The 57671-nt window shown below is 40.7% G+C and carries 49 protein-coding genes (1 of these 49 only partly in view); 30 read left to right on the plus strand and 19 right to left on the minus strand.

Annotated features, from left to right (window positions below; all coding sequences use genetic code 11):
• Window positions 1-14: 14 nt before the first annotated feature.
• On the plus strand, window positions 15-494 hold the full coding sequence (locus B3297_RS07660; RefSeq protein WP_070565575.1) for an SRPBCC family protein: 480 nt from the start codon (window positions 15-17) through the stop codon (window positions 492-494).
• 216 nt (window positions 495-710) lie between these two features.
• Here B3297_RS07660 and B3297_RS07665 read toward each other — a convergent pair whose 3' ends face one another.
• The 4 genes from B3297_RS07665 to B3297_RS07680 all read right to left on the minus strand — a co-directional run bounded on the left by B3297_RS07665 (window position 711) and on the right by B3297_RS07680 (window position 5602).
• Window positions 711-1328, minus strand: a complete 618-nt coding sequence (locus tag B3297_RS07665) for a hypothetical protein (protein WP_286778712.1) — start codon at window positions 1326-1328, stop codon at window positions 711-713.
• 1425 nt (window positions 1329-2753) lie between these two features.
• A complete protein-coding gene (locus B3297_RS07670; RefSeq protein WP_070565571.1) occupies window positions 2754-3233 on the minus strand; it encodes an RrF2 family transcriptional regulator in 480 nt (159 codons plus the stop codon).
• 99 nt (window positions 3234-3332) lie between these two features.
• Entirely contained in the window at window positions 3333-4535 is a 1203-nt protein-coding gene (hmpA, locus tag B3297_RS07675) for an NO-inducible flavohemoprotein (RefSeq protein WP_286778713.1), read from the minus strand.
• A gap of 227 nt (window positions 4536-4762) precedes the next feature.
• Window positions 4763-5602 carry a DUF4846 domain-containing protein gene (locus B3297_RS07680; RefSeq protein ID WP_070565569.1) on the minus strand — a complete coding sequence of 280 codons (840 nt, stop codon included), beginning with the start codon at window positions 5600-5602 and terminating at the stop codon, window positions 4763-4765.
• A 164-nt stretch (window positions 5603-5766) separates the two neighbouring features.
• On the opposite strand from B3297_RS07680, the gene B3297_RS07685 reads away from it, so the two are divergent.
• From B3297_RS07685 to B3297_RS07695, 3 genes are all read left to right on the plus strand, one after another.
• Entirely contained in the window at window positions 5767-9189 is a 3423-nt protein-coding gene (locus tag B3297_RS07685; protein ID WP_286778714.1) for a glycosyltransferase, read from the plus strand.
• Between the two features lie 137 nt (window positions 9190-9326).
• The gene (locus tag B3297_RS07690) at window positions 9327-10835 is read left to right on the plus strand and encodes an NAD(P)H-hydrate dehydratase (RefSeq protein ID WP_286778715.1); all 1509 of its coding nucleotides are present in this window, start codon (window positions 9327-9329) and stop codon (window positions 10833-10835) included.
• A complete protein-coding gene (locus B3297_RS07695; protein WP_070565564.1) occupies window positions 10832-11263 on the plus strand; it encodes a GNAT family N-acetyltransferase in 432 nt (143 codons plus the stop codon). Before B3297_RS07690 ends, B3297_RS07695 begins: the two co-directional genes overlap by 4 nt.
• Before the next feature lie 41 nt (window positions 11264-11304).
• Here the strand turns inward: B3297_RS07695 and B3297_RS07700 are convergent, their stop codons facing one another.
• Entirely contained in the window at window positions 11305-11895 is a 591-nt protein-coding gene (locus B3297_RS07700; RefSeq protein WP_070565562.1) for a sugar O-acetyltransferase, read from the minus strand.
• Between the two features lie 338 nt (window positions 11896-12233).
• Between B3297_RS07700 and B3297_RS07705 the strand changes: the two genes are divergently transcribed.
• Window positions 12234-14447 carry a glycosyltransferase family 4 protein gene (locus B3297_RS07705; protein ID WP_070565698.1) on the plus strand — a complete coding sequence of 738 codons (2214 nt, stop codon included), beginning with the start codon at window positions 12234-12236 and terminating at the stop codon, window positions 14445-14447.
• Here B3297_RS07705 and B3297_RS07710 read toward each other — a convergent pair.
• The gene (locus B3297_RS07710) at window positions 14419-15903 is read right to left on the minus strand and encodes a glycoside hydrolase family 130 protein (protein WP_070565560.1); all 1485 of its coding nucleotides are present in this window, start codon (window positions 15901-15903) and stop codon (window positions 14419-14421) included. The genes B3297_RS07705 and B3297_RS07710 overlap by 29 nt on opposite strands.
• A 126-nt stretch (window positions 15904-16029) precedes the next feature.
• Between B3297_RS07710 and B3297_RS07715 the strand changes: the two genes are divergently transcribed.
• The 6 genes from B3297_RS07715 (at window position 16030) to B3297_RS07740 (ending at window position 23029) form a co-directional block, all read left to right on the plus strand.
• Window positions 16030-17487, plus strand: a complete 1458-nt coding sequence (locus tag B3297_RS07715; protein ID WP_070565558.1) for an aminoacyl-histidine dipeptidase — start codon at window positions 16030-16032, stop codon at window positions 17485-17487.
• A gap of 237 nt (window positions 17488-17724) precedes the next feature.
• Window positions 17725-19053 (plus strand): gluconate:H+ symporter, encoded by a 1329-nt coding sequence (locus B3297_RS07720; protein ID WP_070565556.1) that lies wholly within the window; start codon window positions 17725-17727, stop codon window positions 19051-19053.
• 30 nt (window positions 19054-19083) lie between these two features.
• Entirely contained in the window at window positions 19084-19548 is a 465-nt protein-coding gene (locus B3297_RS07725) for a RidA family protein (protein WP_046674510.1), read from the plus strand.
• Window positions 19549-19558: 10 nt separating this feature from the next.
• Window positions 19559-20665 (plus strand): D-TA family PLP-dependent enzyme, encoded by a 1107-nt coding sequence (locus B3297_RS07730; RefSeq protein ID WP_070565555.1) that lies wholly within the window; start codon window positions 19559-19561, stop codon window positions 20663-20665.
• A gap of 1 nt (window position 20666) precedes the next feature.
• On the plus strand, window positions 20667-21791 hold the full coding sequence (locus B3297_RS07735; RefSeq protein WP_286778716.1) for a dipeptidase: 1125 nt from the start codon (window positions 20667-20669) through the stop codon (window positions 21789-21791).
• Window positions 21788-23029 (plus strand): MFS transporter, encoded by a 1242-nt coding sequence (locus B3297_RS07740; RefSeq protein ID WP_112376158.1) that lies wholly within the window; start codon window positions 21788-21790, stop codon window positions 23027-23029. Before B3297_RS07735 ends, B3297_RS07740 begins: the two co-directional genes overlap by 4 nt.
• A 95-nt stretch (window positions 23030-23124) precedes the next feature.
• On the opposite strand, the gene B3297_RS07745 is transcribed toward B3297_RS07740, so the two are convergent.
• Window positions 23125-23469, minus strand: coding sequence for a hypothetical protein (locus B3297_RS07745; RefSeq protein ID WP_070565551.1), 345 nt, complete (start codon window positions 23467-23469; stop codon window positions 23125-23127).
• A 94-nt stretch (window positions 23470-23563) separates the two neighbouring features.
• A complete protein-coding gene (locus B3297_RS07750; protein ID WP_112376159.1) occupies window positions 23564-25345 on the minus strand; it encodes an ABC transporter ATP-binding protein in 1782 nt (593 codons plus the stop codon).
• A gap of 181 nt (window positions 25346-25526) precedes the next feature.
• Here B3297_RS07750 and B3297_RS07755 point away from each other — a divergent pair, with 181 nt between their 5' ends.
• From B3297_RS07755 to yajC, 4 genes are read left to right on the plus strand one after another with little or no spacing between them, the layout of a single operon-like run.
• Window positions 25527-26606, plus strand: a complete 1080-nt coding sequence (locus B3297_RS07755) for a Glu/Leu/Phe/Val family dehydrogenase (protein WP_046674513.1) — start codon at window positions 25527-25529, stop codon at window positions 26604-26606.
• A gap of 60 nt (window positions 26607-26666) precedes the next feature.
• Complete coding sequence (gene nusB / locus B3297_RS07760) at window positions 26667-27614, plus strand: transcription antitermination factor NusB (protein ID WP_070565546.1); 948 nt, start codon at window positions 26667-26669, stop codon at window positions 27612-27614.
• Between the two features lie 27 nt (window positions 27615-27641).
• A complete protein-coding gene (locus tag B3297_RS07765) occupies window positions 27642-28103 on the plus strand; it encodes a DUF1573 domain-containing protein (protein WP_070565544.1) in 462 nt (153 codons plus the stop codon).
• A gap of 26 nt (window positions 28104-28129) precedes the next feature.
• On the plus strand, window positions 28130-28447 hold the full coding sequence (gene yajC / locus B3297_RS07770) for a preprotein translocase subunit YajC (protein WP_070565542.1): 318 nt from the start codon (window positions 28130-28132) through the stop codon (window positions 28445-28447).
• A gap of 62 nt (window positions 28448-28509) precedes the next feature.
• Here the strand turns inward: yajC and B3297_RS07775 are convergent, their stop codons facing one another.
• On the minus strand, window positions 28510-29169 hold the full coding sequence (locus B3297_RS07775; protein ID WP_286778717.1) for a DUF6266 family protein: 660 nt from the start codon (window positions 29167-29169) through the stop codon (window positions 28510-28512).
• A 362-nt stretch (window positions 29170-29531) separates the two neighbouring features.
• On the opposite strand from B3297_RS07775, the gene B3297_RS07780 reads away from it, so the two are divergent.
• Genes B3297_RS07780 through B3297_RS07795 form a run of 4 tightly spaced genes read left to right on the plus strand, consistent with a single transcriptional unit; the run spans window position 29532 to window position 33053 of the window.
• Complete coding sequence (locus B3297_RS07780; RefSeq protein ID WP_070565538.1) at window positions 29532-30506, plus strand: BtrH N-terminal domain-containing protein; 975 nt, start codon at window positions 29532-29534, stop codon at window positions 30504-30506.
• Window positions 30507-30558: 52 nt separating this feature from the next.
• Window positions 30559-31509, plus strand: a complete 951-nt coding sequence (locus B3297_RS07785) for a hypothetical protein (protein ID WP_046674519.1) — start codon at window positions 30559-30561, stop codon at window positions 31507-31509.
• A 10-nt stretch (window positions 31510-31519) separates the two neighbouring features.
• Entirely contained in the window at window positions 31520-32095 is a 576-nt protein-coding gene (gene coaE, locus B3297_RS07790) for a dephospho-CoA kinase (RefSeq protein WP_172462500.1), read from the plus strand.
• 4 nt (window positions 32096-32099) lie between these two features.
• Complete coding sequence (locus tag B3297_RS07795; RefSeq protein WP_083295911.1) at window positions 32100-33053, plus strand: exonuclease; 954 nt, start codon at window positions 32100-32102, stop codon at window positions 33051-33053.
• A gap of 41 nt (window positions 33054-33094) precedes the next feature.
• Here B3297_RS07795 and B3297_RS07800 read toward each other — a convergent pair whose 3' ends face one another.
• Entirely contained in the window at window positions 33095-33499 is a 405-nt protein-coding gene (locus B3297_RS07800) for a hypothetical protein (RefSeq protein ID WP_197084053.1), read from the minus strand.
• 265 nt (window positions 33500-33764) lie between these two features.
• Here B3297_RS07800 and dinB point away from each other — a divergent pair, with 265 nt between their 5' ends.
• The 7 genes from dinB (at window position 33765) to B3297_RS07835 (ending at window position 41757) form a co-directional block, all read left to right on the plus strand.
• Window positions 33765-34862, plus strand: a complete 1098-nt coding sequence (dinB, locus tag B3297_RS07805; protein ID WP_070565536.1) for a DNA polymerase IV — start codon at window positions 33765-33767, stop codon at window positions 34860-34862.
• 144 nt (window positions 34863-35006) lie between these two features.
• Complete coding sequence (locus tag B3297_RS07810; RefSeq protein ID WP_286778718.1) at window positions 35007-37133, plus strand: S9 family peptidase; 2127 nt, start codon at window positions 35007-35009, stop codon at window positions 37131-37133.
• Between the two features lie 207 nt (window positions 37134-37340).
• Window positions 37341-38147 carry a beta-carotene 15,15'-monooxygenase gene (locus B3297_RS07815; RefSeq protein WP_070565532.1) on the plus strand — a complete coding sequence of 269 codons (807 nt, stop codon included), beginning with the start codon at window positions 37341-37343 and terminating at the stop codon, window positions 38145-38147.
• Window positions 38148-38162: 15 nt separating this feature from the next.
• Window positions 38163-39320 carry a 1-deoxy-D-xylulose-5-phosphate reductoisomerase gene (locus tag B3297_RS07820; RefSeq protein WP_112376162.1) on the plus strand — a complete coding sequence of 386 codons (1158 nt, stop codon included), beginning with the start codon at window positions 38163-38165 and terminating at the stop codon, window positions 39318-39320.
• Window positions 39321-39336: 16 nt separating this feature from the next.
• Window positions 39337-40662, plus strand: coding sequence for an RIP metalloprotease RseP (gene rseP / locus B3297_RS07825; protein ID WP_070565528.1), 1326 nt, complete (start codon window positions 39337-39339; stop codon window positions 40660-40662).
• A 264-nt stretch (window positions 40663-40926) separates the two neighbouring features.
• Window positions 40927-41130: a YwbE family protein gene (locus B3297_RS07830; RefSeq protein WP_070565526.1), complete on the plus strand. Its 204-nt coding sequence runs from the start codon at window positions 40927-40929 to the stop codon at window positions 41128-41130.
• A 249-nt stretch (window positions 41131-41379) separates the two neighbouring features.
• On the plus strand, window positions 41380-41757 hold the full coding sequence (locus B3297_RS07835) for a response regulator (protein WP_286778719.1): 378 nt from the start codon (window positions 41380-41382) through the stop codon (window positions 41755-41757).
• 32 nt (window positions 41758-41789) lie between these two features.
• Here the strand turns inward: B3297_RS07835 and B3297_RS07840 are convergent, their stop codons facing one another.
• The 8 genes from B3297_RS07840 to B3297_RS07875 all read right to left on the minus strand — a co-directional run bounded on the left by B3297_RS07840 (window position 41790) and on the right by B3297_RS07875 (window position 51674).
• Entirely contained in the window at window positions 41790-42002 is a 213-nt protein-coding gene (locus tag B3297_RS07840) for a DUF6965 family protein (RefSeq protein ID WP_070565692.1), read from the minus strand.
• Window positions 42003-42027: 25 nt separating this feature from the next.
• Window positions 42028-43494, minus strand: a complete 1467-nt coding sequence (locus tag B3297_RS07845; protein ID WP_070565522.1) for an efflux transporter outer membrane subunit — start codon at window positions 43492-43494, stop codon at window positions 42028-42030.
• Entirely contained in the window at window positions 43494-46646 is a 3153-nt protein-coding gene (locus tag B3297_RS07850) for an efflux RND transporter permease subunit (RefSeq protein ID WP_286774979.1), read from the minus strand. The genes B3297_RS07845 and B3297_RS07850 overlap by 1 nt, the downstream gene beginning before the upstream one ends.
• A gap of 77 nt (window positions 46647-46723) precedes the next feature.
• Window positions 46724-47887 carry an efflux RND transporter periplasmic adaptor subunit gene (locus tag B3297_RS07855; RefSeq protein WP_083295910.1) on the minus strand — a complete coding sequence of 388 codons (1164 nt, stop codon included), beginning with the start codon at window positions 47885-47887 and terminating at the stop codon, window positions 46724-46726.
• A gap of 245 nt (window positions 47888-48132) precedes the next feature.
• The gene (locus B3297_RS07860; protein WP_070565520.1) at window positions 48133-48966 is read right to left on the minus strand and encodes an AMP nucleosidase; all 834 of its coding nucleotides are present in this window, start codon (window positions 48964-48966) and stop codon (window positions 48133-48135) included.
• A 123-nt stretch (window positions 48967-49089) separates the two neighbouring features.
• A complete protein-coding gene (gene clpX / locus B3297_RS07865) occupies window positions 49090-50340 on the minus strand; it encodes an ATP-dependent Clp protease ATP-binding subunit ClpX (protein WP_070565518.1) in 1251 nt (416 codons plus the stop codon).
• Between the two features lie 2 nt (window positions 50341-50342).
• A complete protein-coding gene (gene clpP, locus B3297_RS07870; protein WP_046674530.1) occupies window positions 50343-51044 on the minus strand; it encodes an ATP-dependent Clp endopeptidase proteolytic subunit ClpP in 702 nt (233 codons plus the stop codon).
• A 168-nt stretch (window positions 51045-51212) separates the two neighbouring features.
• On the minus strand, window positions 51213-51674 hold the full coding sequence (locus B3297_RS07875) for a type I restriction enzyme HsdR N-terminal domain-containing protein (protein ID WP_070565516.1): 462 nt from the start codon (window positions 51672-51674) through the stop codon (window positions 51213-51215).
• 500 nt (window positions 51675-52174) lie between these two features.
• Here B3297_RS07875 and holA point away from each other — a divergent pair, with 500 nt between their 5' ends.
• Complete coding sequence (gene holA, locus B3297_RS07880) at window positions 52175-53182, plus strand: DNA polymerase III subunit delta (RefSeq protein WP_070565514.1); 1008 nt, start codon at window positions 52175-52177, stop codon at window positions 53180-53182.
• Window positions 53183-53780: 598 nt separating this feature from the next.
• Here the strand turns inward: holA and B3297_RS07885 are convergent.
• Window positions 53781-54485, minus strand: coding sequence for a S24 family peptidase (locus tag B3297_RS07885; RefSeq protein ID WP_286778720.1), 705 nt, complete (start codon window positions 54483-54485; stop codon window positions 53781-53783).
• Window positions 54486-54589: 104 nt separating this feature from the next.
• Between B3297_RS07885 and B3297_RS07890 the strand changes: the two genes are divergently transcribed.
• The 3 genes in view from B3297_RS07890 to B3297_RS07900 are tightly spaced (at most 23 nt apart) and all read left to right on the plus strand, a layout consistent with a single transcriptional unit that may run on beyond the window.
• On the plus strand, window positions 54590-54787 hold the full coding sequence (locus B3297_RS07890; RefSeq protein ID WP_286778721.1) for a hypothetical protein: 198 nt from the start codon (window positions 54590-54592) through the stop codon (window positions 54785-54787).
• Between the two features lie 23 nt (window positions 54788-54810).
• Window positions 54811-56940 (plus strand): hypothetical protein, encoded by a 2130-nt coding sequence (locus B3297_RS07895; RefSeq protein ID WP_286778722.1) that lies wholly within the window; start codon window positions 54811-54813, stop codon window positions 56938-56940.
• Between the two features lie 11 nt (window positions 56941-56951).
• A protein-coding gene (locus tag B3297_RS07900) for an AAA family ATPase (protein WP_286778723.1) crosses the window boundary here: on the plus strand, window positions 56952-57671 show its 5' portion. It continues 234 nt past the right edge of the window; the window shows 720 of its 954 coding nt (coding positions 1-720); its start codon is at window positions 56952-56954; its stop codon lies off the right edge, out of view.

Consider the following 57671-nt stretch of genomic DNA (forward strand, 5'->3'; position numbering starts at 1 on the left):
TTTAAGCGTATATTATGCCGCAGCTTATTTTAGATACAGTTATAGAGGCTCCTTTGCCTGTTGTTTTTGACCTGGCGCGTAGTATTGATTTGCATATGTATTCGACAAAGAAAACAAGGGAGAAAGCGATTGATGGAGTGACGACGGGTTTGATCGAAGCAGGACAAAAGGTTCGGTGGCTCGCAAGACATCTCGGCATTACGCAAACATTGACCGTGCAGATAACGGCGATGGAAAAGCCTCATTTTTTTGAAGATCAAATGACCCAGGGGGTATTTCATACCATGGATCACAAGCACATTTTCAAGCAACTTGAAAATGGAAAAGTAGTCATGCGTGATATATTTAATTTCAAGGCGCCGCTCGGAGTTTTGGGGAGATTTGCAGAATGGCTTTTTTTAACGCGCTATATGCGATGCTTTCTCGAGGAGCGCAATCAAGTGATCAAAGAAGTTGCGGAATCAGGAAAATATGGCTCGTATATTCAAGAGTAGCTTTGTTGGAAAAAGAATAAAGGATTGATAGGCTCAGCTTAGGCGTCCTTAACAACCGTATGAATGTTCTTCGCTAGAAGGTTATAGATTTGTTCGTATCGTGTGTTTAGTGAGAAGGTCATCGATTCGCTGTTGGCTGGATTAAAATCCGATATTGACTTTGAGGTAGCATTGCTTCTTTGTACTTTTTTCGACAGTATCCGTAAAACCTTTTTATTAATGATTTCTTGCTAAAATAACCAAATCCGGTTTTTTCTTCCAAAGCTCTTCCTGTAAAAACTCAAAAGCTCCTTTTTGATTCATGGTAACCTGATGAATTTTTTTGAATTCATTGTAGAAATAGATACGATAGCTGTTAGGTCCCCGGTAATTTCTGATAATTTTTGTTTCAATACGATGGATTTGATGAATAGCGATCCGTTTGTTTCCGATCAACGGAAAGAATAAAATCTCATTTTCACAAAAAAGATAAGGAGCGGCAACGGCAAAAAAGTGCATGAGTCGTCTATTGTACTCCTGGTAGACTGCTATATCATGATCGTTTAGTCGCTGTAGCGCATTGATGAATTTTTGATTTTTAATGTAAGCCATCCAGCACAATATACCGAACGCAAAACCTAAATAAATAAAAAGAACAGATAGGGTAGGGAGTGACTTATAGAAAAACGAGAGCTTATCTTCACTGGCTGACCATTTCGAAAAAAAGGCAAATAAGAAAAAACCGTAACAAAAAGCAAACATAACCAAGAAAATTCCAATAATGACATTACGGGCTTTCTTCATCTTTATCCGTTCTGCTTTTAAGAATGATCTCACTAAGGTGTCTTTATTCATGGTCTTTTTGAAAAATTTAAAGATAATAAAAGCGTTTGTTATGTTCTTTCCGAATTTGATTTTAACGGTCTAGGGTAGTTTTTTTATGATGTATAGCTTTATATAATCCATTTTACTTATTTATTTTAAAGGTTTTTATTCTCATTTTTTTTATGAATTTGCGACCCTTCAACTCCTGAAGTTTTTTACTGGGTCCATAAAGTTCTAGCGCAGATAAGATGTTGTTTGAGTCGTTTTAAGCCCCACTGTGCTCTTCTTTTTTTGTAGAGGTGAATGTGGTGTTTTGCAGAAAGTTGTTATCTTAAATCGATTAAGAGGGGGGTAGAATTGGATAGCATGACTCAGAATGGTGATATAGAAATAGAGTGTCCCGTCGACTGCAAGTCAAGTACTCCTCATGGGTACTTCGGCAGCTGTGTTTTTAAGGTTTACCCATAGTTAGGCGGGAAAGATGTTATTATCCGTTTTAAGCGATTTTGTAAAGATTATATGTATTTGGTTGGTTATGGATAGATATTCTCTTATATCGCATAAAAAGCTTGTTATATCGCGTGTTTGCTTGCGTTCATGAGACGGGGTGCGCAAGTGGGGCTTACGCTGGTCAATTGAACCCTGCTCAGGCGCCCATTTGTTTCGAGGCCTTTTTTGTCTGCGGTTATCATTGACATATGTCTTGTCGCACATGTTATTTTTAGCCTGCATAAATCAAGCGCGAAGATACAACGATATTTACCTGTTTGACTTTTGTGTAAACCGGGGCTGTATGGTTCTTCACATTGTGGCTGTACTTGAGTAAGAAAAAGGTGTGGATAAAATTTTATCCACACCTTTTTTTATTTAAAATAGCCCGTTAATGGTGTTATTTAATGTTATTTTTTTTGTTTATATAAATTACATAATTTATTGTTAATTAGAGTTTATAATGCTATTATTTTTAATAGTATGATTCTTCCAGTAAAAATACGAAAAGATGGTGTTGTAGTCAGAGAATAATCCTCATTTTTTAAATTTAACCCAAAGGAAAGCTATGCAAAGAGGGCAATTATTGCCCAGTGATCGGTTAAATAGATGCCTGATTGCTGCGCTCAATAGGACTGTTTAATTAGGAAATGAGCATTATTTACAACAGGTTATATCGAGGCGGTCGAGCCTCTGCCAGATCGGTTTTCCTATAAGCGTAGTTTCACCCTAAAAGGTCGAATTTAGGGCGATTTTAGGTCTTCTGTGGAAACGAATGTTAAGATGTCTAAAATTCTTTTTTTTACATTTTTATTTTTTTTTTATAAACCTATCTTTCAGGTGTTTATTGTGTGTTATATGGATTTAATATTTATATATTGAAAAATGGAATTTATGCGCACTTCTTTACTTTTTGTAAAGGGGCACAGCTGGAAAATAGCAGGAAGAAGCGGAAGATTTGGCCTATTAATCTGAGGAATTTGTCCTGGTTTTATCGGGTTCGATATGGCTTTTCGTTAATAGGATTTTTCCCTTGATAAGATCATCATTGAATTGGCCGACTGTTGTTTTTTGAAGCATTTCTGAAAGGTTATTGCGTATGCTTTTGAACTCATGATGCAAGGGACAGGGATATTGTTCGGAGCAGAATTCAAGCCCCATGCCGCAGCCGACAAATAGACTTTCACCGTCGATTGCTTTAACGACCTCGGATAGTGGTGTGGACATATCTCCGCTGTCGAGGTAAAACCCCCCGCCAGGTCCCTTCATGGATCGAATGATACCTGCTCGGCTTAGATTCTGTAGTATCTTGCCTAGAAAAGCCTCTGGAGAATGGATACTCTCTGCTATTTCTTTTATGCTCACGCGTTTATTTTCTTGGGAGCTTTGTGCAATAAAAAAAACTGCCCTTAGTCCATATTCACATGTTTTAGAAAAAATACCCATAATCTCTTTTTTGCTTTTTGCAAATGTACAAAATCAAAAATAGCCATCCGCAACGATTAAAAATTAGGGATGACTATTTCATGAAATAGGGCAGTGCAATTAATTTAGTTGCAAAGATGCCGGACCAAATTCTTCAAAATGAATGTTCTCAGCGTTGATGCCCTGATGGGTTAAATATTGGAAGTGCTTTTTGATAAATCCTGCAGGGCCACACAGGTAATAGTTTGCCTCCTGTGGAAGATAAGAAGCATCTATTTTAGCGAGATCAACCCAACCCTCAAGAGCGTCAGTGTCCATACCCTGCGCTTCGTCATAGAAAGAAAAGCTAGTCATGTTTTGATGTTGGCTCTCCAATGTTTTTACTCTTTCTTTAAACGCATGTAGATCAGGGTTGCGGCAACCATGGATCCAAGTGATCGGTTTGTCTTCTTTCTTGTCCGCTAGATGCTCTAACATGGCCATCAATGGGGTCTGACCAACGCCGCCACTGATAAATACATGTGGTTTGTCACTTTCGACCAATTGAAAGGAGCCTGTTGGTGCTGTGAGTTCCAGTTGTTTTCCAACCTCAACGTATTGATGTATATAATTACTCACCATACCCTCAGGTTTTCCTTCCGCGGCTTCTCTTTTTACCGAAATCCGGAGGTATTCGCCGTTACTCGCATCGGAAAGACTATATTGTCTGGGTTGATAAAGGTGTAATTCGGGAAGAAATACACGTACACTTACATACTGGCCTGCCTCGTGTTTTGGAAGTCTTCCTTGATCTGTTGGCTTGAGATAAATAGACTGAATCTCATCGGTCTCGGCTACCACTTTTATAATGGTGAATGGCTTCCAGCCCGTCCATCCGCCGTCGCTCTGGATCATCTGATTATACATATCCTTTTCGACTCCGACCATCAGATCTGCTAGCTGAAAATAGGCAACTTCCCAGGCTTCAATCAGTTCTTCTGTGGCAGCAGCCCCCAATACTTCCTGAATGGACGCCAATAAATGCTTCCCAACAATCTGATAATGCTCCGGACGAATATTGAGGCTACTGTGTTTTTGTCCGATATGTTTCACTGCCGAAAGAAGGACTGCTGGATTCTCAATATGCTCCGCATAGGCTAATACTGCTGTAGCCAAAGCCGTTTGTTGTCGCGCATTTTGTTGGTTTCCCATATTGAAGACATGTTTAAGCTCCGGATTGTGGTCAAACATACGTTTAAAAAAATCACTGGTCAGCGCTACACCATGTTCGTTTAAAACCGGTACAGTACCTTTGATTAACTCTTTTTGTGCTTCAGTAATCATAATAAAATATTTAAATACCTTTTTATCTTTTATTTGATCAGAATAAAAAATGAAAAAATCCACTCGCTGCGAGGAATCTTATAACCTTGATAGGGTTCATTTGCAAATGACTATCGTTTACAAAAATAGAGAATTATAATAAAAGACAAAAATATCTTTTATTATTTTTTACTGCTTGTACGGACAATCATCCGGTCGATTTTAACGGCAGTCTTGTTCACAGTGGACTACTCCCAGGTTTTAAGGTTTTTAGGATAAAATGTCCATTCAGGGGTTTTTATAATATCTTGGTCAATATCGTACCAAGGACTAAGCTTGCTGTTGTTCCAATTGTTTAAAATTTGTATTTCTTGGGCTGGCATGTAGCTTTGTGCGAGTAGTACAATTGTTTTTCCAGTGCTGTCCTTGGCCAGATCAACTACAATGATTGCATGGCCAATAGGAGATCCTTTTTGGATAAAAGTATCTCCAATCTTAACTTCTTGAGTCGTTTTTACACGGGGCAGCTCATCATGTAGTGAAGCCGTATTTGCATAGGCAAAAATATATTCCAAATATTTCCAATAGGTTGGGTAGGCGTAATCTCCTTTTGCGTAGTTTGTAAATGTACGGGGTTTACCGTCTGAAAGGAAGTTGAATTTGATATCCTTGTACCGCTTTTGTTGGTATAAGTAATCTGCCCTGAGTCGCATGACAGCATCCGCGCATTGGTGTAAATCGCGCTTTCCGATGTCCAGCTTTACAACACTGTTGTAGATGTTATTTCTAGGTTTAATTTTTCCATTGTAATAATGTACCTCCCTGTCGATGGGGTACAATGGAAGATTTTCAAGGAAATTTCCAAATTCTTCAGTCCGGTAGTTTGCTCTTTTAAAGCCTTCCGGCAATAAAATGCGTGATTTGACCGTCATCCCAGCGGGGTTAATAAACTGGCTTCCGTCCGTTCTCGCTAGATCCGCAGCGACCGAGTCGAGCACTTGGGCTTTTGGTGAAGCCACATTCGGTTGTCCACAGCCAATGAAAACCTGACACGAGAGGAGTGGAATGAGTACATGTATGGATCTCATATAAAATTTTCTGAACTAGTGTATTGCGTTTATCGAATATACTTAAATCTAGATATAATTCGAAACATAAATCATTTGAGAAAATTAAGAAATTTTTAAGCTACTCATCCGCTTTTTGGATCATTTTCTGATGTAGCTTAGCCGAAGTTAAAAAGAATACGATTATGTCAGGAAAACAGATTTTTCAGACGTCAAGCAAAAAGCGCTGGTACGCTTTTTCATGGATGAGCAGCGCATTGGTAATAGGTTTGATCATTGGTGTGATATGTGTGGTTTATACATTGGGAAAGATTCAGATTCCTCCTTTTCCAACAATTAATACCAACACAGCATTGACCGAAAAGTCCACCGCCAGATTAAAAAAATCCAAACAATTCAAGGAGTTTACCATTGTAAAATCCGAATTGGAGAAGATTAAACGTGACCGTGAGCTGAAGCATTTGAAACATATTGGTACCAAAGACAGGATCAATATGGGCTTTTATGTCAGTTCTTGGTCTAATGAAGTTCGTGAACAGTCTTTATCTGATTTACGCCGAAATATAGGTCATTTGGATATGGTCGCCATGGAGTCCTTTTTTACGGTACCTAATCAAGATACCGTGGTCGATAAAGCAGATACTGCTGCGCTTAAGGTGATCCATCAATATAAGCGTAAAGCAATTGCGCAGATTTCCAATTTCAGTGGTAACGATTTTGATGGGCAGACTGTAAAGGCTATTTTGCTTAATCCGGATAAACAACAACGTTTTATAGACGACATCCTTCTTAAAGTGAAGCGTAATGGTTTTGCAGGCATAAATATCGACTTTGAGAATTTACAGTTGGATGACCACCAGCCATTAAACGATTTTATGGCGCATATCTATACCGTATTTCATACGGAGGGCCTGCTTGTCACGCAAGATATCTCGCCTGAAAATGATGATTACGATCCCATTTCCTTACAAAAATATAACGATTATATTATTTTGATGGCTTATGATCAGCATTCCATTGAAAGTAATGCTGGGGCCATTTCACATCAGGCATGGGTTGAAAAGAACCTGGATGAACTTTGCAATAAGATCGATGCAGACAAAGTGATTTTGGCTTTGGCATGTTATGGATATGACTGGCCGAAAGATCGGGTGGGCAAAACGTTGACGTATGATAACGCCGTTATCTTGGCGCATAATTACAATGCTAAGATTACTTTTGATCCCCAATCTTCCAATCTCAACTTCAGCTATACAGATGGTGCGGGGATGCGCCATGATGTCTATTTCACCGATGCCGCAACTTATTTCAATCTCATCCGCAAAGCCGATGACTGGGGCCTTGCAGGCATTGCTCTTTGGCGTTTGGGAAGTGAAGACGCTCGTTTATGGTCGTTTATTTCCAGATCATTGAATCAAGAAAATTTGAAAAAAGAGCCTTTTGACTTTCGGAAAATAAGTCAGATCAATGTGGGAGGGATTCAATATATTGGCGATGGGGAAATTTTGGATTTGGTCAATAGCCCGGCTCCTGGGGAAGTTAAATTTACTTACGATCCATCGACGCTAATGATTCAGGACCAAGTGTATGTAAAAACACCGAGTAATTACGTTATTAAGCGCTTTGGAGAAAGAGACAAGACGGTGGTGCTCACATTCGATGATGGGCCTGATCCGACATATACGCCACAAGTATTGGACATCTTAAAAAAAGAACGTGTTCCGGGAGCTTTCTTTCTTGTGGGTGTGATGGCTGAGAAAAATATGGATCTGGTCCGTCGCGAATACCAGGAGGGACATGAAATCGGTAACCATACTTTTTTTCACCCCGATATGTCCACAATAGGGCCAAATCGTGTTAAGTTCGAGTTGAACGCCACCCGAAAGATCATTGAATGTATAACCGGTCATAGTACAATTCTTTTCAGAGCTCCTTTTAATGCGGATGCCGAACCACAGACGGTGGCCGAAATTCTGCCCGTGGCCCAGAGCCGTAAAGAGAACTATATCAATATTGGCGAATACATCGATCCCAACGATTGGTTACCTGGCCGTACAGCAGATGAAGTCTATAATGAAGTCATCAAACGACGCGATAACGGGAATATTATCCTATTACATGATGCTGGAGGCAATCGAGAAGCGACCATAGCCGCCTTGCCACGTATTATTCATTATTTTAAATCGCATGGATATAAATTTGCAACGATTGGTGATTTAATGGGCAAAAAACGAGATGAATTGATGCCACCTGTTGAAAATGCTTCCGATTCGGGATTTAGTGGATCTTCCAACCGCTTGTTCTTAGGAACATTGTTTTATGGTAACATCTTTTTGAATCTGGTTTTTTCCATTGCCATTGTATTGGCAATTTTTAGAACAGCAATGATTGCTTATTTGGCAATCCGGCAAAAACAAAAAAGTAAAAAAGAGCAATCTCAATTGGTTGTGGATCGTCGGGAGAAGGTAAGTGTGATCATTCCGGCCTATAATGAGGAAATAACCGTGTTGGCAACTATAAAAAGCCTGTTGAATTTGGATTACCCCAATTATGAGTTGATTTTCGTTGATGATGGATCGAAAGATAAAACTTTTGAGATGGTCAGTAAGGTGTATGGCGATCATCCTAAAGTCAGGTTATTTACAAAACCAAACGGAGGGAAAGCATCTGCGCTTAACTATGGTATCGAGCAATCCGATGCTCAGTTTGTGCTCTGTATCGATGCCGATACTCAACTGAAGACAGATGCGCTAAAGCAGTTGATGAAATATTTTAACAAATCTCAAGTCGCTGCTGTCGCAGGAAGTGTTAAAGTAGGAAATGTCCATAATATATTGACACATTGGCAATCGATCGAGTATATTACTTCACAGAATATGGATAGGAGAGCTTTCGATTTGCTCAACATGATATCGGTCGTACCAGGGGCAATTGGCGCCTTTCGTAGATCTGTTATTTTGGAAGTGGGTGGATTTACAAAGGATACATTAGCGGAAGATTGTGATTTAACCATGCGTATATTAAGAGCGGGTTATACCGTGCGAAATTCATCTGAAGCAATCGCTTATACGGAAGCACCAGATACGGTAAAAATGCTCTTCAAGCAGCGTTTCCGTTGGAGCTTTGGTGTGTTGCAGAGTTTTTGGAAAAATAAACAAACCCTGTTAAATCCCAAATATGGCTATTTTGGTATGGTCGGAATGCCTAATATTCTGATTTTTCAGATTATACTTCCTTTATTTGCGCCCTTGGCCGATATTTTTATGTTATTCTCTCTGGTGAGCGGTCTTTTCTCCCTAAGCGAGGTAAATGGTATCAGCTGGACAGGAATTGCAGGATTATTTTCACTGCATAATGGTTTTGGTCAAGTGATGTTTTATTACTTCCTTTTTGTATTCGTGGATATGTTCTTTGCAGGCATTGCCTTTAAAATGGAAGGCGAGAAGCTTAGCAATTTAATTTATTTGTTTCCGCAGCGTTTTTTCTGGCGTCAACTGATGTATTTCGTTTTATTCAAGTCTGTCAGAAAAGCGATTAAAGGTGAATTAAATACTTGGGGTACCTTGAAACGGACAGGCGGGGTGAAAGAGGTAACAACAAGTGCATAGAAATTGTGACTTACACGAGTTAGGCGGTAGCATCCTTCTTGGTATCCTACTTTAGGATTGCTATCGCCTACCAAAAAGTATACAGAGATTTTTAATTGAGCTTGAGAATAGGTACTTTCAATAAAAATAGAAACGACATGAAGATACTTTCCGCTCAGCAGATAAACGGGATTGATAGTGAAACCTTAAAGGATCAGAAAATTAGTAGTCTTGACCTGATGGAACGAGCTGCAACAGTTGTTTTTGAGGAAATTAAAAAGCTTCATTCACGATTGGAGCAAAGTACCTTTTATATTTTTTGTGGTAAGGGAAACAACGGCGGCGATGGTTTGGTGCTGGCGGGTCTGTTGGATCAACAACAGGCCCAAGTCAAGGTTTATTTAGTGGATGTTAAGGATTACTCCGTAGATAATCTTACCAATCAAAAGCGTTTACCCAATCATATGATTCAAAAAATTGCAGCGGAAGACCAGATTGATATTCCTTCCGATGCAATCGTACTGGATTGCTTGTTTGGATATGGATTAAAGCGGGCACTGACAGCTGACTGGAATGGTATAATTTCCAGTATAAATGGATGTGGTGCAACAATCTATTCGATCGATATGCCTTCTGGGCTGCTGGCTGATGAAAAGACAGCTAAAGATGTTCCCATTGTAAAGGCAGATATGGTATATACCTTTCAGTTTCCAAAGATAGCCTTGCTAATACCCGAAAACCAATGGTATGTAAAAGACTTCAAGGTATTGGATATCGGTCTTAGCCAACGTGCAATTGAATTGGCAGAAACCAATCTGTTTTATGTCGACGAGTCCTTCCTTAGGTCCTTTTATCGACAACGAAGGAGATTTGATTATAAGGGAACATTTGGTCATACCCTGATTATTGGCGGAAGTAAAGGTAAAATGGGGGCTGTTCAGCTTGCGCTAAAAGCGGCTCTTCGAGCGGGTTGCGGTTTAGCCTCAGCTTATGTACCTAACTGCGGTAATACTATTTTACAGACTGCCGTGCCCGAAGCGATGGTGATGACTGATCTCCAACAAGATTTCATTAGTCAATTCCCCTTATTGACAGGTTATCAGTCAGTGGGTATCGGAATCGGGATGGGAACAGCATCCCATACAATTGATGCGTTAAAGGTATTTATAACTCAGGTTAATGATACCCCTTTGGTATTAGATGCTGATGCTTTAAATATTCTTGCCCGCGAACCAGATCTTTGGGCCTCTGTTCCAGCGCACAGTATATTAACACCCCATCCCAAAGAACTTAGCCGGATATTGGGTGCTTGGCAAGATGATTTCGAAAAGATTGAGAAAGTGAAAGCTTTTGCGCGTAAACATCAGTTGTACCTGTTAATAAAAGGGGCAAATAGTGCAATGGTTATGCCTGATGGGCTCGTTTACTTCAATAGTACAGGCAACGTGGGCATGGCAACAGGAGGCAGTGGCGATATACTGACAGGGATTATTACCTCCTTGCTTGGACAGGGCTATTCTTCTAAAGAAGCTTTAATTATGGGGGTATATATCCATGGGCGCGCGGCAGATATTGCAGTTAAGACGATTGGTGCCTATTCCTTATTACCTTCGGATACCATTAATCATCTTTCCGACGCATTTATCTCATTAGAAAAAGGATTATGATAGATTGGTACATTGAACAAGTTTTTGCCGCCCGGACCTGGAAACTTCGAAAAGAGGTTTTCGCTCTGGAAGGTAAGTTGGCCGAGGTGATGTTGGAGGGCGATTTTGAAGCGACGCATTTTGCCGCCTACGACGGAAACGAAGTAGTAGGCGTGCTGAGCCTGATTAGTTCAGGTGATACTTATACAATCCATTTCCTCGCTGTTGCTCCACATGTAAGACTGAAAGGTGTAGGCACAGCATTATTGAAACATGCGCGACTATTTATCGATACGTTCGGTGGTAAAATGCTCCAAGCCGAAGCGCCCTCTGCACAGCAGCATTTTTGGGAAAGTAATGGTTTTGTTCCTATAAAACAAAAGGAGGAGCTCATGATCACGTATTCATTACCGCCAACCAATGATCTCATGCCCGACAATGAGCCATGAGGTAGGTTATGGCTGCACACCGGTGCTGCTCCTTGTGATCCTTACGGATTTTCAGCATAGGTGATCCGATCCGCTTCGGTAATGTTACGTATAACCCGGCACGGATTACCTGCAGCTACGACGTCTGCTGGAATATCTTTTGTGACGACTGATCCAGAACCAATGACCGAATTTTTTCCGATTCGCACGCCGGGATTGACGACAACCTGTCCACCGATCCATACATTATCTTCGATTACGATAGGCAACGCAAACTCCCAACCTTGATTTCTTGCTTCAAAATGGAGGGGATGGCCGGCTGTGAAGAGGCTTACATTAGGACCAAATAATACATTATCACCTATGGTAACTGGTGCACCGTCTAATATTGTACAATTATAATTGCTGTAAAAGTTCTCACCAATAGCAATATTGTAACCATAATCGCAACGAAAAGGAGGTTCGAGAAAGAATCGAGTTCCCGTCGATTTAAAAAGTTTTTGAATAATCTGTTTTCTGAATTTCAGGTGTTTAGGCTCCGAATCGTTAAACCGTTTAAGTTCTTCTTTTGCGTATTGTCTTTCCTTAAATAATTGCCCCTCCGAATCGATATAGGGAAGGCCGGCAATCATTTTTTCCTTTGCTGATTTCATTCAATGCCCATTTTTCCGCAACAAACTTAGATAAATTGATTTTTAAATGCAATAGCAATCTACGCCTTGTGAATCTGGGTTATTGAGTTTTTTTTGCATAATCAATGGCCCTTGTTTTCAACTAAGCATAACCAATGGATACCCTGTTTCCATCAAATGGGCTGCGTTGCAGCGCCAAGTTTTGTAACAGGAGCTTATCTACACAAGGTGGTTTAGCACCTTCTTCCGATTTAATTCATTGCAGTTGTGACAAACAATTTTCCTTCGAAAAGCATTTAGATAATGGACACACGTATGCTACTGCCTTCGTCGTAGCTGTATTCAAAATTATTATTTCAATGAAGATCGCTTATATAAGTACTTACTTGCCCAAAGAATGTGGCATCGCCACTTTTACATCGGATTTGTTGCATGCTGTTGCGTTGCATAATCAGGAATTAACACAGCACGTTTATGCTGTCGCTGACCGGGACTATGATTATCCCAGTGAAGTTGTCTTTAAAATAGACCAGTATGATCAATTGTCCTATATTGAAGCAGCCAACTATATTAATGAACATGGCTATGACTGTGTGATATTGGAGCATGAATATGGCATCTTCGGTGGTAATAGTGGAATATATATCTTATCGTTGGTTAACGCATTGCATATTCCATTGTTAGTTAATTTTCATACCATTCTTGAGAAGCCGAATGTTGATGAAAAGGCTATTCTCATTGAAATTGTAAAAAGGGCTTCGATTGTAATCGTCATGAGTAATTATGCGGTTACTTTACTCAAATCCATTTATAGGGTCAATACCACGAAAGTTAGACTGATACACCATGGTGTGCCCGAGTTTACCTTGGAACATGAGCTTGCAAAGCTTAAAAAAGGTCTTTCTGGCAAGAAAGTGTTATTGACATTTGGTTTCCTGGGACGCAACAAGGGCATCGAAATGGTGATTGAATCCTTGCCTGAAGTCGTTAAAGATGAACCAGATCTGTTGTACCTGGTCGTTGGCAAAACACACCCTAATGTGTTGGCGCATTCGGGAGAGGAGTATCGGGAGTATCTAGGCAGTCTCGTGGAAGCTTATCAGTTGCAGGAGCACGTCCAATTTGTTAATTCCTTTGTGAGCCAGGCCGATCTGGTAGAGTATCTTTGTGCCTGTGACGTTTATGTCACCCCTTATGTTAATGAGGCGCAGATTACGAGTGGAACGTTATCTTACGCCATTGGTGCCGGAGCTGCGGTGGTCTCTACGCCTTACTGGCACGCCAAGGAACTGCTGGCTGATGGAAGGGGGGTATTGGTCGAATTTAAAAATTCAGCCAAGATGGCTGAAGCGCTTAAAAACTTGTTTTCAAATTTGGATTATCGTACCACCTTGCGGGACAATGCCAGTGCATTTGGAAAGGAGCTCACCTGGAAAAATATTGGCCTCCGGTATACACGGATTTTAAATAAAATCATACCTACCTACGACGGCCTTAAAGAAAACGCAGGATTTAGTAAAGATGAGATGCCTAAATTCAGCTGGAAGCATATCGATAGGTTGACCAATCAGGTGGGTATCTTACAGCACGCAACTTATTCTTTGCCCAATTATAAAGAAGGCTACTGTCTCGACGATAATGCGAGGGCACTTTTACTTGCTTTATTAGCCCAGGATGATTTTGCTGATAAGAAATTAGACCGCCGTATTTCCACCTACCTGAGTTATATTTATTATCATCAGCGCGAAGACGGTCTTTTTCATAATTTTATGGATTTCCAGCATAATTTCTTGGATGAAGTCGGTTCGGAGGATTCCTTTGGACGAACGATATGGGCCTTGGGGGTGCTTCTTCGTAAAACTAAATTAACCAGTTATTATCAATTGGGACACGAGTTATTTTTTAGAGCTGTGCCGAATTTCGGTCAGTTGCGCTCCAATCGGGCGATAGCGTATACTGTGCTGGGAATTGCCGAATATTTACATCATCAATCCAATGACGAGGTCATGATAGAGCTGATGCGGACGCTTATCGGCAAACTTGTGCGGGAATACGAAGCGAGTTCAGATGAACACTGGCAATGGTTTGAATCCGTATTGGCGTATGATAATGCAATATTACCTTATGCGTTTTTGACAGCATATCCTTTTTTAAATGATGAGACAATAAAACAATTGGGGCTAACGACATTAAAGTTTCTCGAAAGCATTACGATCCAAAATGGTGCGCTTTCGTTGGTTGGAAACCAGGAATGGGCCAAGCAGGGCAAGCATGTCAGCAAGTTTGGTCAGCAGCCGCTCGATGTTACAGCCATGGTATTTATGTATCGCGAAGCTTTTCGACTGACGAATAAAAAGGTTTATTTTACCCGAATGATAGCCTCATTCCGCTGGTTCTTGGGCGAGAATGATCTTAGACTCGGACTCTACGATGAGGAAACCAAAGGTTGCTGTGATGGACTGGAGGCTTATGGCATCAATAGAAACCAAGGGGCTGAAAGCACCCTCTGTTTCTATTTGGCCTATATTGTGGTTTCTCGTGCCTTTAATGATAGCGATCAGGATTCAAGATAGCCAGCAATAAGTCTTCAAGCTTGATGGTGGCATAAGTCGACTCATAATCAGACATTGCATACGGTAAAATGAGGTGTTCATTGTGGACCAGGGCACCGCAGGAATAAATGACGTTTGGTACATAGCCTTCCCGTTCTTCATCGTTTGGGGTCATCAATGGGCTATGTAGTCGTCCAATTTCAACATGGGGGTTGTCCAGGTCCAGAAGGGAGGCCCCCAAAACATACTCGCGCATCGGGCCCACGGCATGGGTCAGGATTAGCCAGCCATATTGAGTTTCAATCGGTGAGCCACAATTGCCGATCTGGACAAATTCGTAGGGATATTCAGGTTCTTGAATGCGGATTGCCGTTTCCTGCCATATGTTGATATTGTTGGAGTAAGCAATATAATTGTTTTCACCGTCAATTCGACAGAGCATGGCGTAGCGCCCATTTATTTTTCTTGGAAATAGTGCCGCACCTTTATTGGCAATTTCACCATAGATGGGTTTCACCTTAAAATGATAAAAATCTTTTGTGGTGAGCAGTTTAGGAAGGATACTAAATCCGTCGTAGGCTGTGTAGGTAGCATAATAGATGCTCTCATTCTTCTCAGTTTTGAACTGGACAAAACGGGCGTCTTCTATCCCTCTTTTTTCTGTGTCGGCGAGCGGAAATATCACGCGTTCCGAAATGGAAGTGTCCAATGAAAAAGTCATTTCATAATGCGAGGAAGCGAGCCAGAGCGCCTGTTGTAAAAATGTCACATTTTCAAGATTTTCTTCACTCTCCCGCCGCACTTCATCGATGTACCGCTTAAGTTCCTCATACGTAAATGTCTCCGTTAGCTTTTCCTCGAGTTTGGACTTAACTTCCGTTGGTTCCGCATGTAGCTCATTCATCTTCTTTAAGAAGGACTCCTTGTGATACCGGTGGTTTTTAACTTGCATGGGTTTATCCAATAGATTACCGATATAGTCGATATGGATATTATTGTCGACATCCAAGGTGCCCGAGCGAAAAACGATCGAAGAGACATGACCTTCTCCGGTGGCCCTGAAGCTTAAAATAACCCGTTTTTCACCTTTGAATAATTCGGTCTGATCCGGATGTTCGATAATGGAGGGATTAAATAACGCTGCCGATTCAATGGAATATTCCATGGTAAAGTAAGAGCCGATCAGCAACTTGTCGATATGACTTAGCTTCTCCTTTGAAAATGGAATCTTCTCCAAAAGGTGGCTTACCCGGTCAAAATTTCGTTCAAAGATATGGGCAATGCTACGATGTCTTTTCGTATAGCTTCGTAAAACCTGTCCAAAGACTTCTTTCCGTTCCGACTCATTAAGGGATAAAATGCGCCTGATAATTTTTATTGTACGGTCATCGCCAAGGAAAAAAAAACGTGCGAGAACTCTTTTCTTATCCGGTTTAAAGTAAATATCCTTTCGTTCAACTTGTACTGGTTTATGCATAATTTTATGTTCATGTTTACACATTTATTAGAACGATCAGCGATTGTCTTTTGTTTTATTCCCCGGCAATAATCAACGGATATCTGATAAAAATCGAGTAACTTTGACCAAGGAAAAATTTAAGATATGATTGAAAATAGTTTAGAACCAAAAGCAATTTGGAAAAATTTCGTTGCATTGAATGCGGTCCCCAGAGCTTCAAAAAAAGAAGAGCGCGTGATTGCCTTTATGGTAGACTTTGGTAAATCCTTGGGTTTAGAAACAAGCGTTGATGAGATTGGTAACGTGCTCATTAAAAAATCCGCTACTCCGGGAATGGAGAATCGCAAAACGATTGTTTTGCAGTCGCATTTAGATATGGTGCACCAAAAAAATAACGATACTGTTTTTGACTTCGATAATGAAGGTATTAAGATGTACGTTGATGGCGATTGGGTAAAAGCAGAAGGTACCACTTTAGGGGCAGATAATGGTCTTGGTGTTGCGACAATCATGTCGATTCTGGAATCATCCAGTATTGTACACCCTGCTATTGAAGCTTTGTTTACCATTGATGAAGAAACAGGTATGACAGGAGCTTTAGGTTTAAAAGGCGGTGTACTTTCGGGCGAAATCTTGCTCAATTTGGATACAGAGAATGATACTGAAATTGATATTGGCTGTGCCGGCGGGATTGATGTGACGGCAACGCAGTCCTATAGCGCAGAACCTTGTCCTTTTGATACGTTATCTTTTGAAATTACCGTAAAAGGACTACATGGCGGGCACTCTGGAATGGATATTCATAAAGGTTTTGCCAATGCCAATAAGGTAATGAATCGCCTGCTCTATAGAGGCTATGAACATTTTGGATTGCGTATTGCGTCGTTATTGGGTGGAAGCCTCCGCAACGCCATCCCGAGAGAAAGCGTTGCCAAAGTGGTGGTGGTTAAGGATAAAGCAACTGACTTTGTTCAGCAGCTAACACAATTGGCTCAGGATATTAAATTGGAATTTGCAACGACAGAACCAGCTATGGAAATTGTGGTGAAGCAAACTGATGCTGCTTATGCTACAGTCGTTCCCGTAAACGTGCAGGAAAACTTGATCAACAGCGTTTATGCGGCCTTAAATGGTGTATATCGTGTGAGTGCCGATTTTGAAGACTTGGTAGAAACCTCCAATAATATTGCCAAAGTAGAAGTAGGCGGGGAAAAGGTTTCCATCAAATGTCTAACCAGATCTTCTGTTGAAACTTCTAAATTTGATTTAGCCCAATCGTTACAGGCAGCATTTGAACTGGGCGGTTTTAAGGTAGATTTTTCGGGCAATTATCCCGGATGGGCTCCTAATCCGAATTCTGAAATTTTAGAAGTCCTCAAATCCATTTATACGAGACAACATGGCGAAGTTCCGGAAGTCGTGGCGTGCCATGCCGGATTGGAATGCGGTATCTTGGGGACAAACTATCCGGCAATGGATATGATTTCTTTTGGACCAACAATCTTAGGTGCACATTCGCCTGCAGAGCGTGTCTCCATTTCTTCGGTGCAGAAATTTTGGAGTTTTGTGCTTGATATTCTCAAAGAGATCCCCAAAAAATAAGTCGCAACAGCAGACGGTTGCATTATTTCTGAACGACAGGCCATGAAATCAAAGTCATCGGCGAGTAAACAAAAACGGGTATGGCTTGAGCTATACCCGTTTTTGTTTGTATCATTTTTTCATTTTTCTTGCAAAAAATGAAAAATATCCTTACTTTCAGGATGAAAAAATGATTTAATAGACCAAATTTTATACAAGCTCTCAAATTGAGGGAAAACCTAATCGTGATATGATATAATGACCATAATCCTCATTGTAATCAGCATTTGTTTGCTTATCCTTTGCATAACTTATTTTAAGATCAATGCCTTTCTCGCATTTTTGGTTGTTTCCTTGCTAAGTGGACTTTGTTTGGGAATTCCACCGGCACAGTTGGTAGGCACCGTTGAAAAAGGTGTTGCCGGCGTTATGGGGAGCCTAACGTTGATCATTGTTTTGGGCGCAATGTTGGGGAAAATTGTAGCTGAAAGTGGGGCCGCTGAGATTATTGCTGAACAAATGGTCCGCTTAATGGGAGAGCGATACCTTCAGTGGGGGCTTATGTTGACGGGTTTTATCGTTGGTATACCACTATTTTATGGAATCGGATTTGTCTTATTAGTCCCCTTGATATTTTCGATTTCCTACCGGTATAAGTTGCCGGCAGTATATATTGGATTACCGATGCTGGCAGCTTTGTCTGTGACACATGGCTTTATTCCGCCGCATCCTTCTCCCGTTGCTCTCGTTGCCCTGTTTCATGCCGATATGGGATTGACACTTATTTATGGTCTTTTGATTGCTATACCTGCTATTATTTTAGGTGGCCCTATTTTTGGAAGATGCCTGAAAAACATACGGGCGAGTCAAGAATCAATTTTTCGGGAGCAAGATCGCTCGGAATCAGCGCAGTATCTGCGCCCGACAGTTGGGGTAAGTTTGGCTGTAGCCCTGCTACCGGTATTACTCATTGTCCTATTTACACTGCTTCCTTATTGCTACCATACAAGTAATATAGCGCTGCAGCAGGGCGTGAAGTTTGTCGGCAACCCCACTGTTGTTATGGTTATCGCGCTCAGTGCAGCAACCTATTTCTTAGGATTGAAATTGGGCCGATCGATGGCCAATGTGATGACAATTTATGAGTCTGCTGTGAAAGATATTGCCATGATACTGTTGATTATTGCTGGTTCGGGAATCTTTAAACAAGTGATGGAAGACAGTGGAGTCAGTCTCCTTTTGGCCAACACCTTACAGCAGCTCTCCATTTCACCTTTACTGTTGGCCTGGTTAATTACAGCTGTTATCAGAGGTTGTGTCGGCTCGGCCACAGTCGCCGCGTTGACAGCCGCTGGCGTGCTGCTCCCTATTGTTACAGGGGGAGAAGCGGATCCCAATCTCATGGTATTGGCGATAGGGGCCGGAAGTCTGATGTTCTCCCATGTCAATGATGCCGGATTTTGGCTTTTTAAAGAATACTTTGGCCTTAGCGTAAAGGATACGTTATTTTCCTGGTCGATCATGGAGGCGATTGTTTCCATTGTTGGACTCCTTGCTGTTTTACTATTGCAATTAATTTTATATTAGCTATTATTTTAAACTTTAAAATCGTTAAAGATGTACAACGCAGACGAACAATTCGAAAAATTAGGTTTGACATTACCTCCAGCACCGGCACCAAAAGGTGTTTATAAACCATACGTCATTGATGGTAAGTACCTGTATCTTTCCGGTCATGGTCCTGTACAAGATGATGCCACATTGATTATAGGTCGAATTGGAAGTGATATCAGCCCCGAAGAAGGTAAACTTGCCGCGCGTCAGGTCGGTTTGACCATGCTGTCGACCATTAAAACCAACTTGGGTTCCTTGAACAAAATCAAACGTGTAATCAAAGTATTGGGTATGGTCAATTGTACCTCGGATTTTCTTTATCACCCCGGTGTGATTAACGGTTGTAGTGAACTATTTGCTGCAGTTTGGGGAGAAGAGAATGGTATTGGAACACGTAGCGCAGTAGGATTCGGTTCTTTGCCCGATAATATTCCAGTGGAAATCGAAGCATTATTTGAGTTATATTAAACCGAATAGTATGGAAACTTGGTGTCACATACAAAATGTCGATCAAGTCGATTCGCCGGCCTTGCTGGTCTACCCTGATCGCATTGTCAAGAACATAGACCGCGCTTTACACATTGTGCATGGGCGGGCGGACCGATTGCGGCCGCATATCAAAACGAACAAGTGTCGTGAAGTATGCCAGCTGATGATGGATAGGGGGATTACAAAGTTTAAGTGTGCAACCATTGCAGAAGCAGAACTATTGGGTGTTATCGGTGCAAAAGATGTTTTGCTGGCGTACCAGCCCGTAGGGCCAAAGATAGATCGTTTCTTGAATCTGGTGAGCGCCTTTCCCCAAACACATTTTGCCTGTCTTGTGGATCATGTCGATGCAGCAGAGGAGATTTCAGCGCGGAGTCTGTCGAAAGGTTTGCGAAGCGCTGTTTATTTGGATGTTAATATTGGAATGGGACGTACAGGGATAGCTTTAGACGGGATTGAGCGTCTCGTTATGGATATCAATCTCCTGAATGGTATTCAGTTGGTCGGTATGCATGGCTACGATGGTCATATTCATGATAAGGATTATCAGCTTCGCGAAAAACAATGCCAACAGGCATACGGTATACTTGAAACGGCCTACCTGATGGCGCAGACATCCACCTCTAAACCATTGACTAAAGTGATTGGCGGTTCACCGAGTTTCCCTTTTCATGCCGAACGCAGCGATGTAGAATGCAGCCCAGGAACCTTTGTGTTTTGGGATTTTGGCTATGCCGAAAATTATGCAGAACAAGATTTTATGCTTGCCGCGGTACTTCTAACGCGTGTCGTTTCTATTGTTGATCACAAACACCTGTGCTTGGACCTAGGGTATAAATCCGTTGCATGCGAATCGCCGCAGCCTCGCGTCAAGTTTTTCGATCCACGTATAGGTGAAATAAAAATGCAGAGTGAAGAACATCTGGTTGTTGAGGTGACAGATAGTGCGCAGTTCCACTTAGGGGATGCGCTGTATGCTGTACCACGCCATATCTGTCCTACCGTAGCCTGTTATGGCGAACTTCAAGTAGTCCATGAACGGCATGCAGATCAAACGTGGACTGTTTATGCACGAAATAAAAAGATAAATTGTTGATATGTACGAATTTGAAATGCCATTTTTGGTCGATGCACATTTGGATTTGAGTATGAATGCCATGGAATGGAATCGGGATCTTCGATTGCCAATTACGGAACTCAACCGCAGGGAAAAGGGGATGGATGACAAGCCCGATCGGGCTAAGGCAACAGTCACTTTTGACGAATTGCGTCGTGGTCATATTGGTTTGGTTGTTGCCACACAAATCGCTCGATTCGTAAAACCCGAAAGCTCTTTACCAGGCTGGTACTCCCCAGAACAGGCTTGGGCGCAGACGCAAGGGCAGCTTGCGTGGTATAAGGCAATGGAAGCCGATGGGCAAATGAAAATGATTTGTACAAAGGCTGATCTGGATCAACATATAGCACTTTGGTCGAATGGCAGCGATCATGTAGATAAGCCAATCGGATATCTGCTGAGTCTGGAAGGAGCCGATTCAATTGTAGATATCAGTTATCTTGAAACAGCTTATAATTATGGTTTGAGAGCTGTCGGACCAGCGCATTACGGACCGGGGCGATATGCCAACGGAACCGACTCATCGGGCAAGCTTAATGAACAGGGCGTCCTATTGTTGCGGGAAATGGAGCGATTGGGGATGATATTAGACGCAACACACCTCAATGATGATGCGTTTTGGGACGCTGTTGGACGTTATAACGGTGCCATTTGGGCAAGCCATAATAATTGTCGCAAGTTTGTCGACCATAGTAGGCAGTTCAGTGACGAAATGATCAAGACTCTTGTTTCGAAAAAAGCAGTGATCGGTGTAGCGCTCGATGCTTGGATGATGGTACCGAATTGGGTCCGCGGTGTATCCGACCCTAAAACAAGCAATTGCTCCATGAAAATCATGGCCCACAATATTGATCATATTTGTCAATTGGCAGGAAATGTTGATCATGTTGGCGTGGGGAGCGATTTAGATGGAGCATTTGGCCGAGAGCAGTGTCCTTATGATCTGGAAACTATTGCTGATATCCAAAAAGTATTTGGTATCCTGTCAAAAAGAGGGTATGATAAGACCGATCTTGAAAAGATTGCTAGCAAGAACTGGCTTAATTTTATGCGAAATGCATTGCCCGAATCAAAACAAACACCTCCAACACAACTGAATAGATGAAACCAGTATTACGCGTGCAATTGTCCCTGATGATGTTTTTAGAGTATTTTATCAAAGGGGCCTGGTTTGTCACTTTGGGAACATACTTGATTAAATCGCTCAATGCCTCAGGAATGGAGGTAGCGAATATTTTTGCGACACAATCCCTTGGTGCTGTATTTGCTCCTTTTTTTGTGGGTTTTGTCGCCGACAGATACTTTAATGCCGAGCGGGTGCTTTCAGCTTTGCATCTCATTGGAGCTGGACTACTTTACGGGATGTCTCAAGCACCTGATGCAACACATTTTTATCCCTATGTGTTTGTTTACTTTATGGCTTACATGTCTTCGTTATCCTTGTCCAATGGAATAGCATTCCGGCATATAGAAGATGCGAAGAAGTATTTTCCGGGGATACGTGTTTGGGGAACGATCGGTTGGATCTGTTCGGGACTTGTCATCAGTTATTTGTTCCGTTGGGATGCGCCCGAATCGATACAGGCAGGTGCTCTGCACAACACCTTTATTATGGGGGCGGTCTGCTCGTTGTTACTGGCATTCTTTAGTCTAGCCCTCCCAAAAACTCCGCCGCAGGTGAAACTCAGGGATGAAAAATTTGATTTTGGCAAGGCGATCGGTTTGGATGCGCTGAAGCTTTTAAAACAGCGGAGCTTTCTGATTTTTTTTGTGACAGCAATTGTCATCTGTATACCTATTTCGTTCTATTATCAAAATGCCAATCCATTTTTTGTCAACGCCGGAATACCGAATCCCACAGCAAAAATGGCATTGGGGCAATTTTCCGAAGCCATCTGCCTGTTGTTGATTCCATTTTTCTTTAGACGCCTGGGGTATAAAAAGATGATTTTATTGGGGATTGCAGCCTGGGCACTCCGTTATTTGTTTTTTGCATACGGCGACGGACAGGAACGTTCATTCTTATTGCTACTCGGAATATTATTACATGGCATCTGCTATGATTTTATGTTTGTAGTCGGCCAGATTTATACCGATAGAATTGCCGGCGAAAAATACAAAGCTTCTGCACAGGGGCTTATTACCATTGCGATGTATGGTGTAGGGATGTTAATCGGATTTTGGGTTGCCGGTGCAGTTTCAGATTATCTAAAAACAGCTTATGCTGCTCAATTTTGGGAATATCTTTGGTTTATTCCTGCAGGTATTTCTGGTTTTTGTCTTGTGTTATTTGCCGTATTTTTTAAAGAGGAGAAAGCGCTGCCGGATGTGAAAGCTCGTTAAAGATGCCTTTGGTCAATTAAAAACAGGGATTTCAGAAAAAATTAAAACATGGAGCATCTTTGATGGGGAGGTGCTCCATGTTATTTATAGGCCTATTATATCATATTAAACCATTCCTGGTATTTTTCACCGATGAAAGGGAGTGGCTTTCGCTCTCCGGCAAATGCAGACATTAATCCCAATATAAGAGCAATGAGTAGGAGCAATCCAACAATACTAAGGGCAATTCCGCCAATACCTGGAACAAAACGTAACAGCCCCAAGGCCATTCCTGTCAAGGAGATACCTATACTTTGTCGGATATGGAACTGCGCTAAAGCAGTCTTTTCCTTGTTGTTCATAATGATGGCTGCAACAAGGCCGATGATGGTTAAGTAAGAAATAATAGCAATTGTTTTTCCGTCGTTTGACGTAGCCTTTTGAATAGGGGTTCTCTCCATGATCCTTTAATGTAAAATGTTTGACTTAAATATTTAAGACAAATTTAGGAGAGATATCCCTTGGATCCTTTAGCTGAATTCAGGGATATTTTATTTATCCTTCCACACTTTCCAGTAATTGCTTTTCATGGAGTTCAAAATATTCACCTCTTTTATCCATCAATTCAGCATGTGTACCCTGTTCTACAATTTCTCCTTGATCCATCACCAATATATGATCTGCATTCTTGATCGTCGAGATGCGATGGGCAATAAAAATACAGGTCTTGCCTTTCATGATGCGGCTTAGTGAACGGAGAATGGTTTCTTCCGTTTTTGTATCCACGGCTGAAAGACAGTCATCAAAAATCAATACTTTGGGTTCCTTAATTAAAGCGCGTGCGATGGATACCCGTTGCTTTTGCCCCCCGGAGAGGGTAATACCACGTTCTCCAACAGCGGTTTCAAATCCATCTTCAAAAGCGATAATATTGTCGTATACAGCGGCATCTTTGGCAGCCTGTTCCACTTGTTCCTGTGTAAAGTGGTCTAAACCAAAGCCTATATTATTGGCAATGGTATCCGAAAATAGGAAAACATCTTGTGGGACGAATCCGACCTGTTGGCGTAAGCTTTTGAAATCAAGGTTTTTAATTTCAAGACCATCATAATGAATACTTCCTTTGTCGATATCATACATCCGAAGTAGTAAGTTGGCCAGCGTAGATTTTCCAGATCCTGTTTTTCCGATAATAGCAAGTGTTTTGCCGATCGGGATTTGGAACGATATATTTTTTATCGCCTGAATGCCGGTTTCCGGATAAGTAAACGAGATCCCATTAACCTTGATTTCGCCCTCCAGTTCCTTGGCAGCTGTGCCGTTAACGATAGGAGATTCGGTTTGAAGGAATTCGTTAATCCGTTTTTGTGACGCGGCAGCACGTTGCACCAATGACGTGACCCAAGCCAAAGACATGGCAGGGAAAGTCAACTGGTTGACATAGATGATAAACTCGGCGATATTTCCGGCAGTCACTGTTCCTTTGGCAACTTCGATTCCACCAATATAAATGGTAATGACTGTACTGAGTCCAATAAGCAATAGAATAAGCGGGAAGAAAACAGCCTGTACTTTGACGAGATCAAGAGCCGTGTTCCGATAAATGGTACTTTCCTTCTCAAATTCCTGCATTTTATTTTGTTCTCTGGTGTAGGTTTTGATGACTCGGATGCCAGCAAAAGTCTCCTGGACAAAGGAAGAAAGTTTCGCCAGTTGTTTCTGTATTTTTAAGCTACGCTTGTTAATGATTTTATTAACAAATAAAATAATAACCGATAGGACCGGGATTGGCGCCAATGCATAAGTGGCCAATCTTCCGTTGACGCTATACATCGCATAGATGACCATGATCGATAAAACTACGGTATTGATCGCATACATGATGGCAGGTCCTAGGTAGTTACGCACCTGATTGACGTCTTCAGTCGCGCGGCTCATGAGATCTCCGGTGTTGTTTTTCCGAAAGAAACCAAAGTTTAAATCCTGGTAATGATTATAGATCTCATTTTTGAGGTCGTATTCAATATAACGCGAGGTTAAAATGATCGTCTGACGCATAAAGAATAAAAATATGCCCCGCAGCAGCGAAAGTAGGAGCACGACGAAACCAAAAAATAGGAGGCTGGTGCCAAATACCTGATAGATGAGTTCCTGTCTGTCGAAACCATCAAATAGACGGTATAGATAGATGTTTTCTTGTACCAAATCAAATGCTTCGCGAATTACCTTTGCAGGCAATACCCCAAAATAGTTGGATATGATAACGAAAATAACCCCTGGAATCAGTTTCCAGCGGTATTTATAAAAGTACTTATTTAAGTAGGCGAGATCCTTCATATTACGAATACAAAAGTAGGACTAATTCATCAAAATGCTTTACGATTTAAGCGAATTTACTGTCATTCGGAAATCAAATGTTAAGTCTTGGATAAAAAAAGTTGTTATGCACAACGAATAATTTTCCTACTTTTGCATCAAGTACCTTAAAAAATTAAAACAAATTAGAGTAGTACATTTTATGTCAACATCTCAAAATTCTATTTTTGAATTGATGAGCCAGTCTGGCCATCAAAACTTATTTTTCTGTAATGATGAATTAGTGGGCTTGAAAGCTATCGTTGCGATCCATGATACAACCTTGGGGCCTGCGATAGGAGGAGTTCGTATGTTACCATACGAAAGTACAGAAGAAGCTATTGAGGATGCTTTACGTTTATCCAAGGCCATTACGTATAAATCTGCCATCACTGGATTGAATTTAGGCGGGGGAAGTGCTGTTATTATTGGTAATAGCCGTTTGGACAAATCTGAGGTTTTATTGCGCCGTTTGGGCCAGTTTATTGAAGGATTGAATGGTAATTTCATTGCTTCACTAGACGTAGGTACGACACAACGTGATTTAGAACATATTTATACCGAGACTGACCACGTTGCTGGTCTACCAAAGGCTATTCATGGTAGCGGTGTCGGTGATCCTTCCATTTTTGCTGCACAAGGTGTTTATTTTGGTATAAAAGCCTGTTTAAAGGAATTATACGGATCGGAAAATGTTGCTGGTAAAAAAGTTATTGTACATGGAGTAGGTGGTGTTGGCGAACGTTTGATCGCGATGTTACGTGAAGAGAATGCACGTGTATATGTCAGCGATATTACGGAAGAAAAAATGCTGAAAGTGGCGGCTAAGTACAAAGCTGAGCCAATACCTTACAATGAAGTATTCGATCACGAATTTGATGTATATTCTCCTTGTGCGTTAGGTGGTACGGTAAATCCGGAATCCGCACAGAAAATGCAATGCAAAATTATTGCTGGTTCTGCCAATAATCAATTGAAAGATGAACTTGTTACAAGTTCTATTCTGCATGAAAGAGGTATATTATACGCACCTGACTATTTGATCAACGCCGGTGCATTAATCGGCTGCTATTCAGAAATTCAAAATTACGGCGTAGATCACACTGAATTTGTGATCAAAAATATTTATAATGCGACTAGAGACGTCTTGAAAAAATCAAAAGAAGAGAATATTTCTACTTTTGAAGCGGCTAATCGCATTGCGGAGAAGCGTATCCAAGATATTAAAAAAATCAAGCGGTAGTCTTCATCCCAAAATCGTTCTTACTTATTATTTTATAAAAAAATCGTTCTTTAAATTACTATGTTAAACAGGAGACACCTGAGGGTAAAAGTAGTGCAAACGCTTTATGCGTACAGTCTTTCAGAAGATAAAGACATCAAAACATTTGAAAAAGCACTATTAAAAAATGTGGATGAAGTCTATGAGATGTATATGTGGACACTGAATCTATTAGATGAAGTATCTGATTATGTCTTAATAGATGCAGAGGGTAGAGCTAATAAGTTTTTACCAACTGAAAAAGACTTGTCTTTAACGACCAAGTTAAGTACTAACACTTTTATTGAGTCATTGAGACAAAATCCACAATATGGAGAAGGTGTCAAAAAGTATAAAATTTCTTGGAGTTTCGATCCGGAGATCGTTCGTACGGTATTTTTGCAATTAAAGGATTCCGAGGCTTATTTGGAGTACTTGCAACAAGAGGATCGTTCGATCGGTACGGAAAAGGATATCATCAAGCATATCTTTAAAAAGATCATCTTGAAATCGCCGGTTATTGAGCAGGTTTTTGAGGAGAAATTCATCAACTGGCCTGTCGATAAAGAAGTATTGCAAGCGTTGATTGCGAAGACTTTTAAGAATTTTAGTTCAGAAGATCCACGTAAAAATAAACTGGCAGAGATTACGCAAAACTGGAATGATGATAGCGACTACGTCATTGCATTGCTAGGTAAAACTATTCGCAATACAAATGAATATCAAAAGCTTATCTCGGAGAAAACGAAGAATTGGGAGTCAGACCGTATTGCGCTAATGGATACTTTATTGATGCGTATGGCCATATGTGAGTTGGTTAATTTTCCATCTATTCCTGTGAAAGTGACAATAAATGAGTATATTGAAATTTCTAAGGTATTCAGTACATTGAAAAGTAATACATTTATCAATGGTATCTTGGATAAAATATTAAACGATCTGAATCAACAAGGAAGAATCCAGAAGGCAGGTCGTGGTTTAAGAGATTAAAACCAAACGCATAAATAATTTATACGAATGAAAAACTTTGGCAAATATTCGGTTTTAGCTTTGTCGGCAGTACTTTTATTTTCTTGTGGAAATGCACAAAAAGGAAAAGATGAAGGAAGCAAGACAGCGACTGAAACAGCAGCTGCGGATAGCCTTTCTAAGGCGGCAGCACAATTAGGAAAAGTAGAATTTGAAGAGTCTGCATTTGACTTCGGTCAGGTAAAGGAAGGTGCACAGGTAAAGCATACCTTTGTGCTGAAAAATTCGGGTGATGCACCTGTTATTATCTCGAAAGTGACTGCTTCATGTGGTTGTACACAACCTGAGTTTTCGAAAAGCCCTATTTTGCCAGGTGGAAAATCTGAGATCCATGTAACTTTCAATAGTGAGGGACAAGTTGGTAAACAGCAGAAGATCATTACGATTCAATCGAATGCTTCCAATGGCTTAACAACAGTGCAGCTAAAGGGCGAAGTATTAGCAAAATAACACATTATTAAACGATATAATAGAAGATGAACACAGTATTATTACAAGCAGCGGGTGGCAACATGATGAGTTTTTTACCAATGGTTTTGATTATCGTGGTATTTTATTTCTTCATGATCAGACCGCAGATGAAGAAGCAAAAAGATCACAAGAAATATATTGAAGAACTTGGTGTAAATTCAAAGGTGGTAACTACAGCTGGTATTCACGGACGCATTGTAGAAGTATCAGACACGACTTTCTTAGTTGATGTAGGTTCAGGTGTAAAAATCCGTTTTGACAAATCAGCCATTGCTTTAGATGCTTCTAAAGCTGCTAACAACACGGAGAAGAGCGCTTCTTAAGCTTTTTTGGGAAAGAAATGAAAGCCAGTTTTCGTGGAAAACTGGCTTTTTTTATGTACCGGTCAAATCTTTATCTTACCTAAGTGCATACTGTCTGTATTACCTCCGCCATAGCTCTCTACAAAAAAGATATACACTTCATAGGTCACTTGCTTTTTATGTTTCGGTATATCAATGTTTTGTCTGCCCGTTATTAAGCTATTTTTCGCCTCATTCGTCAAAAATGGATATTCAGCCCCATTATACGTTGCATTATACAGGAATAAGAACGAATCATAAGTTCCCATGTCAAATTTCTTCTCCAGATAGGGGTCGTATTCCCAGGTAACCAGAAACACCTGGTTTTCTTGATCGAAATCCATCGTGTAGGAAGTGATGGGATTGGGACTTCCTTTGGCAATCATAAATTTTTGCCAGTCCACCACAAAACCGTTCTCTTCCTGAATAAGCGCATGGTTTAAATTATAAGACATTGCGACATCATAGGCCCGTTTCGGATAACTGTATGCCTTGTAGCCTATATTGATGATCGGGTTTAACATGCTTATATGCGACCTCATAGTTTTGAAGCGTGTTCTACTCAGCAGCTGTTCAGGTGTGGGCTCTCGTTTTTTAACGCGAGGGAGAGAGCGTACATAATTTCCTGTTTTAGTCGACACAAATACAACAGAGCCTGCTTTCTCGGAAACAGTCCCATTAACGCCATTTTTGATGATTGCCATAATGTATTGATTAGCTTATAGATAATTAAGATAAGCATTAAAAAGGAAACATGCTAATACCAGGTAATCCCTAAACACAATTTTTAGTCTATGTTTAGACAGTAATCAGTCATTGTTTATTCAGTCTGCACTGAACAATCACTGAACAATCACTGAACGATCACTGAACAATCACTGTAAAAAGTGATAAGTTGGTTACCAACTGATATTCTTTTGTTGCAGCTAAAAAATTAAATGAGACAATAGGGAAGGGACTACACTCTGTAACAAAAAAGTGTGTCGCAAGAAGTATTTATTAGACGCTCTTTTCCTGCTGACACCAAGCTGTCAATCGAGCTTCTAATTTTGTAAAAAAGAATGCTATGGAAAATCTTAAACCGTTTGACGGGCTACATTGTGAAACCACCGCAACAGGTACTTTATTGAAGCATATTGGCATTGAACTTTCTGAACCGATGCTTTTTGGATTAGGGGAGGGACTTAGTTTTATCTATTGGAAAATGAAAACCATGGACTTTCCATTTTTGGGCGGACGAATAAAAACGGATCTCCTGACGCAGCATATCTGCAAAAATCTCGGTCTCGAACTCAATGTTCATGAAACCTCTTCAAAAGTAAAAGCCTGGCAGGCTGTACGACAGCTCTTGGATGAGGGGCAACCTGTGGGATTAAAACTCGATGCCTATTACCTGGAATATTTTACTAAGCCATTTCATTTTGCGGGACATTATGTCGCTATATATGGCTATGACGATGAGCACGCCTATTTGGTGGATACGAGGCAGCAAGGCGGTAGTGTGAAGACGTCGCTTGCGAGTTTAGCTATAGCGCGGGCAGAGAAAAGGCCTATGTCGTCCAAAAATTTGTATTATACCATAGCAGGTAATATGGAGAACGTTGACCTGAAAGAAGTGCTGATTGCCGCAATGGTCAATAATGCAAAGCAATATCTTGCACCACCTATCAACAATATTTCATATAAAGGAATTTTGAAGACCAGTGAAGAAGTGTTGAATTGGTTCAAGACAAGTCAAGCTATTGAAAGCGAGTTTAAGATGGCTGCAAGTCTAATGGAAAAAGCGGGCACTGGGGGTGCTTTGTTTCGAAATCTGTATCGCGACTTTATCAAGGAAAGTTACGATCTCCTCGGAATAGAACAACTCGCGGTGGTTCATCATGAGTTTGTACAGATTGCATTATTGTGGACATCCCTGTCGGAATTGTTTAGTCAAATTGCTGAGACGGCCAGTTTCGATGCTGTCCAACAGGCATCAGCAATTTTCAAAACCCTTGCCACAAAAGAGAAAAATGCAATGGAAATATTGGCGTCTTTGTGATGAAATGCAGATAAGAACGCTAATTTTTGCGCAAATTGATTAAGTTTGTGTCATGGCGAATGCAGTTCGAATAAATAAGACCCAACGGCGTAAGATTAATGTCTTCGTGCGTTGTGTTGGAATTTCGTTGTTAGCTTGGTTATTGTTTTCGATTTCCAATCAATATACTGTGTCCGTTAAGGCAGCAATTGAATATGTCAATCTTCCCGAGAAACGCGCATTTCACCCACAGCAATCCGATACGGTAAAGGTGAAATTGGAGATGACGGGATGGCAATTCCTATTTTCCAAAGCTGCTTTGGAAACCCCAAAGGTGCAGGTTGACCTAAGCTCTTTAAAAACCAAAGATTGGATTGTTTTTTCCAATCAATTGGGCTTTATCAACCGGCAGTTTCCACATGAACAACGGGTAGTCTCGGTCAGCCCAGATACCTTGTTTTTCGATTTTTCCAAACAGACGCAGCGCAAAGTGCCCGTCAAACCTTTATCCAATATTGGCTTTAAGCGTGGGTATGGTTTTATTGCTGATACCAAGATTACCCCGGCTTATGTGACGATTACAGGGCCCTATGAGGATGTTTCGGCGATTGAGTATTGGGAGACCGATACCGTTCGCGGGAAGGAAGTGGAGACCGATGTTCGAACCGTGGCAAACCTGGCACGTAACCAAAAAGCGAATATCAATGTTTATCCGACTTCGGTCGAGGTTCTGATGCCTGTAGGGGAGTTAACCGAGAAAGTGATTGAATTACCCGTGAAGGTTGAAAATGGCCAGCGCTATAGTTCTGTTAGGCTTAATCCAAGCAAAGTGGTCGTCACCGTACTGATGTCCGTTAAGGATTATAATAACTATACATCGCGAGATTTTGAAGCTGTGGTAGATCTGGCTGACTGGGAGAAAAACGGGGTGCAATATTTGCCTGTTTTGCTGACCAAAGTACCTGACTTTTGTAAGGTAATCAGCGTTGTACCTCAAAACGTGGACTTTTTTGTACGTAAATAACACTATTTTCATGAAGATTGGAATAACAGGCGGAATTGGATCCGGTAAAACATTTATCTGTCAGCTTTTTAAAGCCATGGCTGTACCTGTTTATAATGCAGATGATGAGGCGAAGGAATTGATGAATACCGATTTACGGATCAAAGAACGCTTGATTGCGGAGTTCGGTAAAGAGACCTATAAGGATGGGAAATTAGATCGGGCTTTTTTGGCCGAACAGATATTCAGCGACAAGGCGAAGCTCGAACTTGTAAATGGCATTGTACACCCCATCGTTATCCAGGCGGCCAAAGACTGGGCCGAACAACAAAAATCCCGTTATTCACTCAAGGAGGCTGCTTTGCTTTTTGAAAGTGGCTCTTACAAGGATCTTGATTATACCATCCTGGTTACTGCGCCTTTACACATACGTGTTAAACGTGTTATGGAGCGTGATGGCATCACTGAAGAACAGGTCATGGAGCGAATAAATAAGCAACTAACTGATGAAGAAAAATTAAAACTGGCAGACTTCGTCATCATTAATGATGGAACCACTCCGCTATTGCCGCAAGTGTGGACTTTACATCAAAAATTTCTAAAATAAAACTATGTCGATCATATTAGCTGACTTCTTAGTCAGAAAACCAGAAGGTTATTATTGCCGTTATGGTGATTTTTTTATTGATGCGAGCAATCCCGTCATGCACAATGTCGTATCTCATGCCCATGGCGATCATGCCAGTTCGGGACACGATTATGTGTATACAACGCAGGCAACTTCACTGTTTATGACTTATCGCTATAAACAAAACCGCAAAGATTCATATCAGGTTAAATTGTTCAATAGTCCGTTTAAAATGGGTGCGGTCGAAATCACATTTTTACCAGCAGGTCACATATTGGGTTCGGCACAAATTCTGATGGAATACCGGGGAGTGCGCTACCTATACACGGGCGATTACAAATTGCAAGCTGATGAGACTTGCGAGCCGATCGAAGTGCGGCAAGCCGATGTCCTTATTACAGAAAGCACATTTGCAAATCCGGATATTATACACCCAGATCCTGCGGAGGAGATAAAAAAACTCGACGGACATGCCAGTAATATTTTATTAGGTACTTATGTGTTGGGCAAGGCGCAGCGGATTACTGATTTGATCAACAGATATTGTCCGGAGCGAAAAGTGCTTGTGCATAGTGGAATATTGCCCTACCATCGCCTTTACGACCAGCACGGGCTGAAGAAATTAGACTATGAGCCCTACAACAGAAAAGAAATGAAACAGGGCGAACAGAATAAAGTTTATTTGGTACCGCCGATGACTTTTAATAGTTATTTTAGGGCGACCAAAGTATTACGTGCATTTGCTTCAGGCTGGAAACGTTTACAGGCACAGAATGATATCGAATTGTATATTTCAGATCATGTGGACTGGAATGACATTCTTCACTACATTAAGATGGTAAATCCCCAGGAAGTTTGGACACTACACGGTGACGGGACCATTTTAAAAAGTTTTTTTAACGAAAAATTGATCGTGCGTGATGTGCTTTCTGCATAAGCAGGCTGTGTCGAAAAGTTTTCAATCGGGAACGTAAATTTCTATTTCATATTGACAACTTTGTCAACAATATAAACCGTGTTTCCACGCCAGGGAAGAACGCCATGATATTCTTTGTAGCGCAGATCGAAGTACTTTCCACTATTGAGCTCCAATTGACGGAATATAGAATCATCTTCAATAGAAAATTCAAATTGGTTGCTGGCGATACCACCCGTTTTGATACTTCCAAACCCCTCCTGGATGAGTTTACCTTCGTATGTCTTGAAAATATTGCCCTTTTTTACAGCATAATTAAGATAACCAGATTTTACGCCTTCACCGAATACATAGTAATACTTCCAGTAAACGTAGGATCCACCCCCCACAAGTAGAAAAAGGATCAGCAGAAGTAAGAACTTCTTAAATCCGGATTTTTTCGGTTTTTGTTCAGGCATATTTTCCATAATGTGCTATTTTTAAGTCTTTTTACTGTGGTTTATGAGACTATCAGGACTGGATGCTTTTTCGCCTAACCTATAGTTTCACCTAAAGATAAAAAATTAACGGCATAATAACGAATGGTTTAGATGTAGCCTAGAAAGTTGCCGAGCGTGATTGGAGTAAGAGACTCCCGAGCCTACCGTTTGCGGGCTTTGCTATAGTTGCTAATTCTATTAGTTATTTTTCGGTTTTCTTAGTCTGTAATGCTAATTTTTGTAAATTTGGATCATGGATCCCGAACAGGTACATCGCAAGATTATTCATTTGGATATGGATGCCTTTTATGCATCTGTAGATCAGCGTGATTTTCCCGAATATCGGGGGAAAGCGATTGCAGTAGGTGGTTCTCCGGATGGGAGAGGAGTAGTTGCGACGGCCAGTTACGAAGCACGAAAATTTGGCGTCAAATCTGCGATGAGCTCCCGAAAGGCTCTTCAGTTGTGCCCCCATATTATCTTTACCTATCCTCGTTTTGACGTGTATCGTCAGGTTTCATATCAAATCCGGGAGATCTTTCTCCGTTATACGGACTTAATTGAACCGCTTTCCCTCGATGAAGCTTTTTTGGATGTAACTGTAGACAAGCAGGGCATTGGTTCGGCTATTGATATCGCCAAAGCCATTAAAGAAGCAATCAAAGAAGAACTGAATCTGACCGTCTCGGCCGGCGTTTCCGTGAATAAATTTGTTGCAAAGATTGCTTCGGATATGGACAAACCCAACGGCTTAACATTTATAGGTCCTTCTAAAATTGTCAAGTTTATGGAGTCATTGCCCGTGGACAAGTTTTTTGGCGTAGGTAAGGTGACAGCAAAAAAAATGCATGAACTGGGACTGTTTACTGGGCTTGATTTAAAAAAACAGCGTGAAGAGGATCTCGTACGTTGGTTTGGAAAGACGGGGCATTTTTTTTACCGTATCGTACGCGGGATAGACGACCGTCCTGTTGTTCCCAATCGTAGCAGCAAATCGGTCGGGATTGAGGATACTTTTGGTGAGGATGTAGAAGTTTTTGAAGAATTAAATACCATTTTGCAACGGCTCTGCAAACAGTTGTGGACACGTATTGGGAAAAAGGAAATATCTGGGCGAACCTTAAACTTAAAAATTAAATATGCCGATTTTGTTCAGTTGACACGAAGTATCACCCTAGAAAATAGTTTTGATTCGGAAGACAAAATTTACGCCACCGCCCATAGTTTGTTGAGCAAGGTTGAGCTGGTGAACAAAGTGAGGTTGTTGGGTGTTTCGATATCAAATTTTGTGGAAGAAGCTGATTTTCCAAAGGAAGGCATACAGCTTGCACTTTTCGAGCAACATCCTTAGTAAGGAATCATCTGGTTTAATCGAGCCCTTGCTAAATCATATGGTACGCGATATGTGAATTAAGCTTGTTACAGGCAAAATCGTCGTTATTTGTCACAATTCTTTATCTTAGCCAAAATAATTAATAAACATATCCAAAAATTAATGAATACGGTATCAAGAGTACTCTTAGGTGCGTCTATCGTTTTTTTTGTGCACGAGGTTGGTTTCGCACAAAAGAAATTGGATTTTGCACAGTCCTGGGGGCAAAAGTCATCGTTGACAGTTCGTACCAATCAGTATCCTGGCTGGGCAGACGGGACAGCTTATCTGGAAAATGATGTAAATGATGGTCGTTTATATCAGGTTAACATTAAGTCAGGTCACAGAAGCATTTATACAGTTCCCGCTAAAGAAGGGACGGTTGTTTATGTCGAGAACAATGATATCTTCCTGAAAGGTACCGATGGTGTAGCAAAGAGGCTGACCAACTCTCCTGATGTTGCTGAACAGAATCCAACCTTATCACCGGATGGTAAATATGTAGCCTTTACGCGTAAAAGCAATCTGTATAGCGTGGACGTGACTTCAGGAAAAGAAATGCAATGTACAAAGGATGGTACTGATGTGATCTACAATGGTTGGTCATCCTGGGTATATTACGAAGAAATTCTTGGGCGCCCAACAAAATATAAAGCTTTTTGGTGGTCTCCGGACAGCCGTAAGATCGCTTTTATGAGTTTCGATGATACCAAGGTTCCGATGTTTCCGATTTATTCGTCCAAAGGCCAGCATGGTTACCTGGAGGAGACAAGATATCCCAAAGCCGGTGACCCAAATCCGGAAGTGAAGGTAGGAATCGTTCACCTCGAAGGGGGCAACGTTACCTGGGCTGATTTCAACGAGAAAGACGATCAGTATTTTGGCCAGCCTTATTGGGCCTTTGATAGTAAAAATGTGATGGTACAGTGGATGAACAGGGATCAGAACAATTTGAAGTTTTATCAAGTGGATCCGAATTCAGGTTCGAAAAAAGAAATCTACGATGAGCGTCAGGCTTCATGGATCAATTTGGATCACGATGAGCGTATCACATATCTGGCGGACAACAAATATTATATCCTAAAATCGGATAAGACAGGCTGGGCGCATTATTACCTCTATAAATTGGATGGAACATTGGTCAATCCAATTACTTCCGGCGAATGGCAGGTAACGGAATTAAAACGGATTGATGAAAAAAATAAGGTGATCTATTTTACCGCACGTAAAGAAAACTCAGCGCGTTTTGATTTGTACCGCGTGGATTATTCAGGTAAAAACTTAAAACGTCTGACGTTCGGTGAATACTCGCACGATGTGAATGTGTCGCCTGACGGCAAGTATTTTATTACCAAATACTCCAATGTGAGTACACCCGATCGGTTCGCTTTGTTGGATAATCAAGGTAAGGTCGTACGTCAGCTAGCGGATAGTAAAGCTGCTGATTTTACCTCGTATACCTACGGTAAAACCGAATACTTACATCTTAAATCAGATGACGGACTGTTCGATCTTCCATTGACCATCACTTATCCGACAAATTTTGATAAATCAAAAGTGTACCCGGTTGTTTTCAGTATTTACGGTGGGCCTGACGCGGGAACGGTAAAAGATACCTGGAAAGGAACGGCCAATCAGTACTGGGCCAATGAAGGAATTATTCAAGTCTCTGCAGATCACCGGGCATCTGGTCATTTTGGTAAACAAGGTGTTGCTTATATGCACCGCAATCTTGGTCACTGGGAAATTATTGATTATTCGACAATTGTTAAATGGTTAAAATCGCAACCTTGGGTCGCTAAAAACAAAGTACTTATTACAGGGCATAGCTATGGTGGCTATATGACGTGTTTGGCGATGACGAAGGCGGCAGATGTATTTGATTTTGGTATTGCTGGCGCACCGGTTACCTCATGGGATCTGTATGATAGCCATTACACGGAAAGATGGATGGACACGCCTCAAGACAATCCAGACGGATATAAAGCTGGTTCTGTGTTGACCTATGCCAATAATTATAAAGGCGTGTTGCGCATTATGCATGGCGATATGGATGACAATGTTCATTTGCAGAATACAACCCAACTTGTCGATAAATTAACGGATCGAAGCGTCCCTTTTGAATTGATGATCTATCCGGGAAGCCGTCATGGATTTGACCGTTCGAAAAGTAAATATGATTTTAATGAGCGTGCGCGTTTCTACTACCAATACTTATTGGAGAAGCCGCTTCCCAAAGAATTTAAATAGGAAGAGTTAAGGTCAAAATAGAAAATCCCTTATCCATTCGGATAGGGGATTTTTATTTTTAGCCTGTTTTCATCTATCTGGGATAACAGATTTTCCATAACCGTTCTTTTTATGTTAAAAATGATAAAAAAAGTGATTTTTCTAGGTGTGTAAATTGTTGAAAATTAAAAAATATGGCATCTTTGTAGAAGTTTATTCAAAGAAAAAATGATTCAATTCCTAAAGGAAAGTACTTTTGCCGTTAACGAGGTTTTTAATAAGTCATTGGAGTTGCTGAAAAGGCATTATTTTTCAGTGGCGGGGCTTTGTTTTTTACTATTTGTAACCTCCGGACTGTCTAATTATCTCGCGACCACCATCAGTGATTTCAATGTGGTGTTGAGTGGCTTTATGGCATTTTTTTTCATGGTGATGTATTTTGGATTGAACATGACTTTGTTTAAGTATATTTTAAGTCTGATTGATGGTAACCAGGAGAAGAAACTCGTCCAATGTATCCCGAGTACGAAAGAGCTTGCATACTTTTTTGGCGCTATGTTGAGTATTATGGTGCTTTCTATAGCACTTCTGATGCTATTGGGGGCCGTCTCTTTACCATTCCTTTACCTATTTGAAAATGGTGACAATCGGATGGAGCTGATGAGCAACTTTACGATGTTTGTTGTCTTTGTTGCGGCCATATTGACGTTCATCCTGATTATTCGAGTGGCATTTTATCCGTTTTTCATTATTGATAAACACGCGGGGACATTACGGTCATTACGCTTCAGTTTTGCATTGACAAAAGGCAATGTATTCAAACTATTATTGATTTTGGCTGTATTTGCTTTTTTCCAGTTACTACAGATGTATTTTAATTATTTAGAATATTACATAATTTTTATTATTTTGAACCTCGTGAGCTCGTTTTTGGTGGTACCTCTGGCTAGTATTGTTGTTTCGGTCGCTTACCGATCCATGATGGCGGATTACCATGGGGGAGAAGACCCAAAGATTTTAAATAATATATTTTAATTAATAGCAAAGGTTTTGAGTAAAAAAGGAATTGCCATTTTAGGGGCAACGGGAAGTATAGGCACACAAGCCTTGGATGTGATAAGAGCCTTTCCTAATACATTTGAAGCAATTGTTCTGACTTGTGGCAGCAATGTCACACTGTTGATCCAACAGGCCTTGGAGTTTAAGCCCAAAGCAGTGGTGGTAACAGATTCCCTACACTATAATCAGGTACAGGATGCTTTAAAAGGATATGATATCGCTGTTCTTTTGGGTGAAGCCGGATTGGTTGAAGTGGTGCAGTTGGAAGAAGTTGATATCGTTTTGAATGCAATTGTTGGATCTGCGGGATTAAAACCTACTGTTAAAGCGATTCAATCGAAAAAAGATATTGCACTGGCCAATAAGGAGACACTTGTTGTCGCTGGTGAGCTGATAATGGCCTTAGTGAAAGAATATGGTGTACGCATGCTTCCTGTGGATTCAGAGCATTCGGCGATCTTTCAGTGTTTGACCGGTGAGGAGCATAATCCAATTGAGAAAATATATGTGACGGCCTCCGGCGGTCCTTTTCGTGGGAAAAAACGTGCCGATCTCCTACAGGTTACGAAGGCCCAAGCCTTGAAGCATCCCAATTGGTCGATGGGCGCCAAAATTACGATTGACTCGGCATCCCTGATGAATAAAGGGCTAGAAGTGATTGAAGCAAAATGGCTCTTCAATCTGTCCATAAATCAGGTGGATGTGATTGTACATCCTCAATCTATTGTACATTCGTTAGTTCAGTTTCAGGATGGTTCCATGAAGGCCCAAATGGGGATTCCTGATATGAAATTGCCGATCCAGTATGCACTGACCTATCCGGCACGTTTTGAAAACAGTTTTGAACGATTTAATTTCATGGACTATCCGACGCTCAGTTTTGAAAAAGCAGACATGGAAACTTTTCGGAATTTGGCATTGGCTTATGAAAGCCTTCGTACCGGCGGAAATAGAAGCTGTGTATTAAATGCGGCCAATGAAGTGGTTGTGGATGCCTTTCTGAAAGATCAAGTTGGTTTTTTGGAGATGAGTGATATTATTGAACAGACATTAGATAAAGTAGAATTCATTGCGACACCGACGCTGGATGATTATCTGGAGACGGATCGTGTCGCAAGGTTAATAACAAAGGAAATAATCAAAGATTAAATTTTAAAAAGCATACATGGGTGTTTTAATTATGGTCGGACAAGTGATTTTAGGCTTGTCAATTTTAATTGTTCTACATGAGTTAGGACATTTCTTAGCAGCACGTGCATTTGGTATCAAGGTGGAAAAGTTTTATCTGTTCTTTGATGCTTGGGGAGTGAAATTATTTAAATTCAATTATAAAGGATGTGAATATGGTATTGGCTGGTTGCCTTTAGGCGGTTATGTCAAGATTGCGGGTATGATCGATGAATCGATGGATACGGAGCAATTGAAGGGGGAGCCACAACCTTGGGAATTTAGATCAAAACCAGCTTGGCAACGTTTAATCGTCATGTTAGGCGGTATTATTGTCAATATTGTCGTCGGTGTTGTTGTTTTTTGGATGCTGACTTTTAAAATGGGCAATACAGACATTAAAATGGATCAGCTGGTAAACGGTATTGTACCTGGGTCCATTGGTGAATCTATTGGTTTGAAAGCTGGCGATAAAGTGATTGCAATAGACGGTCACCGTATCGAAAATTACTCGGAGCTGATCAGTTCTAAAGTATTGATGGGGGGAGTTGCACTTACAGTTGAGCGTGATGGAGCTACAGCAGAAGTCAAAGTCCCCGCTGATTTATTAAACACGCTTTCCGACAAAAAAGGAGAGAAGTTTATCGAGCCACGGGTTAAAACGACCAGTGTTGCTGAAGTAGCTCCCGGTTCGGTGGCAAGTAAAATGGGGTTTGTGAAAGGCGATAGCATTATTGCCGTAAACGAGACACAGGTTCCTTTCTTCGATCAATTTAAGGCGCAAATAAAAGCGAATAGCAATAAAACGGTTGCGATTAAAGTTTTACGCAAAGGGGCTGAAGTTTCCTTGCAAGGAATTGTTCCTGCAGATGCCATGCTGGGAATAGGGATCAATCGTGATTATTCCATCAAATCGTTTACAACGCAATATACCTTGATGGAGGCGTTTCCGATCGGTGCAAAGAAAGCGTTTACAGTGATTACCGATAACGCTAAGGGATTTGGTAAAATTTTCAAAGGCGAAGTGCGTGCTGATAAAGCATTATCTGGCCCTATTGGCATTGCAACTCTGTTTGGCACGGAAGTGGACTGGATCCGTTTTTGGTCCTTAGTAGGGATGTTGTCTATGGCATTGGCATTTATGAACCTATTGCCTATTCCAGCTTTGGATGGCGGTCACGTGTTGTTCTTGTTGGTTGAGATGATTCAAGGCAAGCCATTGAGTGAAAAATTCCTAGAAAAAGCACAAATGGTCGGTTTCTTCATTCTTTTGGCCTTGATGGTCTTTATATTTGGAAACGATATCTTTAAGTTATTTAAATAAGTCAACGGTCGCCGGTCAATGCTGACGGTGACTATTTCTAAAAAAAAGCTAAAAGCCAACGATGGTCGGAATTTCTTCCGACCATTTTTTGTGATATGACAGTGCTAGCAGGAAAAGGTCTTTACATTTGATTTGTAACATTTATGTATGCAATAGCCCTGCATTCACTTCAATACGCTTTTTCCAGCATTCAGGATGAAGGTCTTTCCAACAATAAATGATTTTTTATATTGCATTTAAAAAACTATTTATCTAAGTTTGACCATGGATGGAAGAAATAGAGCAGATGTAAAGCCAGGTATGTTGGTGAATATAATCTTAAAAAAGGACCAGCGTACGGGAAATCTAACAGAAGGCATTGTGAAGGACTTGCTAACATCGTCCTCTTATCATTCGAGGGGGATTAAAGTCAGGTTGACGGACGGCCAAATAGGAAGAGTGGCCGAAATTATTGAAGATGATTTTTAGGAGATAATCTACCGGTCTTCTTTTCTCTTTACCACATCTTTTCTAGCGTTGTTGACGCGAAGAGATTGCTACCTATGATGTTCTTATTGTATAAATCAAACTAAAAGTTTGTTGGATTGTTAATATTGGACATTTTGAAATAAAATTTGTATAATAACATAATTATTGCTAACTTTTTTCTGTATTTTTTATTTTATTACATATTTATATAATATTGTTTTTATAATTACTAAATGACAGCTTATTCAAATGGATACCAAAGATAGATGTACGATTGTCTACGCAGATGATGCGATGATTCATCATGTGTTGATGCGAGCGATGGCTCAATCACATTTATTGGATTTGGTTTATTGTGCATCCAATGGCAGGGAGTTGATCGACTACCTCCATGAAAACGAGCATGAGCTTCCTGAGATATGTATATTAGACCTGCATATGCCTGTATTAAACGGAATAGAAACGGCAAAAATTGTGAAAGAAAGATTTCCCTCGATCAGAATATTTGGGTTGACTTCGAGCAGTGATGAGAATGAGCGGATGGAATTGCGGGACGCCGGGGCAGATGAGATTTTTTCGAAAGAACAGATGCCTTTATTAATGAAACAACTTGCGCCCAGCCTATAGAACGTATAAATAAGGAAGAAGCCTAACAGATGTTAGGCTTCTTCTTTTGCTTCTAAGGCATCCTTGAATTTCAGCAGTCTAATCCAGGATGGACATTTGCTTAAATCTTTTTTCCATAAGCTTACATGGATGAAGCTTGTGCTCAAGAAACGCTGAACGTCGAAGACCTGCATATCTTGCTGTATTTCCAGCGTTTCGGGCAAGTCTTTGGATTGAAAATAGTGTTGTAATTCTTCTGGAGTCATACCACAAAAATAAAGTTTTAAATCCTTATCTCCAACCTCCACCGAGCGCACGATACAAGTCTACAAATGCATCTAAATGCTGTTGTCGTAATTCGACGAGATCCAGGTCGCTATTAAGGGCATTACTTTGCGCGGTAATGACCTCTAGATAGGTGGCATACCCACTTTTAAAGAGTAGACCTGCGTTTTTAACTGCCAGGTGCGCGTTATCGACCCTTTCTTTAGCCAAAGCTAATTGTTCACGTTGCTTGTCGACTGTGACCACTGCATTAGAGACTTCGGCGACTGCCTCGACAACTTTTTGTTGCAGTTGGATTTCGGCTTTATCACGTTCCAATTTAGCAACCTCATACTGTGTTTTAAATGTTTTGTTTTTGAAAATAGGCGTGGTTAAATTTCCAGTTATTCCACCAAGCAATGCGCCAGGGATATTAAACCAATTTTTAGGGAGCATACTATTTACCCCCAATACGCCGCCCACGGTCAATGACGGATAACGCATAGCCTGTTGGATATTCGCATTCGCATTGGCTGCCATCAGTTGAAATTCAGATGATCGGATATCTGGTCTATTGCGGACAATCTCGATTGGGGACCCCAGGGAGATGTCTTTGCTCTCCGCGAAGAGATGCTCGTAAGAAGTTCCTCTTTTGATGCTGTCGGGTAATTTTCCGGTAAGTGTCTGCAGCGCATTTTCCTGGATGGCAATTTCCTTTTCGATTTCGGGAACGAGGGAGGCTGCCAATAGGCGTTGTGATTGTGTTTGTTGGATCGCCAAGGCGGTGATTTCACCAGCTTCATATTGGAGCTTGATCATGCGGAGAGTGCTGTCATTTAATTGGACGTTCCGTTTGGCAACTTCAATTTTGGCATCTAGCATCAAGAGATTGAAGTAACCTTTTGCCACAGCTGTTATGATCGAGGTCTGTATCGCATTTTTTGCCTCCTGTGTATCCAAATACTCGGCTAAGAGTTGTTCTTGTTTGCTTCCTATTTTCTTCCAGATATCGACTTCCCAGCTAAAATTAATATCAGAGCCAAACATGGATTGATAGACGAACATATTTTGCGGCGCTTTTTCATCCTTATGATCGTAGTATTTAGTCAGAGGACCACTGCCAAAGTCCTTTGATCGCCAGGTACGGTTTCCATTGGCAATTGTTGCATTTACACTCGGCAGGTAGTTGGCTTTATTCTGAGCTAAGACTCGCGTTGAAATCTGCAGGTTGAGCAGTGCAGTTTTCATTTCAAAGTTATTGGCTAAGGCAGAATCAATCAATAGCTTCAATGTGGGATCATGAAAGAAGGATTTCCAATGGATCAGGCCCATACTGGAGGTATCTCCGAAGTAATCCAGCGTATCGCCACGAAAGTTTTCCGGAAGTTTGAGTTTGGGCTGCACATAATCTTTGCCGATCTTACAGGCATTCATCAGGCCTAAGAGGCCAATGATGATCGATATTCCCGAAAGGTATTTTTGTATGTTTTTCATTATTCTTCCTCTTCTTTAGCTAGTTTATCATGTAGTTTTTCATCCAGACTTTTGAATACAACAAAGAGTACGGGGATGATAAAGATGCCGAATGCTACACCAAAGAGCATGCCGCCGGCGGCGCTGAAGCTGATCGAATGGTTACCGATTGCCGAGGGGCCAACCGTCCACATCAAGGGTACCAGCCCTGCAACAAAAGCCAGGCTGGTCATCAAGATTGGCCTTAACCTAAGTTTTGAACCGCTAATGGCTGCTTCGACAATGCTTTTGCCATTTTTTCGCTCCTGGACAGCGAACTCCACGATCAGAATCGCATTTTTGGCCAAGAGGCCAATGAGCATAATGAGTCCGACTTGCACATAAATATTGTTTTGAAGTCCCACCAGGTTGATCACGGTAAAAACGCCGATCAGGCCGACTGGTATGGACAATAGTACTGCCCAAGGAAGGATATAGCTTTCGTATTGAGCCGAAAGCAGGAAGTAGACGAATAGGATACTAAGCGCAAAAATCAAGATCGTCTGCGAACCGGACTGACTTTCTTCATAGCTCATGCCCGTCCATTCAAAACCGTAATTACCCGGAAGTTTATTGTCGGCCAATTTTTGGATTGCCTGCATGGCATCATCAGTACTGTAGCCTTCCGCTGGCGTAATATTAACCGCTATCGCGTTGTACAGATTGTAGCGTGTAATAGTTTCCGGACCCACCGTCTTTTCTAAAGTTAATATGGTGTTAATAGGAACCATTTCGCCTTTACTATTCCGCACAAAAATAGAATTGAAGGATTCGGGATCCTTCCGGAAGTCGAAATCCGATTGAACATAAACGCGGTATTGGCGACCAAACCGGTTAAAATCACTCGCCTGTACACGTGCAAAATAAGACCGTATTGTAGACATAAGATCTTTGATTTCGACGCCCAGCGATTTTGCCTTTACGGCATCGATATTTACTTCATATTGAGGGAAGTTTGATTTAAAGCTTGTGTAGGCGCTGCGAATTTCAGGCAGCGTATTGAGCTGGTTAATAAAGGTATCTGCAATGGTGTTGAAATCCCGAATGTCACCACCCATCCGATCCTGAAGAACCATTTCAATGCCGGCAAAGTCTCCAAAACCCTGTACGGTAGGTCGGGGGAACACCGTAAACGTTGCTTCATTGATCTGGGATAGATCATGCCTAATGGTATCCATAAACGCATTAATGTTTTTGATGTGCTCGCGTTTGGCATGTGGTTTTAAGGTAATGTAACCAGCAGCAAATGCCGGGCTCGAACTTCCGTCCAGGGCATTAAAACCAGAGACTGTTGTCATGCCATTGATGTCCTGTCTTTTCTTTAAAATACTATCGGCACGATGAAGAACCTCAGTAGTCCGACTCAATGAAGCGCCGGGAGGGAGGGCAATGTTATATGTAATAAAGCCATCATCTTCGGTAGGAATAAAACTTTTGGGTGTTTTAATCATGAACACGATGCCAAGTGCTGTAATTAAAATTAAGCCTGCCCAGGCTATTTTTTTATTCTTGATCAGTGTTTCTACAATAGCGACATAACGGGCCGTCAGCCGATCAAAAGACGTATTGAATGCTTTAAAGAAACGATCTTTAAATTGATTGATTTTGCTGCTTTCTTGATTGGTATGCTGTTTCGGGGCTTTCAGTAGGAGAGCACATAAGGCTGGACTTAAAGTTAAGGCATTGAGTGCTGAAATCAGAATCGCCGTTGCCAAGGTATAAGCAAATTGGCGATAGAAAATACCTGCTGGCCCTTCCATAAATCCTACAGGCAAAAATACAGCAGCCATGACCATGGTTATTGACAGGATGGCTCCCGTAATTTCGGACATCGTCGACAATGTTGCGGCTCTGGGTTTCAATCCTGTGCTGTGCATTTTTTCATGGATAGCTTCGACGACGACAATGGCGTCATCCACTACGATTCCAATAGCCAACACCAGGGCAAACATCGTGAGGACATTGAGCGAAAATCCAAAAAGCTGCAGAAAAAAGAAGGTTCCCACCAAGGAAACTGGGATTACAATTGCCGGAATCAGGGTGGATCGAAAATCTTGCAGGAAGATAAAGACAATAATAAATACCAGGATAAACGCCTCAAAAAGGGTGTGCTCCACTTGGTTGATCGATTCGTCGATCTGATCACGTACTGAATAGGTCACCTCATAGTGTAGGCCTTTTGGAAATGTTTTTGATTGTTCTTCAAGAACCTTTCTGACAGCAATATCGATGTCATGGGCGTTGGAACCACTGGTCTGTGTTAAGTTGAGTGTAAGACCGGGATGGCCATTCACCTTGTTGTCGCTGCTTAAATTTGTAGCTCCGAATTCTACCCGGGCCACATCTTTTAAATAGAGCACTGAACCGTCGGTGTTGGTTTTGATCACAATACTCTGGAATTCCTCCGGTGTGGTGAAACGCCCCTTATGACGGATCACTGTTTCGAAAGCTTCATCCGAGGTTTCTCCAAATTTGCCTGGGGCAATCTCAAAGTTTTGATCTTTTATAGCATTCATAACATCTTGTGGAACGAGGTTATAAAGGGCTAGTTTTTCTGGGTTCAGCCAAAGGCGCATCGCATAATCCCTGGCCCCCAAACGGGAAACTTGAGCTACGCCATCGACACGCAGCAAAGGTCGCATCAGGTTAATCTGTGCATAAGCCTGGAGAAAGGTTTCATCGTAGGCGCTATCCTGGTGATCGGAGTAGAGATTGATGGTCATGATGACACCGGTTTGCCGAGGCATGACCGTGATGCCGGCTTCATTTACTTCGGCAGGAATGGAACTGATTGCTTTGGAAATCCGTGTCTGTACGTTGACCGAAGCAATATCAGGATTGGTACCTGTCTTAAAGTACACCGATACACTTCCCGATCCTGAATTGGAGGCAGACGACTTGATATAGGTCATATCCTCTACACCATTGATGGCTTCTTCGATAGGCAGCAAAACACTTTTTGCTACGGTTTCCGCATTAGCACCGGGATAACTTAGTGAAACAAGCACACTTGGTGGGGCAATTTCTGGAAAGCGCGAGACAGGCAGGAGTTTTAGGCCCACTAAGCCTAAGATAACCAGGATAATAGAAACCACCGTAGCTAATACAGGCCTATTTATAAATGTTTTTAGCATATACATAGAATTTTAAACACGCTACTTTTGGCGCACAGTATGCCTGGCACCGGGTAGTATGCAAAAATGATCGATAATTATTTCTGTAAAATCGGGGTCACTGGTGAACCGTCGGTTAATTTGTCAAATCCGCTGGTAATAACGCGATCGTTTTCCTTGAGGCCTGAATAGACGATATAATTGTTTTTACTTTTGCCCATCAGTTGGATATTTCGTTTTTGCGCCTTATTGTTTTGGTCCAGTATATAGACAAAGGTTTTATCCTGCAATTCATTGACGGCTATCTGCGGAATTTGAAGAACGTCTTTTTTTACTTCGGCAATCTTAAGGGTGCCGCTACTTCCGGATCGAAGTATGTTGTCGTGGTTTTGGAAAGTGGCGCGCAAAGAGATTGCTCCCGTAGTTCGGTTAATCTGGCCATTGACGGCGTCGACAATACCTTTTTTTGAATATTCCTCACCATCTGCGAGGACTAAAGTAACTTCTGGAAATACGAGCTTTTGATTCTGGTTGTATTTTTTCCCTTCCAAGCTATCTTTTTTTGCCTGTGCTTTGGAAAAATAAAGAAAGTCAGATTCATTCATGGAGAAATATACATACACTTCCTGGATGTCTGAAAGATAGGTAAGGGGTTCTTTATCGCCTTTTGATACCAAATTTCCAATACGCTTTGGAATGCGGCCAATGTAACCACTTACCGGAGCGGTGATCACTGTAAAATCTTTGCTGATCTGCGCTGAACGTACGGCTGCGATGGCCTGGTCCAACGTTGCCTTGGCTACTTGATAATCTGATTTTGCCGACGCCAGTCTGACATCGGAGATAACGTCGTTTTGAACCAACGGTTTCAACCGGTCGACTTCGAGCTGTGCATTTTTAAGTTTGGCTTTGGCGACTTGCTCCGTAGCAACCATGTTATTGAGATTTTCTTGGTAAGTAGAAGGGTCTACCTTGAACAGTTTCTGGCCTTTTTGAACAAATGAGCCTTCATCGATATAAATTTCCAGAAGCAGCCCTTCGACCTGTGGGCGGACCTCCACGTTAACTTTACCTTCTATGGTTCCCAAATAATCCTTGATGGTGGTGGCATCAGATTTAGTGACGGTATAGACTGGCAAGGCTACGTTTTTTTCTTTAGTTTTATTTTCTTTTGAAGAACTTGAAGAACAACTTACCTGTGTGGCTAAGGCTGAACAAATCAAAAAGGTTACGTTAAAAAAAGATAATGTTTTTTTCTTCACAATGCTTGATTAATTTTTACGATATATGTGTTGAGTAATATGAATATTACAATATAAACGACAAATCGTTTAATTATTGTGAAGATTAACATTTGTTAACACCTCAAATTTTAGTTAATAACCGTTCAATTATTAATCAAAAATAATAGTTAATAGTTTTAAGGGTTTGATAGTTATGGTTTTATGGAGAGGGATACATCATATTTTCCTAGAAAGGGAAAATATGATGTTGGTTGAAATACAGCTTAAAATTTAAGGTGCTTCACGGTCAATCCGTTATTGATAAGCTGTTTTAAAGCATCAATACCTATGCTGATATGTGCTTCTACATATTTTGCTGTAACTGTTACATCACTGACAGACGTTTTGACTCCTTCGGGTACCATTGGTTGATCCGAAACCAGCAACAGAGCACCTGTTGGAATCTTATTGGCAAATCCGACACTGAATATCGTTGCGGTTTCCATATCCACGCACATGGCACGGATTGATTTTAAATACTTTTTGAAGGCTTTATCATGTTCCCAAACTCGTCTATTGGTGGTGTATACCGTTCCTGTCCAGTAGTCACGTTGGTGATCCCGGATTGTCGTGGATATGGCCTTTTGCATGGCGAAGGCGGGTAATGAAGGTACTTCGGGTGGAAAGTAGTCATTGGAAGTTCCCTCACCGCGGATAGCGGCTATTGGAAGAATCAATTCGCCTACAGGAATTTTTTTCTTGATTCCACCGGTTTTACCCAAAAATAGCACTGCTTTTGGTGCAATTGCTGATAATAAATCCATAATGGTTGCGGCCATTGGACTTCCCATCCCGAAATTGATAATGGTGATGCCTCCGGCAGTGACGGATTGCATCGGTTTATCTTCTCCATAAATAGGCGCATTATCATGCATTTCAGAAAATAGGTGTATATATTTCGAAAAGTTCGTTAAAAGGATATATTCCCCGAACTCTTCCAAAGGTCTTCCGGTATAACGGGGAAGCCAGTTGTTCACGATTTCTTCTTTGGTTTTTAAACCTGGTGTGATCGGACTATTTACGGTATTCTTTGCACTTTTCTTTGTTGTCATAGTCATTAAATTTAATTTCTTGAATCTCTTATCTTCCTGTCAACATTCCGTTATGGCTATGTTATTATTGTAATATAAGATTTTTAATTCTTTTCTAAAAAAAAATCCCGTTCAGCGAACGGGATTTTTTTAAGCAACTTTAAGCTTTTTTAAATCAGACTTTTCGAATTTCTTCTTCGCATAGTCTAGCGTGATTTCCAATGCTTTCTGTCCCGTCTGCTCTTTCGTTGACGGAATTTCAAACATGGCATCCAGCATAATGGCTTCGCATATACTGCGTAGGCCTCTGGCTCCAAGTTTAAATTCGTCAGCTTTATCAACAATAAACGTATAAACGTCAGGATCAAATTTTAGCTCAATACCTTCGTATTCAAACAGCTTTTTATATTGTTTTACCAAAGCATTCTTTGGCTCAGTCAGAATACTCAGCAAGGTTTCCTTATCCAGCGGGTTTAAGTAAGTTAATACAGGAAGACGACCAATCAGCTCTGGAATTAATCCAAAGTTCTTTAAGTCTTGCGGTGTAATATACTTGTACAAATTGTTCAAGTCAATTTCCTCTTCGTCCTCGTTCATTTTATAACCTACTGTCTGGGTACGCAGACGGTTTGCAATTTTCTTTTGAATACCGTCGAATGCTCCACCACAGATGAATAGGATATTGCTTGTATTAACCGCGATCATTTTTTGATCAGGGTGTTTACGGCCGCCTTGCGGTGGAACGTTGACAACTGTACCTTCGAGAATCTTCAGTAGAGCTTGCTGCACACCTTCACCCGATACATCTCTCGTAATAGAAGGATTGTCGCTTTTACGTGCGATTTTATCAATCTCATCGATGTAGATGATACCACGCTCAGCGGAAGCCACATCGTAATCTGCCGCTTGCAGTAAACGCGTCAATATACTTTCTACGTCTTCCCCTACATAACCTGCTTCGGTCAATACTGTAGCATCCACAATACAGAAAGGTACATTAAGTATCTTGGCGACAGTTTTTGCCAGCAAGGTCTTACCAGTGCCTGTTTCCCCCACGATAATCAAATTGGATTTTTCGATTTCGATCTCGTCTTTATCCACTTTCTGATTTAAACGCTTATAGTGATTATAAACGGCTACTGAAATTACTTTTTTGGCATCATCCTGACCGATGACATATTGGTCCAAGTGGGTTTTAATCTCCAAAGGACGGATCAACTTTAAAGCTGTCTGTAAAGTTTTACTTTTTCGTTGTTTTAATTCTTCTGCCAAGATTTCGCCTGCCTGCTGGATACAACGGTCACAGATGTGCGCACCGTTGCCAGCAATAAGCATCTGGGCTTCATTTTTGCTTATGCCACAAAACGAACAATGAATGTCTCTATCGTTATTCTTTGCCATTGTTATTTAATAATCTCCTTCTTTGGAAGTAAAATCTCGTCAATCATACCAAATTCTTTGGCCTCATTAGCCCGCATCCAGTAATCGCGATCGGAAGATTTTTCTACCCATTCGTAAGTTTGTCCAGAATGATCTGAAATAATGGTGTATAATTCTTCTTTTAATTTCATCATCTCACGTAAGTTGATTTCCATATCGGCTGCAACTCCTTGAGCGCCACCGGAAGGTTGGTGAATCATGACGCGTGAGTGGCGTAAGGCTGCACGTTTGCCTTTTGCACCAGCAACTAAAAGAACAGCGCCCATAGATGCTGCAATACCGGTACAGATGGTTGCTACATCTGGCGTAATATATTGCATGGTATCGTAGATTCCTAGTCCAGCATACACGCTTCCACCCGGTGAATTGATGTAAATCTGGATATCACGTTGTGCGTCGGTAGACTGTAAGAACAAGAGTTGTGCCTGAATAATGTTGGCTACCTGATCATCAATACCGCTGCCTAAAAATATGATACGGTCCATCATCAAACGCGAAAATACATCCATCTGAGCAACGTTCAATTGACGTTCTTCAACGATGTAAGGCGTAAGGTTTGTCGGAATGCTAGTCTCTGTACGAGCAATGAAACTATCAACATGTTGACTTCCAATACGGTGATGCTTTACTGCATATTTTCTGAATTCGTTTTTATCTATATTCATCTTTTTATTTTTTCTATTCTGTAGGACTAATATAAAACTATATTTTAAAAATCAAATAAATTGAAAAGATGTTTTACATCTACTTTACATTTTTTCGGTGCTCCCCGTTCAAGACCTAAGGGAGACTGAATCTCCGGATTAATTTTTATCTATTTCATGCATAGCTCCTTAGTCAATTTCGTTGTAGTTGGGGAGGTCTTCCAAAAATTCGTAAGACTTTTTGATAAAATCAATTTTACAATAATAATGATTCATACCGTTGCTTACTAGCAGGTATGGTATACGGTGAACTGTATTATAATTTGCAATTTGCTCAAATACTTGTTGTGTAATTTTTATATGAGGTGCCTTAAATTCGGCTAAGACCACCTTATGCCCGCTGCTGTTATAAATTAACAAATCACTTCGTTTCTGCAGGTTATTTAATTTCAAACCGCCTTCGATGTGCATCAGTGCCTTGGGATAATTTTTCATGAGCGACAAATAGTTGATCCAATGCTGCCTAACCCATTCTTCCGGTGTTAATACCAGATCCTTTTTTCTGAGCTCATCAAATATATAAATCGCATTGTTCTTTTTAGATATTTTAGCTTGATACGGCGGTAAGTTCAGTGGAGTCGGTGAAAACATACACAAATATACTAAAATTTTAGCAAAAAAAATACATTCATCAGGCATGAAATATGGTGTTTTTTTGCTGACGAAGATGATTTTTTGTAAAAAACCTCAGGTCTGCTTTTGTGGCCGTATTGCTTGACCAGAATTGTGGAAGTTGTGGTGTTAAATGTTCATGGCTTTAAACCAATAGCTTAAAGTGATGGTCGTACATGAATCAATTATAAAAGCGTTAATTCGGCGAGGTTACTCGCTTAAATTGCCATTAAAATCGTAATTTTGCTTCCTATAAAATGTCCATAGTCGAACTAGATACACCATGTGAAGATGCAATAACATGGGACATTTTAGACTGTAGCAGATTGTTTGGATGCGGGAAAGTAATGGGGCAACCGATCTGCAGTGAAAAAATAAATAAATAGACCGGGTACTCCATAGCAACTTTAGACAAGTTGCCGCGTGTAAAGAGCTTAATTGGGCCCAGGGAAAATAAATACTATCGATAGTTTTTGCATATGAACATAAATCCGATCTTATCTGATATTAAGAACAGGTCTTTTAAACCAGTGTATTTATTGCAAGGGGAGGAGAGTTATTTCATTGATACCATTGCCGACGCATTGGAAGCGACGGTATTGAACGAAGCACAAAAGGGTTTTGATCAATCGATTTTCTATGGAAAAGATATTGATATATCTACCATTGTCAATGCAGCAAAACGGTATCCCATGTTGAGCGATTATCAGGTGATTATTATTAAGGAAGCGCAGGAGCTGAAATGGAAATCGGATACGGAAGAACTGTTAACTAAATACCTGGAGCATCTTACACCGACAACCATTCTTGTGTTCTGTTTTAAACATGGGAAATTTGACAAACGCAAAAAGGTCTATAAAGTCTTTGAAAAAAAGGGACTAGTTGTTGATGCGGCCAAACTATACGACGATAAGGTTGGCCCCTGGATTGGGACGTATGTGAAAGATGCGGGCTGGCGCATTCATCCGCAAGCTGCGGTGATGATTGCGGATTATCTCGGTAATGACCTGTCCAAGGTGTCCAATGAACTTGACAAACTGATGCTTAATGTTCCGAAGAGCCAAGAGATAAGCATGGAAGATGTTGAACGGAATATAGGTATTTCCAAAGATTATAATGTTTTTGAATTAAATACTGCTTTGGCTAAACGTAATGCCCTAAAAGCATATCAGATCGTCGATTATTTTGTCGCCAATCCCAAAAATAATCCACTGGTGATGGTTATTGGACAAATTGCCACCTACTTCACGAAGATTCTCAAATACCATTATCTGATAGACAAATCCGTCGCGGCAAAAGAACTGGGGGTACATCCTTTCTTTCTAAAAGAATACGAGCTTGCTGCACGGAATTACAATAGACGGAAAACTTTCGATGTGCTTAATGTGTTGAAGGAGACCGACTTGAAATCCAAAGGTGTCAATGTGCCGAGCAATTTCAATAGTGAAGAGATTTTAAAAGAAATGATCTACCGGATACTTAACTAATCTCATCCAACAGCAAAAACATATAGGGGGTAGAACGAAACGTATGTAAGCGGCGATTGCGCGAAATCGCTAAAAAAGGGTGCTAAATGATGTTTTAAGGCGGTTTTTTAGTGTTTTTGTGATTGTTTCTGGCTGAAAACGAAAATGCACAAAGTACCATTTCACTACTATCGCACTACCATTATTTAAATACATTGTTTAAAGATATGTTTAAATACTACCATTTGATACATGTAAACAGATAAAAATACCATTTAAAGGCGCTTTAAGCGTCTTTTTTTATGCCTTTAAATAATTTATAAAGGCATAAAAAAGTATGGAAATACAGTCTTTTTTAAATGGTTTTTGCTCAGGTTGCAAAACCAAAAAATATTGTAAAATTTCAGTTAGGGGGACATTTACAGGGACACTTAGGGGGACATTTTCGTGCAAAAAAAGACCCGTTCAGACCCCTTTAATAACAAAAAACAACATGAAAATGTACGATTTTTGGCGTTTCGACCCCCTTTAATTCACGAGTTATCAAAGGCGGTTTTTTGCAATACTTATGATTATCAGGTGTTTATGTCTCGGTGTAAAAATCGGTTATATATAAATATTAACTCATGCTATTAATACGAAGACTTCCTTTAACAAATGCAGCGCCTTTAACCCAGCTTAAGTGAATGTCCTTTGGTGAGTGATGTTGATTCTGGGAAACTAACTTGATCCATTCCGGGCCACGTTCGGAGCTTTGAACGTATTTGACTGTTGTATATTCATCATCTTCATTTTGAATATCCAAAAGGTACATTTCTCCAAAATAAAGACTGTCTATTAAGTTAGTGTTGTTGATTTTTCTGAAAAATATGATATCGCCGGATTTTAGAATCGGGTACATGCTATCTCCTGTAATACTTATTGCCCCGTCGACTTTAGGAAGATTGGGAATGCTGAAATAATCAATGATCGTGCTACGGTCTTTCTGGAACAGCGTGACAAAACTTGCTGCTGCGTTTATATCATAGTGGGGAATTATCTGATTCTTTTGCAAAACTCTATCAGTCCTTAAGAGAAACTCAGACCTACTTAATCCTTCCTCAACATTTCTAAATACATCTTCATCCACATTGGAATCATCCTCTATTAGAGAATAAAGACTTTTGTTTATCGCCTTACTGATATCTTTAATGAATGATACCTTTAAATCATCAGCTAAGAGCCTGCTATTTAGTGTTTGAGGTGTTATATTAAGCTTTTCAGCTAGTTCTTTAAGCTCAATGCCTAATTTTTTCAGTTTGATTTTCAGGTCTTTACCGTTCATAATAAACAATTATCTTTATTTTACGTCTTTCAGTAAACAAAAGTCTTTATATTTGCTAAAGAGAAAACGATATAAAAACATTTATCAAAAAGACAACAAACACTATGAACGACAAAAGTAAACAAAAAAGGAATAACTACAATACTCCGGTCTTGGAGAGATTGTCGAAAAAGTACGGTTACACATTAACCTACGTGAGATGGTGCATTGATGGTACAAGAAAAGGCGAAATGCCAGACATCATCAAAAAAGAATACAACACACTTTGTGACAAGGTGAATGCAGTATTGAATAACGAGTAATAAACTAATTAATGCAATTTGATATGCAAAACGCTTATATAACCTACGAAGGTGAGATTGGAGTAAGAATTTCGTTTTTAATAAACGAAATAAAATCCCCTGTTGAGGTTGATCCTAAATCCTTAAGAATATGTACTTACGAAGCGTTAAAGAAACGTGCAGCACGTACGCCAGCTTTAAAACTTCGTGAGGGCAAAGGTCTAGGCAATGAAGCATTGTATTCGTTCAAGAATTTGCCCTACGATTGGCAAATCATGTGTCGTGATAAGTTTGGAGATCCTGAAAAGGTACTGAGCGAAACTGCTATACTAGAAAAGGTTTACCAGAGGGACTGGAAAGCATCTGAGTTTTACAACCAGTTTCGTAAACCTAACGGCGAGGCTCTTCCAAAAGAACTCATTGAAACATATACTGCTAATGCTTCTACACTGAATGCAGTTATCGCAGGTCTATCCATGCGTAGGTCTTACAGAAAAGCCTTAGGAGGATCTGTTTCTAGTTTGATGGATAGTATTAAGTCTGATGTGGAGATAATGCGTGAGAAGAACGGACACACGTTAAAATTGCCATCATTACAACGTACATTGACCAAGTACAAAAAGGACGGTTACGCTGCTTTGATTAGTGGCAAGGTTGGAAATACCAGTGCAGCAAAGGTTGTTGATGCCAATCAACTTTCAGTGCTGCAAGAATTACTGAAAAAACATAACAAGTACGACAACGTACAAATTGCTACTGTTTACAATGAAGTGGCTAAAACGCTTGGTTGGAAGAGTATCTCAGACTCGACTGTAGCAAACTACCGTAAGGAGTTCGACCTCTACATCTACGCTGGTAATTCAGGAGTAACCAACCTACGCAACAATAGATCTATGCAGCATAAACGCCGTGCTCCAAACGTACCAATGGTATATTGGACGATTGATGGCTGGGACGTTGAGTTGTTCTACCAGAGGACGGCAAAAGATAAGGACGGTAAGAACGTTACCACATACCACCATAGGCCAACCGTTGTTGTTGTTTTAGATCCTTGCTTAAAATATCCTGTAGGCTATGCTATTGGTACACATGAAACCCCTGAACTAATCAAGGAAGCCCTTAGAAATGCAGCAAACCACACGAGGGATCTCTTTGGTAAAAGATACAAATCGTTGCAGATCCAAAGTGACCACTATGGTAAAGGAACCTTAGTTCCGATCTATGAGGCAATGACCTCACATTATACTCCAGCCAGAGTGAAGAATGCTAAAGCAAAAGTTGTAGAGCCATATTTCAAAGAATTAAACAAGGATCTACAATTGATATCTCCAAATTGGTCAGGCTTCGGGATCACGTCGCGCAAGGAAAACCAACCCAACGCAGATTACTTGAACAAGATCCGTCATTCATTCCCAGATTTCGCTGGTGTTTGCAGACAGGTTGAGCAGCTTATTGCTGTAAAGCGCATGGCAATTGTTGAAGAATATGTAAAACGCTGGCACATGATGGCTGACGCAGATCATGTTGAACTTACCGACGAAGAATATCTATATCTATTCGGTGAAACTACTGGTTACACAAATAGGCTCGAAGCATCTGGCGTAAACGCTACCATTCTCGGTCAAAAATATTCGTTTGATACATTCGATCTATCCTTCAGAGAGAACAAGTTTGTTGATTGGTGTGTCAAGTTTGATCCTGAGGATCTGAGTCAAGTTCTTGTCGTAAATGCTAAATCAAAAGATGGTCGTTTGGAAGAGGAGATCGGCACAGTCCGATTTATGCTGGAGCAAAAATATGTTCAGCCAATGGCTCTATATGATCGTGCTGAGGGTGATGCTGCTGCTAAGGCTAAGGTAGATCAATTTAATCAGATGCTCGAAGAAAAGATCATTGAACGTAATGCTGAAACCTATCGTAATGTCGAGCAGCTTTTCAACGAAACTCCAGAATTAGATAGTACACTATCCAAAATTGTACTTGTCGATTCCCGTGGTCAGCATAAGGATCAGCGTAACACTGAAAGACAAAAGCAAATTCAGCAAGGTGTCGATAAAATTACCATCAAAGAGCAAAAACGTCAAGCTAGAATTGAAGAAGAGAGGACGATTGCCGACCGGAAAGCCTATCTGGAGAGTAAGTCGAACCTTGACGAAGTATGGAATAATATATAATACCTAAAGACATGGAAAACACTTTAAAAGCACAAATAGTAGACGCATTAGCGTCATATATGGAAGCTCATAAACTTACACAGTCGCAGGTCGCTAAAAGTACAGAAATAAATGCAGCATACTTGACTGCCATACGTAAGCATAAATATTTTATGCACGTCGGTGGTAAGAATGTCGATATCGCAGATAAGTATTTTCACCGTATTGCAAAGTATGTAGGTTTTGAAGTTGATAAACAATATTGGGAACGTCGCAAAACACCCCAAATGAACGAGCTGTACACTGAGATCATTTTGGCGAAAGATAATGGCGAACCGATCGTCTACGTCAATGAGACTGGAGCTGGAAAAACCTATACGCTGGACTTTATCCAGACGCTACATCCAGAAGATTTCTTCGTAATCAAAGCAAGCGAAAGCGATCACATGCGTGATATCATTGATAAGATCTGTGAGGTGCTTGGTATCGAAAAAAGAACTAGATCCACATCTGGGCGTTTGCGCGAAATATCTCGTGAGCTTAGAAAGCTTCGTGAAAGAGGCTTTAAACCATCTTTAATTTTTGATGAAGCGGAATATTTCAAGTTCAAAACCCTTTGCATGTTCAAAGAACTATATGACCACTTAAATGGGCTGGTTTCATTGGGCTTAGTTGGTACAGATCAGCTGGTCGAAAATATCGAAACGATGGTCATGAAAAATTTGCCCGGCATGCCTCAATTCTACCGTCGT

It is taken from the genome of Sphingobacterium sp. UBA3519, from assembly GCF_002377215.1.
Classification (GTDB): Bacteria; Bacteroidota; Bacteroidia; order Sphingobacteriales; family Sphingobacteriaceae; genus Sphingobacterium; species Sphingobacterium multivorum.

Bases quoted from the DNA above. Each gene is read 5' to 3' on its own strand.
- B3297_RS07780 (WP_070565538.1), top strand. From the start codon at position 29,532: ATGGAAAATCTTAAACCGTTTGACGGGCTACATTGTGAAACCACCGCA.
- B3297_RS07800 (WP_197084053.1), bottom strand. From the start codon at position 33,499: ATGGAAAATATGCCTGAACAAAAACCGAAAAAATCCGGATTTAAGAAG.
- B3297_RS07860 (WP_070565520.1), bottom strand. From the start codon at position 48,966: ATGACTATGACAACAAAGAAAAGTGCAAAGAATACCGTAAATAGTCCG.
- coaE (WP_172462500.1), top strand. From the start codon at position 31,520: ATGAAGATTGGAATAACAGGCGGAATTGGATCCGGTAAAACATTTATC.
- B3297_RS07700 (WP_070565562.1), bottom strand. From the start codon at position 11,895: ATGAAATCAGCAAAGGAAAAAATGATTGCCGGCCTTCCCTATATCGAT.
- B3297_RS07895 (WP_286778722.1), top strand. From the start codon at position 54,811: ATGCAAAACGCTTATATAACCTACGAAGGTGAGATTGGAGTAAGAATT.
- B3297_RS07720 (WP_070565556.1), top strand. From the start codon at position 17,725: ATGACCATAATCCTCATTGTAATCAGCATTTGTTTGCTTATCCTTTGC.
- B3297_RS07850 (WP_286774979.1), bottom strand. From the start codon at position 46,646: ATGCTAAAAACATTTATAAATAGGCCTGTATTAGCTACGGTGGTTTCT.
- B3297_RS07745 (WP_070565551.1), bottom strand. From the start codon at position 23,469: ATGGAGAGAACCCCTATTCAAAAGGCTACGTCAAACGACGGAAAAACA.
- B3297_RS07775 (WP_286778717.1), bottom strand. From the start codon at position 29,169: ATGGCAATCATCAAAAATGGCGTTAATGGGACTGTTTCCGAGAAAGCA.
- B3297_RS07705 (WP_070565698.1), top strand. From the start codon at position 12,234: ATGAAGATCGCTTATATAAGTACTTACTTGCCCAAAGAATGTGGCATC.
- B3297_RS07840 (WP_070565692.1), bottom strand. From the start codon at position 42,002: ATGACTCCAGAAGAATTACAACACTATTTTCAATCCAAAGACTTGCCC.
- B3297_RS07815 (WP_070565532.1), top strand. From the start codon at position 37,341: ATGATTCAATTCCTAAAGGAAAGTACTTTTGCCGTTAACGAGGTTTTT.
- B3297_RS07730 (WP_070565555.1), top strand. From the start codon at position 19,559: ATGGAAACTTGGTGTCACATACAAAATGTCGATCAAGTCGATTCGCCG.
- B3297_RS07740 (WP_112376158.1), top strand. From the start codon at position 21,788: ATGAAACCAGTATTACGCGTGCAATTGTCCCTGATGATGTTTTTAGAG.
- holA (WP_070565514.1), top strand. From the start codon at position 52,175: ATGAACATAAATCCGATCTTATCTGATATTAAGAACAGGTCTTTTAAA.
- clpP (WP_046674530.1), bottom strand. From the start codon at position 51,044: ATGAATATAGATAAAAACGAATTCAGAAAATATGCAGTAAAGCATCAC.
- B3297_RS07755 (WP_046674513.1), top strand. From the start codon at position 25,527: ATGTCAACATCTCAAAATTCTATTTTTGAATTGATGAGCCAGTCTGGC.
- B3297_RS07875 (WP_070565516.1), bottom strand. From the start codon at position 51,674: ATGTTTTCACCGACTCCACTGAACTTACCGCCGTATCAAGCTAAAATA.
- B3297_RS07810 (WP_286778718.1), top strand. From the start codon at position 35,007: ATGAATACGGTATCAAGAGTACTCTTAGGTGCGTCTATCGTTTTTTTT.
- B3297_RS07695 (WP_070565564.1), top strand. From the start codon at position 10,832: ATGATAGATTGGTACATTGAACAAGTTTTTGCCGCCCGGACCTGGAAA.
- B3297_RS07685 (WP_286778714.1), top strand. From the start codon at position 5,767: ATGTCAGGAAAACAGATTTTTCAGACGTCAAGCAAAAAGCGCTGGTAC.
- clpX (WP_070565518.1), bottom strand. From the start codon at position 50,340: ATGGCAAAGAATAACGATAGAGACATTCATTGTTCGTTTTGTGGCATA.
- B3297_RS07845 (WP_070565522.1), bottom strand. From the start codon at position 43,494: ATGAAAAACATACAAAAATACCTTTCGGGAATATCGATCATCATTGGC.
- B3297_RS07715 (WP_070565558.1), top strand. From the start codon at position 16,030: ATGATTGAAAATAGTTTAGAACCAAAAGCAATTTGGAAAAATTTCGTT.
- nusB (WP_070565546.1), top strand. From the start codon at position 26,667: ATGTTAAACAGGAGACACCTGAGGGTAAAAGTAGTGCAAACGCTTTAT.
- B3297_RS07665 (WP_286778712.1), bottom strand. From the start codon at position 1,328: ATGAATAAAGACACCTTAGTGAGATCATTCTTAAAAGCAGAACGGATA.
- B3297_RS07735 (WP_286778716.1), top strand. From the start codon at position 20,667: ATGTACGAATTTGAAATGCCATTTTTGGTCGATGCACATTTGGATTTG.
- B3297_RS07670 (WP_070565571.1), bottom strand. From the start codon at position 3,233: ATGGGTATTTTTTCTAAAACATGTGAATATGGACTAAGGGCAGTTTTT.
- B3297_RS07710 (WP_070565560.1), bottom strand. From the start codon at position 15,903: ATGCATAAACCAGTACAAGTTGAACGAAAGGATATTTACTTTAAACCG.
- B3297_RS07750 (WP_112376159.1), bottom strand. From the start codon at position 25,345: ATGAAGGATCTCGCCTACTTAAATAAGTACTTTTATAAATACCGCTGG.
- B3297_RS07680 (WP_070565569.1), bottom strand. From the start codon at position 5,602: ATGAGATCCATACATGTACTCATTCCACTCCTCTCGTGTCAGGTTTTC.
- B3297_RS07765 (WP_070565544.1), top strand. From the start codon at position 27,642: ATGAAAAACTTTGGCAAATATTCGGTTTTAGCTTTGTCGGCAGTACTT.
- yajC (WP_070565542.1), top strand. From the start codon at position 28,130: ATGAACACAGTATTATTACAAGCAGCGGGTGGCAACATGATGAGTTTT.
- B3297_RS07660 (WP_070565575.1), top strand. From the start codon at position 15: ATGCCGCAGCTTATTTTAGATACAGTTATAGAGGCTCCTTTGCCTGTT.
- B3297_RS07795 (WP_083295911.1), top strand. From the start codon at position 32,100: ATGTCGATCATATTAGCTGACTTCTTAGTCAGAAAACCAGAAGGTTAT.
- B3297_RS07690 (WP_286778715.1), top strand. From the start codon at position 9,327: ATGAAGATACTTTCCGCTCAGCAGATAAACGGGATTGATAGTGAAACC.
- B3297_RS07885 (WP_286778720.1), bottom strand. From the start codon at position 54,485: ATGAACGGTAAAGACCTGAAAATCAAACTGAAAAAATTAGGCATTGAG.
- hmpA (WP_286778713.1), bottom strand. From the start codon at position 4,535: ATGATTACTGAAGCACAAAAAGAGTTAATCAAAGGTACTGTACCGGTT.
- dinB (WP_070565536.1), top strand. From the start codon at position 33,765: ATGGATCCCGAACAGGTACATCGCAAGATTATTCATTTGGATATGGAT.
- B3297_RS07835 (WP_286778719.1), top strand. From the start codon at position 41,380: ATGGATACCAAAGATAGATGTACGATTGTCTACGCAGATGATGCGATG.
- B3297_RS07890 (WP_286778721.1), top strand. From the start codon at position 54,590: ATGAACGACAAAAGTAAACAAAAAAGGAATAACTACAATACTCCGGTC.
- rseP (WP_070565528.1), top strand. From the start codon at position 39,337: ATGGGTGTTTTAATTATGGTCGGACAAGTGATTTTAGGCTTGTCAATT.
- B3297_RS07725 (WP_046674510.1), top strand. From the start codon at position 19,084: ATGTACAACGCAGACGAACAATTCGAAAAATTAGGTTTGACATTACCT.
- B3297_RS07785 (WP_046674519.1), top strand. From the start codon at position 30,559: ATGGCGAATGCAGTTCGAATAAATAAGACCCAACGGCGTAAGATTAAT.
- B3297_RS07830 (WP_070565526.1), top strand. From the start codon at position 40,927: ATGGATGGAAGAAATAGAGCAGATGTAAAGCCAGGTATGTTGGTGAAT.